General features: G+C 60.8%; 64 protein-coding genes and 1 tRNA gene (2 of these 65 cut by a window edge). 39 read left to right on the top strand and 26 right to left on the bottom strand.

Annotated elements, in window-relative coordinates; translation table 11 throughout:
- On the bottom strand, nt 1-99 hold the beginning of the coding sequence (locus tag FHT92_RS14040) for a hypothetical protein (protein ID WP_183825974.1). It extends 141 nt beyond the left edge of the window; 99 of the gene's 240 nt are visible here — the first part of the coding sequence; it begins with the start codon at nt 97-99; its stop codon lies off the left edge, out of view.
- A 402-nt stretch (nt 100-501) separates the two neighbouring features.
- Between FHT92_RS14040 and FHT92_RS14045 the strand changes: the two genes are divergently transcribed.
- From FHT92_RS14045 to FHT92_RS14055, 3 genes are all read left to right on the top strand, one after another.
- Complete coding sequence (locus FHT92_RS14045) at nt 502-705, top strand: hypothetical protein (protein ID WP_183741355.1); 204 nt, start codon at nt 502-504, stop codon at nt 703-705.
- Nucleotides 706-736: 31 nt separating this feature from the next.
- Complete coding sequence (locus FHT92_RS14050) at nt 737-1,222, top strand: NUDIX domain-containing protein (RefSeq protein WP_183826294.1); 486 nt, start codon at nt 737-739, stop codon at nt 1,220-1,222.
- Nucleotides 1,223-1,548: 326 nt separating this feature from the next.
- The gene (locus tag FHT92_RS14055) at nt 1,549-3,315 is read left to right on the top strand and encodes a peptidoglycan D,D-transpeptidase FtsI family protein (RefSeq protein WP_409527155.1); all 1,767 of its coding nucleotides are present in this window, start codon (nt 1,549-1,551) and stop codon (nt 3,313-3,315) included.
- An 80-nt stretch (nt 3,316-3,395) separates the two neighbouring features.
- On the opposite strand, the gene araD is transcribed toward FHT92_RS14055, so the two are convergent.
- The 6 genes from araD to chvE all read right to left on the bottom strand — a co-directional run bounded on the left by araD (nt 3,396) and on the right by chvE (nt 11,715).
- Nucleotides 3,396-5,135: an L-arabinonate dehydratase gene (gene araD, locus FHT92_RS14060; RefSeq protein WP_183825980.1), complete on the bottom strand. Its 1,740-nt coding sequence runs from the start codon at nt 5,133-5,135 to the stop codon at nt 3,396-3,398.
- A 62-nt stretch (nt 5,136-5,197) separates the two neighbouring features.
- Entirely contained in the window at nt 5,198-6,631 is a 1,434-nt protein-coding gene (locus FHT92_RS14065) for an aldehyde dehydrogenase family protein (protein ID WP_183825983.1), read from the bottom strand.
- A gap of 74 nt (nt 6,632-6,705) precedes the next feature.
- Complete coding sequence (gene araD1, locus FHT92_RS14070) at nt 6,706-7,701, bottom strand: AraD1 family protein (protein WP_183741862.1); 996 nt, start codon at nt 7,699-7,701, stop codon at nt 6,706-6,708.
- Nucleotides 7,702-7,807: 106 nt separating this feature from the next.
- The gene (mmsB, locus tag FHT92_RS14075) at nt 7,808-9,019 is read right to left on the bottom strand and encodes a multiple monosaccharide ABC transporter permease (RefSeq protein ID WP_183741363.1); all 1,212 of its coding nucleotides are present in this window, start codon (nt 9,017-9,019) and stop codon (nt 7,808-7,810) included.
- Entirely contained in the window at nt 9,016-10,554 is a 1,539-nt protein-coding gene (gene mmsA, locus FHT92_RS14080) for a multiple monosaccharide ABC transporter ATP-binding protein (protein WP_183741365.1), read from the bottom strand. Before mmsA ends, mmsB begins: the two co-directional genes overlap by 4 nt.
- Nucleotides 10,555-10,650: 96 nt before the next feature.
- Nucleotides 10,651-11,715 carry a multiple monosaccharide ABC transporter substrate-binding protein gene (chvE, locus tag FHT92_RS14085; protein WP_183741367.1) on the bottom strand — a complete coding sequence of 355 codons (1,065 nt, stop codon included), beginning with the start codon at nt 11,713-11,715 and terminating at the stop codon, nt 10,651-10,653.
- A gap of 271 nt (nt 11,716-11,986) precedes the next feature.
- On the opposite strand from chvE, the gene FHT92_RS14090 reads away from it, so the two are divergent.
- Nucleotides 11,987-12,997: a LysR family transcriptional regulator gene (locus tag FHT92_RS14090; protein WP_183825986.1), complete on the top strand. Its 1,011-nt coding sequence runs from the start codon at nt 11,987-11,989 to the stop codon at nt 12,995-12,997.
- A gap of 69 nt (nt 12,998-13,066) precedes the next feature.
- Nucleotides 13,067-13,531 carry a hypothetical protein gene (locus FHT92_RS14095; protein WP_183825989.1) on the top strand — a complete coding sequence of 155 codons (465 nt, stop codon included), beginning with the start codon at nt 13,067-13,069 and terminating at the stop codon, nt 13,529-13,531.
- A gap of 84 nt (nt 13,532-13,615) precedes the next feature.
- Here the strand turns inward: FHT92_RS14095 and FHT92_RS14100 are convergent, their stop codons facing one another.
- Nucleotides 13,616-13,888, bottom strand: a complete 273-nt coding sequence (locus FHT92_RS14100; protein ID WP_183741372.1) for a hypothetical protein — start codon at nt 13,886-13,888, stop codon at nt 13,616-13,618.
- Between the two features lie 175 nt (nt 13,889-14,063).
- On the opposite strand from FHT92_RS14100, the gene iolG reads away from it, so the two are divergent.
- The gene (iolG, locus tag FHT92_RS14105; RefSeq protein ID WP_183825991.1) at nt 14,064-15,056 is read left to right on the top strand and encodes an inositol 2-dehydrogenase; all 993 of its coding nucleotides are present in this window, start codon (nt 14,064-14,066) and stop codon (nt 15,054-15,056) included.
- Between the two features lie 366 nt (nt 15,057-15,422).
- Here iolG and FHT92_RS14110 read toward each other — a convergent pair whose 3' ends face one another.
- Entirely contained in the window at nt 15,423-16,646 is a 1,224-nt protein-coding gene (locus FHT92_RS14110) for an ROK family transcriptional regulator (RefSeq protein ID WP_183825994.1), read from the bottom strand.
- A 226-nt stretch (nt 16,647-16,872) separates the two neighbouring features.
- Between FHT92_RS14110 and xylF the strand changes: the two genes are divergently transcribed.
- From xylF to FHT92_RS14130, 4 genes are all read left to right on the top strand, one after another.
- The gene (gene xylF, locus FHT92_RS14115) at nt 16,873-17,913 is read left to right on the top strand and encodes a D-xylose ABC transporter substrate-binding protein (RefSeq protein ID WP_183825997.1); all 1,041 of its coding nucleotides are present in this window, start codon (nt 16,873-16,875) and stop codon (nt 17,911-17,913) included.
- Nucleotides 17,914-18,171: 258 nt separating this feature from the next.
- Nucleotides 18,172-19,482, top strand: a complete 1,311-nt coding sequence (locus tag FHT92_RS14120; protein WP_183826000.1) for a sugar ABC transporter permease — start codon at nt 18,172-18,174, stop codon at nt 19,480-19,482.
- 14 nt (nt 19,483-19,496) lie between these two features.
- The gene (locus FHT92_RS14125; protein ID WP_183826003.1) at nt 19,497-20,279 is read left to right on the top strand and encodes an ATP-binding cassette domain-containing protein; all 783 of its coding nucleotides are present in this window, start codon (nt 19,497-19,499) and stop codon (nt 20,277-20,279) included.
- 190 nt (nt 20,280-20,469) lie between these two features.
- Nucleotides 20,470-20,543 (top strand) — tRNA-Arg (locus FHT92_RS14130).
- A gap of 122 nt (nt 20,544-20,665) precedes the next feature.
- Here FHT92_RS14130 and FHT92_RS14135 read toward each other — a convergent pair.
- Nucleotides 20,666-21,304 carry a DUF1684 domain-containing protein gene (locus FHT92_RS14135; RefSeq protein ID WP_183826005.1) on the bottom strand — a complete coding sequence of 213 codons (639 nt, stop codon included), beginning with the start codon at nt 21,302-21,304 and terminating at the stop codon, nt 20,666-20,668.
- 198 nt (nt 21,305-21,502) lie between these two features.
- Here FHT92_RS14135 and FHT92_RS14140 point away from each other — a divergent pair, with 198 nt between their 5' ends.
- Entirely contained in the window at nt 21,503-21,844 is a 342-nt protein-coding gene (locus FHT92_RS14140) for an NIPSNAP family protein (RefSeq protein WP_183741388.1), read from the top strand.
- Nucleotides 21,845-22,247: 403 nt separating this feature from the next.
- Here the strand turns inward: FHT92_RS14140 and FHT92_RS14145 are convergent, their stop codons facing one another.
- The gene (locus tag FHT92_RS14145; RefSeq protein WP_183826008.1) at nt 22,248-22,499 is read right to left on the bottom strand and encodes a hypothetical protein; all 252 of its coding nucleotides are present in this window, start codon (nt 22,497-22,499) and stop codon (nt 22,248-22,250) included.
- A 54-nt stretch (nt 22,500-22,553) separates the two neighbouring features.
- The gene (locus FHT92_RS14150; RefSeq protein ID WP_183741401.1) at nt 22,554-23,027 is read right to left on the bottom strand and encodes an Hsp20 family protein; all 474 of its coding nucleotides are present in this window, start codon (nt 23,025-23,027) and stop codon (nt 22,554-22,556) included.
- A 243-nt stretch (nt 23,028-23,270) separates the two neighbouring features.
- Between FHT92_RS14150 and FHT92_RS14155 the strand changes: the two genes are divergently transcribed.
- The 5 genes from FHT92_RS14155 (at nt 23,271) to FHT92_RS14175 (ending at nt 25,812) form a co-directional block, all read left to right on the top strand.
- Complete coding sequence (locus tag FHT92_RS14155) at nt 23,271-23,585, top strand: hypothetical protein (RefSeq protein ID WP_183741403.1); 315 nt, start codon at nt 23,271-23,273, stop codon at nt 23,583-23,585.
- A gap of 10 nt (nt 23,586-23,595) precedes the next feature.
- Nucleotides 23,596-23,892, top strand: a complete 297-nt coding sequence (locus tag FHT92_RS14160; RefSeq protein WP_183741405.1) for a hypothetical protein — start codon at nt 23,596-23,598, stop codon at nt 23,890-23,892.
- Nucleotides 23,893-24,071: 179 nt separating this feature from the next.
- Nucleotides 24,072-24,323 carry a hypothetical protein gene (locus FHT92_RS14165; protein ID WP_183741407.1) on the top strand — a complete coding sequence of 84 codons (252 nt, stop codon included), beginning with the start codon at nt 24,072-24,074 and terminating at the stop codon, nt 24,321-24,323.
- A gap of 77 nt (nt 24,324-24,400) precedes the next feature.
- A complete protein-coding gene (locus tag FHT92_RS14170) occupies nt 24,401-24,925 on the top strand; it encodes an AAA family ATPase (RefSeq protein WP_183741410.1) in 525 nt (174 codons plus the stop codon).
- A gap of 74 nt (nt 24,926-24,999) precedes the next feature.
- Entirely contained in the window at nt 25,000-25,812 is an 813-nt protein-coding gene (locus FHT92_RS14175) for a class I SAM-dependent methyltransferase (RefSeq protein WP_183826011.1), read from the top strand.
- Between the two features lie 30 nt (nt 25,813-25,842).
- Here FHT92_RS14175 and FHT92_RS14180 read toward each other — a convergent pair whose 3' ends face one another.
- A complete protein-coding gene (locus FHT92_RS14180) occupies nt 25,843-26,598 on the bottom strand; it encodes an SDR family NAD(P)-dependent oxidoreductase (protein ID WP_183826014.1) in 756 nt (251 codons plus the stop codon).
- 212 nt (nt 26,599-26,810) lie between these two features.
- Here FHT92_RS14180 and FHT92_RS14185 point away from each other — a divergent pair, with 212 nt between their 5' ends.
- The 6 genes from FHT92_RS14185 (at nt 26,811) to FHT92_RS14205 (ending at nt 30,880) form a co-directional block, all read left to right on the top strand.
- On the top strand, nt 26,811-27,404 hold the full coding sequence (locus tag FHT92_RS14185) for a L,D-transpeptidase (RefSeq protein WP_183741864.1): 594 nt from the start codon (nt 26,811-26,813) through the stop codon (nt 27,402-27,404).
- A gap of 167 nt (nt 27,405-27,571) precedes the next feature.
- The gene (locus tag FHT92_RS29290; protein ID WP_220337921.1) at nt 27,572-27,694 is read left to right on the top strand and encodes an ABC transporter; all 123 of its coding nucleotides are present in this window, start codon (nt 27,572-27,574) and stop codon (nt 27,692-27,694) included.
- Nucleotides 27,695-27,850: 156 nt separating this feature from the next.
- Complete coding sequence (locus tag FHT92_RS14190; protein ID WP_183741416.1) at nt 27,851-28,429, top strand: hypothetical protein; 579 nt, start codon at nt 27,851-27,853, stop codon at nt 28,427-28,429.
- A 115-nt stretch (nt 28,430-28,544) separates the two neighbouring features.
- Nucleotides 28,545-29,132 carry a protein-S-isoprenylcysteine O-methyltransferase gene (locus FHT92_RS14195; RefSeq protein ID WP_183826297.1) on the top strand — a complete coding sequence of 196 codons (588 nt, stop codon included), beginning with the start codon at nt 28,545-28,547 and terminating at the stop codon, nt 29,130-29,132.
- A 60-nt stretch (nt 29,133-29,192) separates the two neighbouring features.
- On the top strand, nt 29,193-29,993 hold the full coding sequence (locus tag FHT92_RS14200; protein ID WP_183741420.1) for a hypothetical protein: 801 nt from the start codon (nt 29,193-29,195) through the stop codon (nt 29,991-29,993).
- Nucleotides 29,990-30,880 carry an SDR family NAD(P)-dependent oxidoreductase gene (locus tag FHT92_RS14205; protein WP_246715096.1) on the top strand — a complete coding sequence of 297 codons (891 nt, stop codon included), beginning with the start codon at nt 29,990-29,992 and terminating at the stop codon, nt 30,878-30,880. The genes FHT92_RS14200 and FHT92_RS14205 overlap by 4 nt, the downstream gene beginning before the upstream one ends.
- A gap of 60 nt (nt 30,881-30,940) precedes the next feature.
- Here the strand turns inward: FHT92_RS14205 and FHT92_RS14210 are convergent, their stop codons facing one another.
- Entirely contained in the window at nt 30,941-31,228 is a 288-nt protein-coding gene (locus FHT92_RS14210) for a hypothetical protein (protein WP_183741423.1), read from the bottom strand.
- A gap of 176 nt (nt 31,229-31,404) precedes the next feature.
- Between FHT92_RS14210 and FHT92_RS14215 the strand changes: the two genes are divergently transcribed.
- The 6 genes from FHT92_RS14215 to FHT92_RS14240 all read left to right on the top strand — a co-directional run bounded on the left by FHT92_RS14215 (nt 31,405) and on the right by FHT92_RS14240 (nt 37,698).
- Nucleotides 31,405-32,094, top strand: a complete 690-nt coding sequence (locus tag FHT92_RS14215) for a CerR family C-terminal domain-containing protein (protein ID WP_183741425.1) — start codon at nt 31,405-31,407, stop codon at nt 32,092-32,094.
- A complete protein-coding gene (hlyD, locus tag FHT92_RS14220; RefSeq protein ID WP_183741427.1) occupies nt 32,091-33,098 on the top strand; it encodes a secretion protein HlyD in 1,008 nt (335 codons plus the stop codon). The genes FHT92_RS14215 and hlyD overlap by 4 nt, the downstream gene beginning before the upstream one ends.
- The gene (locus FHT92_RS14225; RefSeq protein WP_183826017.1) at nt 33,095-34,855 is read left to right on the top strand and encodes an ATP-binding cassette domain-containing protein; all 1,761 of its coding nucleotides are present in this window, start codon (nt 33,095-33,097) and stop codon (nt 34,853-34,855) included. The genes hlyD and FHT92_RS14225 overlap by 4 nt, the downstream gene beginning before the upstream one ends.
- Complete coding sequence (locus FHT92_RS14230) at nt 34,852-35,976, top strand: ABC transporter permease (RefSeq protein WP_183826020.1); 1,125 nt, start codon at nt 34,852-34,854, stop codon at nt 35,974-35,976. The genes FHT92_RS14225 and FHT92_RS14230 overlap by 4 nt, the downstream gene beginning before the upstream one ends.
- Nucleotide 35,977: 1 nt before the next feature.
- Nucleotides 35,978-37,090 (top strand): ABC transporter permease, encoded by a 1,113-nt coding sequence (locus FHT92_RS14235; RefSeq protein WP_183826023.1) that lies wholly within the window; start codon nt 35,978-35,980, stop codon nt 37,088-37,090.
- 212 nt (nt 37,091-37,302) lie between these two features.
- The gene (locus FHT92_RS14240; protein WP_183826026.1) at nt 37,303-37,698 is read left to right on the top strand and encodes a DUF1236 domain-containing protein; all 396 of its coding nucleotides are present in this window, start codon (nt 37,303-37,305) and stop codon (nt 37,696-37,698) included.
- A gap of 180 nt (nt 37,699-37,878) precedes the next feature.
- Here the strand turns inward: FHT92_RS14240 and FHT92_RS14245 are convergent, their stop codons facing one another.
- The 5 genes from FHT92_RS14245 to FHT92_RS14265 form a co-directional block, all read right to left on the bottom strand.
- A complete protein-coding gene (locus tag FHT92_RS14245) occupies nt 37,879-38,712 on the bottom strand; it encodes an aspartyl/asparaginyl beta-hydroxylase domain-containing protein (RefSeq protein WP_183826029.1) in 834 nt (277 codons plus the stop codon).
- A 306-nt stretch (nt 38,713-39,018) separates the two neighbouring features.
- Nucleotides 39,019-40,062, bottom strand: a complete 1,044-nt coding sequence (locus FHT92_RS14250; RefSeq protein WP_183826032.1) for a Gfo/Idh/MocA family protein — start codon at nt 40,060-40,062, stop codon at nt 39,019-39,021.
- Nucleotides 40,063-40,071: 9 nt separating this feature from the next.
- A complete protein-coding gene (locus FHT92_RS14255; protein ID WP_183826034.1) occupies nt 40,072-40,857 on the bottom strand; it encodes a ThuA domain-containing protein in 786 nt (261 codons plus the stop codon).
- 182 nt (nt 40,858-41,039) lie between these two features.
- The gene (locus FHT92_RS14260; RefSeq protein ID WP_183741444.1) at nt 41,040-41,381 is read right to left on the bottom strand and encodes a DMT family transporter; all 342 of its coding nucleotides are present in this window, start codon (nt 41,379-41,381) and stop codon (nt 41,040-41,042) included.
- A 19-nt stretch (nt 41,382-41,400) separates the two neighbouring features.
- Nucleotides 41,401-41,964, bottom strand: coding sequence for a TetR/AcrR family transcriptional regulator (locus tag FHT92_RS14265; RefSeq protein WP_183826037.1), 564 nt, complete (start codon nt 41,962-41,964; stop codon nt 41,401-41,403).
- 242 nt (nt 41,965-42,206) lie between these two features.
- Here FHT92_RS14265 and FHT92_RS14270 point away from each other — a divergent pair, with 242 nt between their 5' ends.
- The gene (locus FHT92_RS14270; protein WP_183826040.1) at nt 42,207-42,596 is read left to right on the top strand and encodes a group II truncated hemoglobin; all 390 of its coding nucleotides are present in this window, start codon (nt 42,207-42,209) and stop codon (nt 42,594-42,596) included.
- Between the two features lie 2 nt (nt 42,597-42,598).
- Nucleotides 42,599-42,970 (top strand): DUF423 domain-containing protein, encoded by a 372-nt coding sequence (locus FHT92_RS14275; protein ID WP_183826043.1) that lies wholly within the window; start codon nt 42,599-42,601, stop codon nt 42,968-42,970.
- A 165-nt stretch (nt 42,971-43,135) separates the two neighbouring features.
- Here the strand turns inward: FHT92_RS14275 and FHT92_RS14280 are convergent, their stop codons facing one another.
- The 5 genes from FHT92_RS14280 to FHT92_RS14300 form a co-directional block, all read right to left on the bottom strand.
- Nucleotides 43,136-43,450: an antibiotic biosynthesis monooxygenase gene (locus FHT92_RS14280; protein WP_183826046.1), complete on the bottom strand. Its 315-nt coding sequence runs from the start codon at nt 43,448-43,450 to the stop codon at nt 43,136-43,138.
- A gap of 10 nt (nt 43,451-43,460) precedes the next feature.
- Nucleotides 43,461-43,733, bottom strand: coding sequence for a hypothetical protein (locus FHT92_RS14285; protein ID WP_183741452.1), 273 nt, complete (start codon nt 43,731-43,733; stop codon nt 43,461-43,463).
- The gene (locus tag FHT92_RS14290) at nt 43,730-44,137 is read right to left on the bottom strand and encodes a DUF2325 domain-containing protein (protein ID WP_183741454.1); all 408 of its coding nucleotides are present in this window, start codon (nt 44,135-44,137) and stop codon (nt 43,730-43,732) included. Before FHT92_RS14290 ends, FHT92_RS14285 begins: the two co-directional genes overlap by 4 nt.
- 108 nt (nt 44,138-44,245) lie before the next feature.
- Entirely contained in the window at nt 44,246-45,628 is a 1,383-nt protein-coding gene (locus FHT92_RS14295; protein WP_183826048.1) for an energy transducer TonB, read from the bottom strand.
- 72 nt (nt 45,629-45,700) lie between these two features.
- Complete coding sequence (locus FHT92_RS14300; protein ID WP_183826051.1) at nt 45,701-46,132, bottom strand: hypothetical protein; 432 nt, start codon at nt 46,130-46,132, stop codon at nt 45,701-45,703.
- Nucleotides 46,133-46,313: 181 nt separating this feature from the next.
- On the opposite strand from FHT92_RS14300, the gene hemP reads away from it, so the two are divergent.
- From hemP to FHT92_RS14335, 7 genes are all read left to right on the top strand, one after another.
- Nucleotides 46,314-46,499 (top strand): hemin uptake protein HemP, encoded by a 186-nt coding sequence (gene hemP, locus FHT92_RS14305; protein ID WP_112544040.1) that lies wholly within the window; start codon nt 46,314-46,316, stop codon nt 46,497-46,499.
- Between the two features lie 21 nt (nt 46,500-46,520).
- Nucleotides 46,521-47,570, top strand: a complete 1,050-nt coding sequence (locus FHT92_RS14310; protein WP_183826053.1) for a hemin-degrading factor — start codon at nt 46,521-46,523, stop codon at nt 47,568-47,570.
- Between the two features lie 11 nt (nt 47,571-47,581).
- The gene (locus FHT92_RS14315) at nt 47,582-48,508 is read left to right on the top strand and encodes a hemin ABC transporter substrate-binding protein (RefSeq protein WP_183826056.1); all 927 of its coding nucleotides are present in this window, start codon (nt 47,582-47,584) and stop codon (nt 48,506-48,508) included.
- 2 nt (nt 48,509-48,510) lie between these two features.
- Complete coding sequence (locus tag FHT92_RS14320; RefSeq protein ID WP_183826059.1) at nt 48,511-49,620, top strand: iron ABC transporter permease; 1,110 nt, start codon at nt 48,511-48,513, stop codon at nt 49,618-49,620.
- Between the two features lie 10 nt (nt 49,621-49,630).
- The gene (locus FHT92_RS14325) at nt 49,631-50,425 is read left to right on the top strand and encodes a heme ABC transporter ATP-binding protein (RefSeq protein ID WP_183741466.1); all 795 of its coding nucleotides are present in this window, start codon (nt 49,631-49,633) and stop codon (nt 50,423-50,425) included.
- Between the two features lie 134 nt (nt 50,426-50,559).
- A complete protein-coding gene (locus FHT92_RS14330; protein ID WP_183741468.1) occupies nt 50,560-50,904 on the top strand; it encodes a YqjD family protein in 345 nt (114 codons plus the stop codon).
- Nucleotides 50,905-51,011: 107 nt separating this feature from the next.
- Nucleotides 51,012-51,413 (top strand): hypothetical protein, encoded by a 402-nt coding sequence (locus FHT92_RS14335; protein ID WP_183826062.1) that lies wholly within the window; start codon nt 51,012-51,014, stop codon nt 51,411-51,413.
- A 164-nt stretch (nt 51,414-51,577) separates the two neighbouring features.
- Here the strand turns inward: FHT92_RS14335 and FHT92_RS14340 are convergent, their stop codons facing one another.
- Nucleotides 51,578-52,132 carry an RNA polymerase sigma factor gene (locus FHT92_RS14340; RefSeq protein WP_007815244.1) on the bottom strand — a complete coding sequence of 185 codons (555 nt, stop codon included), beginning with the start codon at nt 52,130-52,132 and terminating at the stop codon, nt 51,578-51,580.
- 11 nt (nt 52,133-52,143) lie between these two features.
- On the bottom strand, nt 52,144-52,350 hold the full coding sequence (locus tag FHT92_RS14345; RefSeq protein ID WP_183741472.1) for a NepR family anti-sigma factor: 207 nt from the start codon (nt 52,348-52,350) through the stop codon (nt 52,144-52,146).
- A gap of 273 nt (nt 52,351-52,623) precedes the next feature.
- Between FHT92_RS14345 and FHT92_RS14350 the strand changes: the two genes are divergently transcribed.
- The gene (locus tag FHT92_RS14350) at nt 52,624-53,418 is read left to right on the top strand and encodes a response regulator (RefSeq protein WP_183741474.1); all 795 of its coding nucleotides are present in this window, start codon (nt 52,624-52,626) and stop codon (nt 53,416-53,418) included.
- Nucleotides 53,419-53,611: 193 nt separating this feature from the next.
- Nucleotides 53,612-53,930: the start of a sensor histidine kinase gene (locus tag FHT92_RS14355; RefSeq protein ID WP_183826300.1), read on the top strand. It continues 677 nt past the right edge of the window; 319 of the gene's 996 nt are visible here — the first part of the coding sequence; its start codon is at nt 53,612-53,614; its stop codon lies off the right edge, out of view.

Below are 53,930 nucleotides of genomic sequence, written 5' to 3' on the forward strand. Positions count from 1 at the left end.
CTGGGAAGCGACCAGATACAGGATGATTGCGAGCATGGTTGTGCCGATCGCAAAGAGCGGGAAAATCGGCATCTCGGATACTTCGGACTTCGTTCTCATCGAACTCTCCATTGGTTGTCCGACGAGAGATTAGCTGCGGTGAGGTCGCGCTGAGAATCATACGCAGGGGTGGAGCCACCTATACTCTGGGATACAGCTTGCCGCTGCGGCGAAGGCACGACTGGTGAACAGGCGACCACGCAAGGTGTTGCGCCTCCCGAGGCGAGCGCATTTATCGCTGATGCCTCTTCACGCATCGCTGGACCGGGTGAGACGAAGTCGCTTGGTAGCACTCTTGGTCCTTCCAGACGACATTCGCGATGGCTTGACGCCAGACCATTCCCATTCGGACCATCCGGACATAGAATTAAGGTTTATCGCGTTCGCCTCCGCCACTTTCAGACAGGTTCGTCAATGTCCATTTTCGCACGAAAATGATACGCTTATTCAAAGGAGGTCGCGATGCGTCTGGAAAATACGAACGTTGCACGAACCACGGCCGGAACGATCACTGTGGAATTCCGTGGCGAAGGGAACGATCTGATTACTGTTCGAATGTCGGCGGAACCCGGCAGCGCAGACGAGGCGGCCATCGTCCGGGCTAAGGAAATGATGGCAGAACTTGTGGCGGCACCTTCCGACCGCATTTCGCCCTCAGCTGTTTAGAGCCTTCCCTGGTCAACGTCAGGAATCCACGATGGCTGTTCGAAGCGCAGGGCTCCTTATCTACCGTTTTGTCGATGTTGCGGTGGAAGTGCTGCTCGTCCATCCCGGCGGACCGTTCTGGAAGGGAAAGGACGAGGCCGCGTGGTCGATACCAAAGGGTCTTGTCGAAGAGGGCGAAGATGAACTTGCCGCTGCCCGCCGGGAGACTTTTGAGGAACTTGGGGTCAATGTTTCCGGCCCCTTTGAGCGGCTTGGCGAATACAAGCAGCCTGGGGGAAAACTTGTCATCGTCTGGCTGAAGGAAGCCGAGAGAGGCTTCGAGCCCAGAACCGAGCTCGGTTCAACCTTTAAAATGGAATGGCCGCCCCACTCGGGAAAGACGGAGGTTTTTCCCGAAGTCGATCGTGCAGCTTGGTTTTGCGCCGAGGAGGCAGAATTCAAAATGCACAAGGGGCAAAGACCGATCCTGCAGGATTTTTTGAAGAAAAAGGGAAAGAGGGACGCGCAGGCGCCGTAAGCCTGTCACCCTGGCCATTCTCCCGCAGGCTGATCGATGCGATACCCGTTTCAGGCTTGCGTATCCGCGCGCCGGCCGAGAAGCTGTCGCTCATCGTCAAGGTCGAAAACGGCGGCCAGATGCAGGGCCAAAGCCAGAGCCGACCAAGCGGGCGATTAGTTAACGAAACGCAAAGCGGCCTTCTGCAATTTTAAATGTATATTAAGGCAGATTCAACCGCGTGAGGCACTCTACCAAGGCTCCGCTTGGTTCTTGGATTATTCAAGTGCAGGTTTCCAATCCGGCGGTCCCGGACCGTGAGTTCACTGGCATTTGAATGGGCGTTGATCGGAATGATCGCTTTTGTGGTCCGGCTTAAGAGCCGCGCACATTTCATCTTGCAAGGCAAGACCGGCGCGAACGCGGCAGCCTTCATCGGGGCTGCCGAGCGTCGCAAGCGAGACGCGCGGCAGAGGTTGACCATTTTGATCGCCGGGTTTGCGGTCATGTATCTGGCAATTGGCGCGCGCCTCGTTCAATACGGAACGGCAGAGCCTATCGTCGCCGGCTCGATCCATTTCGGTGACAACGCCGTAGCCTCCCGCCCGGATATCCTGGATCGGAATGGGGAACTGCTGGCGACAGATATCAACACCGTGTCGCTCTATGCCGAGCCCCGGCGCATTGTCGATGCCGATGAGGTGGTGGAAAAGCTCGCCACGGTCCTTCACGATCTCGATTGGGGCGAAACCTATAAAAAGCTTCGGTCAGGCTCCGCATTCCAGTGGTTGCGGCGACAACTCACGCCTCGACAGCAGTCCGATATACTCGCCCTCGGCTTGCCTGGAATAGGATTTCGTCCGGAGAAGCGGCGCTTCTACCCCGGCGGCGTCAGCGCCTCCCATATCGTCGGTCATGTAAACATCGACAATCTCGGCCTTGCCGGCATGGAGCGGTATATCGATCAGCAAGGATATGCCGATCTGAGAGCTGCAGGATTGACGAATGATACGCGGCTTGAGCCTGTCCGTTTGTCGATTGACGTTCGTGTTCAGCATATTGTTCGTGAAGTCGCCGCACGCGCGATGAAGGACTATCAAGCCGAGGCAGCCGGCGCTGTGATCCTTGATGTGGAAACCGGCGAGGTTATCGCCATGGCCTCGGTTCCCGATTACGATCCGAACCAGCCTTCCCGCACGCTTCCTGACGGCACTGTGGACAAGGAATATGAAAAAGGCTGGTTCAATCGGATCAGCAATGCCACCTTTGAAATGGGCTCCACCTTCAAGAGCTTCACCCTGGCGATGGGTTTGGATGCCGAGAAAATAACGTTGAACTCGGTTGTCGATGCGTCACGGCCCATCCACATGGGCGGATTTACGATCAGAGACTTCAAGGGCAAGAATCGGCCGCTCACGATCCCTGAAGTGTTTCAGTATTCATCGAATATCGGCACTGCTGCGGTTGCCGATAAGGTCGGCATCGAAGGTCATCGGGAATTCCTGACGAGGCTTGGGCTTCTTTCGAAAATGGAGACGGAAATGCCGGGAGTTGCGATGCCCACGCAACCCAAGACATGGAAGAAGATCAATTCCGTCACCATCTCCTTCGGTCATGGGGTCGCCACCACCCCGCTGCAAACTGCTGCCGCGGCCGCAGCTCTGATCAATGGCGGAAGCCTGATCAACCCGACCTTTCTCCCGCGCTCGAAAGACCAGGCAGCCAGCATTTCACGCGCCGTCATCAAAGAAAAAACGAGCGCTGATATGCGATACCTCTACACCTGGAACGGACTAAAGGGTTCCGGTCGTGCCGCACAGGTAGAGGGCTTCAACGTCGGCGGCAAAACCGGGACGGCGGATAAGGTGATCAACGGCCGATATGCCAGCGACATCAACTTCAACGCTTTCGTGGCGGGCTTCCCGATGGACAAGCCGAAATTCGTCGTTCTGACCATAATTGATGCTCCAAAGACCGGCGTTCACGGAGGGCGAACAGCGGCTTCCACCGCCGCCCCGATGACGAAGGAAATCATCGCTCGGACGGCCGCCTTGCTTGGCGTCATGCCTCGGTTTGGCAGTGAAGACAGCCAGGAATTGCTGGTCAACTACTGATACACCGCGGAGCTCTCGACGAACTGAAAAGGCGGAGCTCTCGCCCCGCCTTTTCAATGTTCAGTCCAGAAGAGACCGGATCAGTGGCTGTCCTTGCCGACAGCACTGCCGCGGCATCCCTTGAGGAAGTCAAGGTCGGCGCCGGTATCGGCCCCTTCGACATGCTGCTGATGCAGGAAGGCATAGCCCGAGGTCGGCAGGTCGTGGTTCGGCTGCCATTCGGCCAGACGCTTCGCCAGTTCCTCTTCGGAAATGTCGAGATGCAGGCGGCGGTTCGGCACGTCGAGCTCGATCATGTCGCCGTTCCTGACGACCGCGAGCGGGCCGCCGACAGCGGCTTCCGGCGAGGTGTGGAGTACGACTGTGCCGTAGGCGGTGCCGGACATGCGGGCGTCGGAAATGCGCACCATGTCGGTGATGCCCTTCTTGAGCACCTTCGGCGGCAGACCCATGTTGCCGACCTCGGCCATGCCCGGATAGCCCTTCGGCCCACAGTTCTTCATGACCATGACGCAGTTTTCGTCGATGTCGAGGCTGTCATCGTTGATCTTGGCCTTGTAGTCGTCGATATCCTCGAACACGACTGCCCTGCCCCGGTGCACCATCAGATGCGGCGAAGCAGCCGATGGCTTCAAGACTGCGCCCTTCGGAGCGAGGTTGCCGCGCACCACGACGATGCCGCCCGATTGCGTCAGCGCCTTTTCAGCCGGCAGGATGACGTCCTCGTTCCAGTTGACGACATCCTTGACTTCGTCCCAGACGGTTTCGCCCGACACCGTCAGCGCATCCTTGTGCAAGAGGCCGGCCTCGCCGAGGCGCTTCAGCACGACGGGGAGGCCGCCGGCATAGAAGAACTCTTCCATCAGGTACTTGCCCGACGGCATCAGGTTGACGATCGTCGGAACGTCACGGCCGCAACGGTCCCAGTCGTCGAGCGTCAGATCGATGCCGACGCGGCCGGCAATTGCCAGCAGGTGGATGACGGCATTGGTCGAACCGCCGATCGCCGCATTGGTGCGGATGGCGTTTTCGAAAGCCTGCTTCGTCAGGATCTCGGAAGGCTTCAGGTCGTCCTTGACCATCTGCACGATGCGGCGGCCGGTCAGCTGCGCCATGACCTTGCGGCGGGAATCGACGCCCGGGATTGCTGCGTTGCCTGACAGCGCCATGCCGAGCGCTTCAGCCATCGACGCCATGGTGGAGGCGGTACCCATCGTGTTGCAGGTGCCGGACGAACGGCTCATCGAAGCTTCCGCCTCGAGGAACTCGGCCTGCGTCATCTCGCCGGCCTTCACCATTTCGGAGAATTTCCACAGATGCGTGCCGGAGCCGACGCGCTCGCCGCGGAAATAACCGTTCAGCATCGGACCGCCGGTGACGACGATCGACGGCAGGTCGGTGGAGGCAGCACCCATCAAGAGCGACGGCGTGGTCTTGTCGCAGCCGACGAGCAGCACACAGCCGTCCATCGGCTGGCCGCGTATCGCTTCTTCGACCGCGAGAGCGGCAAGGTTGCGGTACATCATCGCGGTCGGGCGGAAGGTGTTCTCGGATGCCGAGAAAACAGGCACTTCGAGCGGGAAGCCGCCGGCCTCCCAGACACCGGCCTTCACCTTCTCGGCGAGCTCGCGCAGGTGGCCGTTGCACGGCGTCATGTCCGACCACGTGTTGAGGATGCCGATAACCGGGCGGCCGTCGAACAGGTCGTGCGGATATCCCTGGTTCTTGAGCCAGCCGCGGTGGTAGATCACGTCACGGCTCGTGCCGCCGTACCATTCCTGCGACCTCAGCTTACGCGGCCATTCTGCTTTCTTCTTCATAATCTCTGTCCTTCAGGATATCCCCTGATCGCCTCGTACGATCAGGGCTATCGCGCTTCGTCTCAGGCCAGCGTGTAGGCCGTCTTGACGGTTGTGTAGAATTCGGCGGCGTACTTGCCCTGCTCGCGCGGGCCGTAGGACGAGCCCTTGCGGCCGCCGAAAGGAACGTGGAAATCGACGCCGGCGGTGGGCAGGTTGACCATCACCATGCCGGCCTCGGAGTTGCGCTTGAAATGCGTCGCGTGTTTCAGGCTGGTCGTGGCAATGCCCGAGGACAGGCCGAACGGCGTGTCGTTGGCCGTTGCCAGCGCCTCGTCGTAATCCTTGACCCGGATGACGGAAACGACAGGTCCGAAGATCTCTTCGCGCGAGATGCGCATCTGATTGGTCGCCTCGGTAAACAGTGTCGGCTGCAGATAGAAACCGGGCGTGTCGCGGGAGATCACCTCACCGCCGAAGGCGAGCTTGGCGCCCTCCTTCTTGCCGATCTCGATATAGTCAGTGTCGGTCTTCAGCTGCCGCTCGTCGACAACAGGGCCGATATGGGTGCCTGCCTTCAGAGCGTTGTCGACGACGAGCGTCTTCAGCTTTTCCGTGAGCGCGGCGACGAACTTGTCGTGGATGCCCTCGGTGACGATCAGCCGCGACGATGCCGTGCAGCGCTGGCCGGTGGAGAAGAAGCCGGAATTGGCGGCTGCCTCGACGGCGACATTGAGATCGGCGTCATCAAGCACGACCATCGGGTTCTTGCCGCCCATTTCGAGCTGGAACTTGCGGTTATGCTCGACGGAGGCGGCGGCGACGCGTTTTCCCGTACCGGTGGAGCCGGTAAAGGTGATGCCGGCAACATCCGGGCTGTCGAGCATCGTCTGGCCGACGATCGAGCCCTTGCCCATGACGAGGTTCAGCACGCCCTTCGGCAAGCCGGCGCGATGCAGGATATCGACGATCGCCCAGGAACAGGCAGGCACCAGCTCGGCCGGTTTGAAGACGACCGTGTTGCCGTAGCAAAGCGCTGGCGCGATCTTCCAGGCGGGAATGGCGATCGGAAAATTCCAGGGCGTGATGATGCCGATGACGCCGAGCCCCTCGCGGGTGATCTCGACCCCGATATTCGGGCGCACGGACGGAATGACTTCGCCCGCCAGGCGCAGCGCCTCGCCGGCGAAGAATTCGAATATCTGCGAAGCGCGGATCGTTTCGCCGATCGCCTCAGGCAGCGTCTTGCCTTCTTCACGCGCAAGCAGAGCGCCAAGCTCGTCCTTGCGCGCCATGATTTCGTCGCCGGCCTTCTTCAGGATGACATGCCGTTCCCAGATGCCGGAACGCGACCAGGCCGGAAAGGCAGCCTTGGCGGCAGCGATCGCCGCCTTGGTATCGTCGACGCTCGCCTGAGCATAGAGGCCGACGACCTCGTTCGTATCGGACGGGTTGATGTTCTCGACGCCATTTGCGCCGGTCCATTCGCCGGCGATGAGATTCTGATGGACGGTCATGGCCTTGGAGCCTCCTCTATGACAAATGGCCGGCGGCTTTCCTGGCGGCCGGCCCCTTGAGATCACAGTTGAAATCAGAGCTGCTTGACGGCGATCTCTTCTTCGGCAGCAACCTTCAGCGGGTTGCGCAGCGCCAGGCCGAAATCGGCGACCTCGATTTCAAAGACATCGCCCTCTTCCGCCTTGATGCCATCGGCAAAGGAAAGCGTCGCCGTACCGAACATGTGGACGTGAACGTCGCCGGGCACGCGGAACAGGCCATACTTGAAATGGTGGTATTCGAGATTGGCGAAAGTGTGGGACATGTTCGCCTCGCCGGACAGGAACGGCTTCTCGAAGATCACCTTGTCGCCGCGCTTGATGCGCGACGTGCCGCGGATATCCTCGGGCGCTGCGCCGATGCGGATTTCAGGGCCGAAGCTTGCCGGGCGCAGCTTGGAATGGGCGAGGAAAAGATAGTTGATCCGCTCGGTGACGTGGTCGGAAAACTCGTTCGACAGGGCAAAGCCGATGCGGAACGGCGTGCCGTCCTTGGCGATGACGTAGATGCCGGCCATTTCCGGCTCCTCGCCGCCGTCGAGCGCGAAAGACGGCGAAACGAGCGGCGCGCCCGGAGCAGCAGCACCATAGCCGTTGCCCTTGTAGAACCATTCGGGCTGCACGCCCTTCTGGCCGGCAGCGGGCTTGCCGCCTTCGAGGCCCATTTTGAACATTTTCATGGAGTCGGTCAGTGTTTCCTCTGCCGCCTCTGATGTCTTCTTGTGCATGGAATCGCGCGTTGCAGCTGATCCCAGATGCGTCAGGCCCGTACCGGTCAGATGCAGGTGTGCTGCATCCGGATGCGTGATCGGCGGCAGGAAGCGGCCATCCGCATACGCCTTTTCCAGATCGACGGTTTCGCCGTATCCATGAGCCTCGATAACGGAGACGAGGGACTTGCCGCCATTTGCGGCTTCCATCGCCAGAGCATAGACGCTTTCAGCGCCTTTGACTGCCTTGGCGGCAGCACCCGGTTCGCGCACGGCGACGATGATCTCTCCGCTTGCGCCCTTGATCTGCGAGATAAGCACGGTCTTCATCCTTTCGTTTGGCGATGGCAAAGCTTCGCCGCTCCGGCTCCATCCGGAGCCGGAATTCAATTTTCATGTGACTGCGATACTGGGGTCGAGCCTGAACTCAGCCCTTGTTCTTGTTGTAGACGTCGAAGAACACGGCGGCGAGCAGCACCGCACCCTTGACCATCTGCTGGGAGTCGGTGCCAAGGCCGTGGATCGACATGCCGTTGTTCATGATGCCCATGATCAGAGCGCCAATGACAGCGCCGGTCACTTTGCCGACGCCGCCCTGCGCGGACGCGCCGCCGATGAAGCAGGCTGCGATCACGTCAAGCTCGAGACCGAAGCCGCCCTTGGCCGTTGCCGAGTTGAGACGCAGCGCAACGATCAGACCGGCCAGACCGGCAAGCAGACCCATATTTGCAAAGGTCAGGAACGTCAGTCTTTCGGTGTTGATACCGGAAAGCTTCGTCGCCTTCTCATTGCCGCCCATCGCATAGATGCGGCGGCCGATCGTCGTGCGGCGCGTAATGAACGCATAGGCGGCGACCAGGAACAGCATCACGACGAGGACGTTCGGGAAGCCGCGATAGATCGACAGCTGATAGCCGAGCGCCAGGATGGCGATGGTGACGATCGCGTTCTGGGCGAGGAAGAAGCCGAGCGGCTCGACATCGTTGCCATGCTTCTCATTCGACAGGCGCTTGCGCCATGCCAGGTAGAAGAGGGCTACGGCGCCGACGACGGTCAGGATGATCGAGGTGGAATTGATGCCGCCCATATCGAAAAGGTTCGGCAGGAAACCGATACTGATCAGCTGGAAAGCCGGCGGGAAAGGACCGATGCTCGTGCCGGTTCCCGATGCCGTCATCACGAACAGCGTCAGGCCGCGGAAGACCAGCATGCCGGCGAGCGTAACGATAAAGGACGGGATCTTGTGATAGGCGACGAAATATCCCTGGATGCCGCCGACAAGCGCGCCAAGAGCAAGACAGACGATACCTGCCAGCACATAATTGGTGTGCCACTGCACCGTCATCACGCCGGCGATGGCGCCGATGAAGCCGACGACGGATCCGACCGAAAGATCGATATGACCGGCGACAATCACCAGCAGCATACCGAGCGCCATGATGACGATGAACGAGTTCTGCAGAATGATGTTCGTCAGGTTGAGCGGTTTGAAGAGAACACCGCCGGTCGAGAACTGGAAGAATACCATGATCGCGATGAGCGCGATGAACATGCCATATTCGCGGATATTGCCGCGAACGTAGTCTCCGATGGAGACGACACGCCCCTGCTCGGCGATGGGTTGATTGATCGGCGTCATTGTTTCTTCTCCCCTGAGCGCATGATAGCGCGCATGATGGTTTCCTGGCTTGCTTCTCCCTTCGGCAGTTCAGCGACGAGGCGTCCTTCGTTCATCACGTAGATGCGGTCACAAGTGCCAAGCAGTTCGGGCATTTCCGATGATATCATCAGAACGCCCTTTCCATCGGCGGCAAGCTGGTTGATGATAGTATAGATTTCGTATTTTGCGCCAACGTCGATGCCGCGCGTCGGCTCATCCAGGATCAGAACATCAGGATCGGAAAACAGCCATTTCGACAGAACCACCTTCTGCTGGTTCCCGCCGGAAAGATTGACGGCTTCCTGAAAGATGCTGGAGGAACGGATGCGCAGCTTCGAGCGATAGTCGGTCGCGACCCGTGATTCCTTGACGCTGTCGATGACGGAGGCATTCGACACCGCCTGCAGATTGGCGAGCGTCGTGTTGTGAACGATCGTCTCGCCCAGCACGAGGCCGAGATGTTTGCGGTCTTCCGTCACATAGGCGAGACCGGCGTCGATCGCCTTGCGCACGGTTGACGTATCGACCTTCTTGCCGCCGACGAAAACGTCGCCGCTGATCTTGTGACCGTAGGTCTTGCCGAAGACGCTCATGGCGAATTCGGTGCGGCCGGCGCCCATCAGCCCGGCGATGCCGACAACCTCGCCCTTGCGGACATTCAGGTTGATGTCGTGCAGGACCTGGCGGTCACGGTGCTGCTGGTGGAAGGCATTCCAGTTCTTGACTTCGAAGATCGTCTCGCCGATCGGCACCGAACGCGGCGGATAGCGGTCTTCGAGATCGCGGCCCACCATGTTCTTGATGATGATGTCTTCGCTGATCTCGTCCTTGTGACAGTCGAGCGTCTTGACGGTCATGCCGTCGCGCAGGACCGTGATCTGGTCCGCGACCTTGCGGATCTCGTTCAGCTTGTGGGAAATGATGATCGAGGTGATGCCCTGCTTGCGGAACTCCATCAAGAGGGTCAGCAGAGCGTCGGAATCTCTTTCGTTGAGCGAGGCGGTGGGCTCGTCGAGGATGAGCAGCTTGACGCTCTTCGACAACGCCTTGGCGATCTCGACGAGCTGCTGCTTGCCGACGCCGATGTCGGTGACGAGCGTGTTCGGAGATTCCTGCAGGCCCACCTTCTTGAGCAGTTGCTTCGTGCGGTTGAAGGTTTCGTCCCAGCTGATGACGCCGTTCTTGGCGTTTTCGTTGCCGAGGAAGATGTTTTCCCCGATCGACAGCAGGGGCACGAGCGCAAGCTCCTGGTGGATGATGACGATACCGATTTCTTCGGAATCCTTCAGAACCTTGAAGTGGCGCGTCTCGCCTTCATAGACGATGTCGCCTTCATAGCTCCCGGTCGGGTAGACGCCTGATAGCACTTTCATCAGGGTCGATTTTCCGGCCCCGTTTTCGCCTACCAACGCGTGAATCTCACCCTTGCGAACCCTGAGGTTCACGTTCTCCAGAGCCTTGACGCCCGGGAACGTCTTGGTGATGCTCCGCATTTCGAGGATGGTGTTGTCCATAGTCAAATTTCCAGCGCCTGCAGCCACAAAACGACCGGGCGATCATAAAATTGAAGGCCGGAACCCGCAAGCGCGGGCTCCGGCCTCCTGTTCAACTTACTTCAGCTTGTCTTCGGTGTAGTAACCGCTGTCGACGAGGATCTGCTTGTAGTTGGTCTTGTCGACGGCAACCGGCTTCAGCAGATAGGACGGAACGACCTTGACGCCGTTGTCGTAGGTCTTCGTGTCGTTGACCTCGGGTTCCTTGCCGGACATGACGGCATCGACCATGGCAACAGTGACCTTGGCGAGTTCGCGGGTGTCCTTGAAGATCGTCGAGTGCTGTTCGCCAGCGATGATCGACTTGACCGACGGGATTTCTGCGTCCTGACCGGTGACGATCGGCAGCGGCTGAGCAGCCGTGCCGTAACCGACGCCCTTCAGCGACGAGATGATGCCGATCGAGAGACCGTCATAGGGAGACAGGACGGCATCGACCTTGGCGTCGGTGTAGTTGGCCGAGAGCAGGTTGTCCATGCGGGCCTGGGCCGTTGCCGGATCCCAGCGCAGCGTGCCGACCTTGTCCATGCCGGTCTGGCCGGACTTCACGACGAGCTTGCCCGAGTCGATGTAGGGCTGCAGGACGGACATTGCGCCATCATAGAAGAAGAAGGCGTTGTTGTCGTCAGGCGAACCGCCGAAGAGTTCGATATTGAACGGACCCTTGCCATCCTTGAGGCCGAGGCCGTCGACGATGGAGTTTGCCTGCAGAACGCCGACCTGGAAGTTGTCGAAGGTGGCGTAGTAGTCGACATTGGCCGAGTCACGGATCAGGCGGTCATAAGCGATGACCTTGATGCCTGCGTCGTGGGCCTTCTGGAGAACGTCCGAAAGGGTCGTGCCGTCGATCGAAGCGATGACGAGAACCTTGGCGCCCTTCGTGACCATGTTTTCGATCTGCGAAAGCTGGTTCGGAATGTCGTCGTCTGCATACTGCAGGTCGGTCTGGTAACCGGCGGCCTGAAGCTGCTTGACGATGTTGTTGCCGTCGTCGATCCAGCGGGCCGAAGCCTTCGTCGGCATTGCGATACCGACAGTGCCCTTGTCCGCTGCCATAGCCGGCACAACGAACGAAGCGACGCCGAAGGCAGCCGCTGCCATCAATGAGATAATGGATTTCATTTCTCTCTCCCTTGTTAATAAAGCAGCGGACGAAAAATCGCCCGCCCCGAAACTGTGGCAGGTTCCGTATTGGATAGTTACTTCAGATGGTGAGAAACGAAGTAGGTCTCCTCCACGATCTCACACGTGTTGAGTGCCAACCAGCACACGGCGGCAAACTGGTATGGATTCCTATAACTGTCAAATAGAATAACTGGTAATGTGCATAACAATTTTGGTATATCGTTAAAAAGTATTACTTTTGATGGAGCGCAGTGGGGAGGCTGCAACCATGACGATCATCCCGGAGCCATTTTCATTGGAACATGTCGACATCAACAGCGACAATTTTGGCGATGACGGCCTGTTGCGAGCGGGACTTAAGCTGAATCACCTGCGGATGATCGTCGCAATCGAAGATAGCGGGCAAATTTCGGCCGCGGCTGAAGTGCTGAACATATCCCAGCCCGCAGCGTCGCGAATGCTGTCGGATATGGAATCGATCATGAAGACGCCGCTCTATGAGCGGGTGGCCCGCGGTGTGGTGCTCACCACCTTCGGCGAGGCGCTCGCCAGGCGTGCGCGCAAGATCCTTCTGGAGCTTCGTGAGGCGAGCCGCGAGATCGGCGAATTGAAGAGCGGCAAGGGCGGCTCGGTCTTCATCGGCGCGGTCACCGCACCCGCCATGAGCCTCGTCGTTCCCGCCATCAACGCGGTGCGCAAGACCTTTCCCGGCATCGAGGTCAACATCCAGGTCGAGACCAGCAACGTGCTGGCGCGCGAACTTCTCGCCGCCCGCCACGACTTCATCATCAGCCGCATTCCTGACGACCTGAACCCGCGCCCCTTCCAGGTGCGCGAGATCGGCGTCGAGAAAGCCTGCCTGATCGTGCGCAGCCGTCATCCCCTCCTGAAGAAGAGGAGCCCGAGCAGCCTGTCGGAGATCAAGGACTATGACTGGGTGTTCCAGCCGCCCGGCACGCTGCTGCGCCGCACGATCGAGGATATCTTCCTGTCGCGCGCCGTTCCGCTTCCGGGAAACATCGTCAACACCTCCTCGCTGCTGCTCACCTGCGCGATCATCTGCGAGACGGATGCGATCGCCCCCGTCGCCGTCGATGTCGCCCAGTTTCTCGCCTCGCAGAGTTCGAAAGCATCCGAAGTGCGCATCCTGCCGATCGATTTCGAGATCAACGTCAAGCCCTACAGCCTGATCACCGTCCGCGAACGTGCCCTGCCGCCGAGCGCGCGACTGCTCTACGACCTCATTCTGGCAGAGAGCGTCCGACAGGCCGCGGTCTAAATCCGGTATCGAAATCCAGCCCGACGCCAACTTGGCGCCGTTTAATGCGCCGCTCGCAAAGGAAGGCGCATGCTGTTCGCAGAATCCATATTCCAATCCGTTCTTGAACGGCTCAAGGCGGAAGACGAAGCCGCCGGCGAAGCGGAAGAGCCGGCCGCCCATCGCGTCCCCGGCTTCTCGACCGGCCTCGCCTTCGACGTGATGGAGGGCGTGTCGGCTACGTCGCAGCGGGTGGGCGAAGCCTATTTCGACAATCTCGCTCCCGAACCTGCGGGTAAGGAGGCTCTTCCGGCAGCACCCGAGCCGGAACCGGTCATGCCCGAACACCTGGCGCGGGTGGCGCCGGAAGAGATTGCCGCCGAACTGTCGATTTCATCCGCCGATACGCTACAGACGCTGAGCGAGAAGCGGCGGGCCTTCGCCAAGGCCAATCACCCCGATGGCGTCGCCCAGCCCTTCCGCGACAACGCAAACAAGCGCATGACGATCGCCAATCTGCTGATCGACGAGGCGATGCGGCGGCTGCCGCGATAAAGCATGTCGCGCAAAAGCGCATGGTGTTTGTGAGGACGGCATGCGCAAAGCAAGGAATCGAAGCGCGGCGAAGAGACGCTTCGATTAATCGGGCTTCTTCTCTTCTTCCATATCGGCCTTTTCCTCGCCCTCTTCATCGTCATCGACGACGACGGGAGCCGCCGCTTCCGGCGGCTTCGGGTCGAAGGTCCAGATCAGCATATAGAAGGAATAGACGCCGACGGCGCCTGCAAGCACGCCCCAGAAGGGATCGCCGCCGATGAATTCGAAGATCGCCCATCCGAGGCAGACCGCGACGATGGCAATACGGACCCAGAGATGCCGATAGGTTGGATGGTTGGGATCGATAAGCTGCATCTCGGTCTCGTTGTCTCGATGATCGGTCTCACTGTTGTGATGACCTCGCTTGTCTTTAGGATGGATTTCGCAAATGTGAAAGGCCCGCGGGCTTGACGCGGCGACTGGAAAATGGAATGAAAATTCTAAACTTATATCAATTCGGTTTATTTGTTCCGAATATAGGGAGGCAGTTATGACAGTGAGATTTGGTCTTCTCGGCGCAGGCCGCATCGGCAAGGTCCATGCGAAGGCCGTGAGCGGCGATGCCAATGCAAAGCTCGTGGCCGTCGCCGACGCCTTCCCGCAGGCGGCCGACGCGATCGCCTCCGCCTATGGCTGCGAAGTCCGCACCATCGAAGCGATCGAGGCCGCCAAGGATATCGACGCCGTCGTCATCTGCACGCCGACCGATACCCATGCAGATCTGATCGAGCGCTTCGCCCGCGCCGGCAAGGCGATCTTCTGCGAAAAGCCGATCGACTTGGATGTTGCGCGTGTAAAAGCCTGCATCAAGGTCGTGGAAGAAACCGGCGCCAAGCTGATGGTCGGCTTCAACCGCCGCTTCGACCCGCATTTCATGGCCGTGCGCAAGGTCATCGACGACGGCAAGATCGGCGACGTAGAAATGGTGACGATCACCTCGCGCGATCCCGGTGCCCCGCCGGTCGATTATATCAAGCGTTCGGGCGGCATCTTCCGCGACATGACGATCCACGATTTCGACATGGCTCGCTTCCTGCTCGGCGAAGAGCCGGTCTCGGTCGTGGCAACCGCTGCTGTCCTCGTCGACAAGGCGATCGGCGAAGCCGGCGATTACGATAGCGTTTCGGTGATCCTGCAGACGGCCTCCGGCAAGCAGGCGATCATCTCCAACTCGCGCCGCGCCACCTATGGCTACGACCAGCGCATCGAAGCGCACGGCTCCAAGGGCGTCGTCTCGGCTGAAAACCAGCGCCCGGTCTCGATCGAAGTCGCCAACGGCGAAGGCTATACCCGCCCGCCGCTGCACGATTTCTTCATGACCCGCTACACCGAAGCCTATGCCAACGAGATCGCAAGCTTCATCTCGGCGATCGAAAAGAGCTCGAAGATCTCCCCTTCCGGCGCCGATGGCCTGGCCGCTCTTGCGCTGGCAGATGCCGCCGTCCAGTCCGTCAAGGAAGGCAAGCTCATCAGGATCGGCTGACCGCCCTCTCCCGACGGTCGCCATCATGAGAAATGGCCGGGCACCCGCCCGGCCATTTCTCGTTTGAAGCGTTTGACCCAAAGACCCCTCCCCACAAGGAAAAGGGGGATTGCCACGGTGCCTGTCCCCTTCGCCCCATCGGGGGTCCGAAGGACGGGTCGAGACCTGCGGCTCGACCCTGGCCGGTGGCCCGAAGGGTCGGATGAGGGGGCCGCGAGCATAAAGGCCGGCGGCCCAACCTAGCAGCGCGCATTTTGGCATAAAACATTATTATAACAGATACTTAAAGAAATATCTGTCGGCGGCTGCAGCCCCCTCATCCGCCCTTCGGGCACCTTCTCCCCGCTGGGTAGAAGGGGGGAGCCACTAATCCCCGCCCTGCACACCGCTCACGACAATATCCTCATCGATCACAGCCAGCGCCCGGTTCAGATGTCCCTCGAAAACGAGGTTCTGCTCATCGGCGACGACCCTGAGTTCCGGCATGCCCTCCATGCGCACCATATGGGATTGGCCGAGCCCCTCCTCGATCCCCTGCCGCAGCAGATCGTAATAGCGCGTGCCCGGCCCGGTGATCGCGATCGGCATGCGCTCGGTCAGGCTCAGCATGCGCGACAGGCCGTTGCCGAGCGCCAGCCCCGCCTGGCGGAAGGCGAAGCCCGAGATGCGGTGGCCCTGCCGCGCCCTTGCTGCGATCTTGTCGAGCTCGGCCACTGGCACGAACTTTGCCGGGATCGTATCGAGCGGCACTTCGAAGGCGGTGCGCAGGATGGCATAGAAACCGGCATAGGCCTCGATACAGCCGCGGGTGCCGCAGCGGCAGAGACCGCCATTGGCCATGTGCAGCATGTGCCCGAAATTGGGCGCCGAGACTTCATGCCCGCCATGGCTCGTCGGTCGGATGATTCCAAGCCCGATGCTGTGGCCGAGCGAAAGCGCCGCCAGAGAGCGGAAATCGCCGCCCTTCACATTCTCCTCGCGCGCGCCGAGGGCGGCGGCGACCAGCAGCGTCTCGTTGTCGAGAATGACCTTCGCCTTCCAGTCCGGCTTGAGCGCCAGTTCGAAATCGATCTGGTCGCTGCCGAAGATCGGCGACCAGACGAGGACAGGCTCGGAGGAATTGACCAGCCCCTTGCTGCTGATCGAGATGAGCAGCACCTTCTCCTGGCTGATGCGCGAGCGCGCCAGGACGCGGCTCAGCCCTTCCCGCACCCCGTTCACGAAGCGGGCGGCGCCATCGGGATCGTGCGATCTTTCCTCGCTGAAACGGTCGATCAGCTTGCCCGAGTAATCGACCAGCGAATATTGAACCGCATCCGAGGAGATGATGACGACGATGAGATAGCCGCAGTCCCGGCGCTGGCGAAAAAGCACGCGCGGCCGGCCGCGGCCGCTCGCAGCCTGCTGCTCGGATTTTTCGATGATCTCAGCCTTTTCGAGATCGGCCGTGATCGCAGAAACGGTCGCAGACGAAAGCCGCGTGTGATCGGATATCTCAGTGTGGGCAAGCGGCCCGTGTCGGCGCAGAGTGGCGAGCACGAGCACACTGTTTCTCTGCCGTACGAGCTCCGTGCTCGACTTGGTCAGCATGGATAGCCGCCTCTCCCCGGTTCGTTCCGCCCCTCATTGCCACAGCATCTCCGGCCCCTTCCAGTCAAAGGAATTAAGCCGGTAGTGCGGTGTTGACAGTTGAAAAAATCTCTGACAGTAAATTTCTCGACTGTCGAGAAAAAAATCCGAACCTTTCTGGACAGGCTTTCGCGATGGCCGGAGGAGGCTGATGCTGGGCCGGCTGCATTTCACTCGGGAGGACATTATGAAGTCTCTTTACAAGCTGATGGCCGGTGCTGCCATCCTCGTTTCCGTGCACTCGGCGGCCATGGCTGCCGACCTCGTCGTCGGCGTTTCCTGGTCGAACTTCCAGGAAGAGCGCTGGAAGACGGACGAAGCCGCCATCAAGAAGGCTCTCGAAGCCAAGGGCGCAAAGTACATTTCCGCCGACGCCCAGTCGTCGGCTGCAAAGCAGCTCACCGACGTCGAATCGCTGATTTCGCAGGGCGCAAACGCACTCATCATCCTCGCCCAGGACTCCGACGCGATCGGCCCGGCCGTTGAAAAGGCCGCCAGCGAAGGCATCCCGGTCGTTGGTTACGACCGCCTGATCGAAAACCCGGCTGCCTTCTACATCACCTTCGACAACAAGGAAGTCGGCCGCCTGCAGGCGCAGGGCGTCTTCAAGGTCAAGCCGGAAGGCAACTACGTCTTCATCAAGGGCTCGTCTTCCGACCCGAACGCCGACTTCCTGTTCGCAGGCCAGATGGAAGTTCTGAAGGCTGCCATCGACGCCGGCAAGATCAAGAATGTCGGCGAAGCCTATACCGACGGCTGGCTGCCGCAGAACGCTCAGCGCAACATGGAGCAGTTCCTGACCGCCAACAACAACAAGGTTGACGCAGTCGTCGCTTCCAACGACGGCACGGCCGGCGGCGCCGTCGCCGCTCTCGACGCCCAGGGCATGGCCGGCTCCGTTCCGGTTTCCGGCCAGGACGCCGACAAGGCTGCGCTGAACCGCATCGCTCTCGGCACGCAGACGGTTTCCGTCTGGAAGGACAGCCGTGAACTCGGCAAGCGCGCTGCCGAAGTCGCTCTCGATCTCGCCGGCGGCACCTCCCTCGACAAGGTTGCCGGCGTGCAGACCTTCGAAGGCGGCCCGAAGAAGGTGAAGATGCAGTCGATCTTCCTGACCCCGCTCGCCATCACCAAGGACAACCTGAACGTCGTCATCGACGCCGGCTGGATCTCCAAGGCTGAAGCCTGCCAGGGCGTCAAGGCCGGCTCCGTCAAGGCTTGCGACTGATCCTCGCCTGACGATCTGAAATACCGGCGCCGCAGCGGCCTTCCGCTGCGGCGCCGGATGCGGATGAAGCCCGCTCGGTGGCGCTTCTCCGTTCTCGCGCACATCGCGGATGCTTTGATTCCCTGCCAGAATAGTGCCGTTGTGATCGGCTATTTTCGGAAGCGTCCCGGTGGTCACAACAAGAACAGGGCGATCGTCGGCCTGCGGCTTCATCAGCAGCAAGGCCCGCGCCCAAACAGATGGGGGAAACGGCAACCCATGGCAGACATGACCCAATCGACGACCTCAGGCCCGCGTACCGCAGTTGAAGGCCCCTTCACCCGCTTCCTGCGGGCAACGGAAATAGACACCCGCCTTCTCGGCATGATCGGCGCGCTGCTGGTCATCTGGGTCGGGTTCCATTTCTATACCGGCGGCCTGTTCCTGACGCCCAGAAACATCTGGAACCTCTCCGTCCAGACGACGGAAATCGCGGTGCTGGCGACCGGCATGGTGCTGGTCATCGTTACCCGCAACATCGACCTGTCGATCGGCTCGATCCTTGGCTTCGTCGCCATGATCATGGGCGTGGTCCAGGCGAAATTCCTGCCGCAATATCTGGGCTTCGACAATTCCTTCACCTGGGTGATCACGCTGATCTGCGGCCTCCTCGTCGGCGCGGCGATCGGCACGTTCCAGGGTATCATCATCGCTTTTCTCGGCGTGCCTTCCTTCATCGTCACGCTCGGCGGCTTCCTCGCCTGGCGCGGCCTTGCCTGGTATGTCACGAGCGGGCAGACGGTCGCGCCCCTCGACACCACCTTCCGCATCATGGGCGGCGGTGCCGAAGGCGCGATCGGCGCCACGTGGAGCTGGATCATCGGCGCGGTCGCCTGCGTGCTGATCGTCGTCTCGATCATCGGCTCGCGCCATCAGCGCCGGCGCTTCAACTTCCCGCGCCGCCCGCTCTGGGCCGAATATGTTCTCGGCGTCCTAGGCTGCGCCATGGTGCTCGGCGCCATCTGGGTGTCGACGATCTATTACTGGCCGCCGGCAATCGCGAAGCGTTATGCCGAAGCCAACAATATCACCATGCCCGAAACCGGCCTGATGATCCCCTACGGCATCGCCGTGCCGGTGCTGATCGCCATTCTCGTCGGCATCGTCATGACCTTCATCGCCACGCGCCTCCGCTTCGGCCGCTATGTCTTCGCGATCGGCGGCAACCCGGAAGCGGCAGAACTCGCCGGCATCAAGACCCGCTGGGTGACGGTGCGCATCTTCGCGCTGATGGGCTTCCTCGCAGCAGTGGCCGCCGCCATCTCCACGGCGCGCCTCAACGCCGCCGCCAATTCGCAGGGCACGACCTACGAACTCTATACGATCGCCGCAGCCGTCATCGGCGGCACGTCGCTCGCAGGCGGCACCGGCACGATCGCCGGCGCCATGCTCGGCGCGCTCGTCATGCAGTCGCTGCAGTCGGGCATGGGTCTCGCCAACGTCGATACGCCCATCCAGAACGTCGTCGTCGGCGCGGTGCTCGTCATTGCCGTCTGGCTGGACACCGTCTATCGCTCCCGTGCGAAGTAAGAGGAGTACGAACCATGGCTGAACAACGCACTCCCCTTGTGGAATTGAAGAATATTTCGATCTCCTTCGGCGGCATCCACGCGGTCGACAATGCCTCGGTCGATCTCTATCCCGGCGAAGTCGTGGCCCTTCTCGGCCATAACGGCGCCGGCAAGTCGACGCTGATCAAGATCCTCTCCGGCGCCTATAAGCGCGATTCGGGCGAGATCCTGATCGACGGCGAGCCGGCCGACATCCGCAATCCGCGCGATGCCAAGAAGTTCGGCATCGAGACGATCTACCAGACGCTCGCCGTCGCCGACAATGTCGACGCCGCCGCCAACCTCTATCTCGGCCGCGAGCTGAAGACCCGCTGGGGCACGCTCGACGACGTCGCGATGGAAGCCTCCGCCCGCGAGGTGATGGGCCGCCTCAACCCCAACTTCAAGCGCTTCAAGGAGCCGGTGAAAGCACTGTCAGGCGGCCAGCGCCAGTCGGTCGCGATCGCCCGCGCCATCCTGTTCAACGCCCGCATCCTGATCATGGACGAGCCGACGGCAGCCCTTGGCCCGCAGGAAACGGCGCAAGTGGGCGAGCTCATCAAGCAGCTGAAGAAGGAAGGCATCGGCATCTTCCTCATCAGCCACGACATCCACGACGTTTTCGACCTCGCCGACCGTGTCTCGGTGATGAAAAACGGCCAGGTCGTCGGCCACGCCCGCACCGAGGATGTCACCAAGGACGAGGTCCTCGGCATGATCATCCTCGGCAAGGTGCCGCCCAAGGCCATCCCCGGCCCCGGCGCCATGCAGGTCTGATACAAGCAGCATCCAGCAAGCAAACTCCGCCGCCCGAAAGGCCCGGCGGAGTTTTTATTTGCGCCACAGCGTGCGGCCGAAATCGCATTAAAACCCAAGTCCCGGAAATTCCGTCAACTTCGCGATTGATGCGAACCCAAAGCTAGGCTAAGAACCACGACATCGGACGACGAGTCACATCGTCAGGCATGCACCCGTAGCTCAGCTGGATAGAGTGTTGGATTCCGATTCCAAAGGTCACAGGTTCGAATCCTGTCGGGTGCGGTTCCGATCTTACTGAAATCATTTGTGCTTCAACAAAAGCGATGACGTTGAGCGATATGACCAACGCTCCTCGCAACCTTTGAATGGCCGGCTACGCAGATTCAGGCTTCTGGGCCCGGCACTTATCCTTTCAAGATAGGAAGCCGTTCCCCGGCTCTTACCGCGCCTTTCAGCCGATTGCCAGATGGCGCTAATGGGCAGACATAGCGGGGTGAATAGGCGCACGAAGGAAAATAGGAGAAGTTGAAATCCAGCACGAGTGTGCTGTCTGGCCTGACAACGCCGAGATCTGCTCCCTTGATGGTGTCGAGGAGATATCGACCACCGCCATACGTCTCGGTCCCGGAGGTCGCGTCGGCAAACGGCAGGAACACGCCACCGCCGTACCCCTCAATCCAATAAAGGGTCAATTCGCCACCCAATCTGGCCTCCAGCCCGCTTGTGCGCGCGAACGTATGCATCGACAGGTCACCATCCACCCCCGTTGCGACGGTTATCTGTTCCAACGTTACCGGGGCAAGCTGTACCGTCAGGCGCAACGAGGGATCATAAGGAAACGTCGTCGGTCCTTCGAACGTCGTGCGGTCCGCCGGTTCGATTGGCGACTGGGGATGGTCGCGAAACATGGTCGAACGAGTATCGCACCAAAGCCGCCAGGCAGCAGCCGCATCCGGGCTGGAACGTATCTCGTAATAGAGATTTGCGATCTTCTGGCGCCACTCCCACAGCTGTATAGTTTCGTTCAAATCAGACCCTCCCATGTCATGTGGCAATCTCCTGTCGGATCGTGCCACCTTAGCAGTCTATCCATAATCGTTGCCACCAACGGCTGAAGCCCTTCGTGCGAAGCGCTGCACAATGTTGACAACGGATCCAGCGCCGCTGGCAAGCGGCCCCTCGCTTTTTCGGGCGCTGAACGCTATGCACGATCTTGCCTGATCCGACACGAGGAGCATCCGATGATCCACGAATTGCGCATCTATACATGTCTGCCGGGGAGGCTGCCGGCATTGCAGCAGCGTTTCGAGACCGCGACGCTGGCGATCTGGGAACGCCTTGGTATCCGCTCACTCGGCTTCTGGACGACGATGATCGGGTCTTCCAGCAACGATCTGACCTACCTGCTCGAATGGCGGTCGCTGGCGGAGCGCGAGCAGAAATGGGCTGAGTTCATAGCCGATCGCGAGTGGCAGGAAGCGAGGGCGAAGAGCGAGGCGGATGGACCGATCGTCGCCAATATCGCCAGTTCGCTGCTGCAGCCGACACGCTTCTACCGCGGCTTCTCCAAATCGTCGGAATAACGGCCGGAACTCCGCATCCAATTAATTGAAAAGTGTTTTCGGAGATTCCCGAAGACTGCTGGCTTGCCCTTCAGCTGCGCATGGATCCGTGAATGGTACGGCACTTCGCCGTGCCCATTACTCACATAAAGCCGGGGTTTCGCGGCAGATATTGCGTCCATTCGCCATAACCGGTCGATGCCACCAAGAGCATCGGAAAGCTTATCCGCATGCCGTGATGGACGGCAAGGCTCAGGGCGCTGTCGCATGTGCCCGGCAGGAACGCCGATACGGTTCGGACCTCGCCAGACTTGTTTTGAAACGGTTGGGATATAGAATTGCGCCCGCAACGCCTGTTGTCGGCGGGCGCCTGCCGCGGGCACGGATCGTCAGCCGCGCATTGGCGGTAAGGCCGTCCGCCTGATCACGCGGCGGCGTGGCTGCTCACGGCCTGACGGCCGAAGAGACCCCGCGCGCCTTCCACCATGATGCGCAGATGCTCCGGGTCGCGCACCCCCTGCCGGTAAAGCTCGACGACGATCGCGGCGATCCGCGCGGCCTCTTCAGAGGCCTTGTCGATACCGGCTTCTTTCACAAGCGTATCGAAAACGGGCTGGCAGGCTGCAAGATCGCGCGCGTCGAACGGCTGCGGCTTGCGAACATCGATCGATTTCATGTCCTTCAAAAGCCGGCGCCGTCCGGCGGCGCCGGCTTCCTCCTCCCCCTCCGGTTAAGCGACGTTCTTTTCGCCTTCGATCATCTGCATCGGCGCCTGAGAGCCCTCGGCGCTGGCGATCGCGATCTTGCGCGGCTTCATCTCTTCGGGGATCTCACGCTTCAGATCGATGGTCAGAAGGCCGTTCGTCAGCGAAGCGTTATCGACGCGGACATGGTCGGCAAGCTCGAAGCGCCGCTCGAAGGAGCGGCCGGCAATGCCGCGATGCAGGTAGTCGCCCTGCTTCTCTTCGTTCTTCTGGCCTCTGACGACTAGCACGTTGCGCTCCTGGGTGACATCGAGGTCGGTGTCGGCAAAGCCTGCGACCGCCATCTGGATGCGGTAGTCGTTCTCGCCGGACTTGACGATGTCGTAGGGCGGCCATGTGTCGATAGCCTGCAGGCGCTGCGGATTGTTCAGAAGGTTGAGCACCCGGTCGAAGCCAATGCTCGAGCGGTAGAAGGGTGCGAAGTCGAATTCGTTTCTCATGACCAAATCCTCCGTAAAGCGAGTTGGAAAGGAGACGCGTCGGAAACTGCGTCCCCGGCTTCCGGCCCCCTTTGGGCTGCCGGCGAATATCGATTTGGTTTGGCTTTTTTTGCCTTTCAAGAGGCCTCGAAAATTTTTTTTGAGCGCCCGGCGCCGGCCCACTTGAACCCTGAAAATACCGAAACGATCTTTTATCCGCCTGGAGATTTTCCTCATCCGTCGAAAGTTTTTAGGAGATCGAACATGACTATCGAAGGCACGAAATCAGCCGGCTCGGCCGCTGTCGTCGACGCCATCTCGGCGTCGCATATCCTCTATCCGCATCAGCATTTTTCCCATCCCGACGAAGTGGTCGCTTCGCGGACGATGACGACCGCAGAAAAGCGCGCGATCCTCGCGTCCTGGGCGTCCGACCTCCACGCGGTCGAATCCTGTCCCGAGCTCCGCCACCCTCCGGGTGTCGCCTGCTCCATCCGCTACCAGGATATCCTCTCCGCCCTGAAGGCTCTCGACGGGCGGCAGAAGGCTCGCAAGCCTGTCTGCACCATGTTCGGATAGGGAGGGCGGAATGCGACAGAAAGCGTCACCGTCTCCATCCGCTCCAAGAGGCAACCCGATCACCGACAGGCTTGTTCTCGCGTCGAGATATTCGGAATGCCTGCGGCGGCTCTCGCGATCTGCAAAGCGGCTGCGCCACACCGATCTCGGCGAGAAGCTGATGGAGATCGCCTTATGCCTCGACCGGATGAGCGGCGACATCGCGATCGACGATGTGGGCATCGAAATCCTGAGACGCGCAGCACGCCTCATCGGCACGGTAGAAGCCCTGATCGACCGCAAGGCGAAGGCATCGATCCTGCATTGAACGCTCGATCCGAAGCGACTTCCTTCTTCCAGCGTCCGAAGCGATTTCTTTTGGGCCGCCGTTAATCGCCTTTGCCGGGTCTGAGCGGCTGCAAATTTCGATAATGGTTGCTTTTTCGCGGCGGAAACGCGAGCCTCGCATGCCCGTGCCGGGAGGCTTGGCTACGAACGGATGGACGGATGGACGAAGAACAGAAAAACGCGATGCGTGAGCGCTTCAAGGCTGCGATTCGCCACGCCGAAGGCATGATCCAATTGATCGATGAATACCGTTTCGCGTTCAAGGACGTGAACGACACGAGAAGCGACAAAGAGGTCATGGACGAACAGAAGCAAATGCATCTGCGTATGATCGAAAGTTACACCGCATACCTGGACACTCTCGATGGTCGAGACACCAAGCTGCGGTTCATCAGGATCGGCAATAACTAAACGGTAAAAAACTGCCTCGGCGAACCGCGCGGGTATGATCGTCGGCTTGCAAGGTGCGGTTCAGCGACGAGAGCGAAATGGGCGCCAGAAACTATCTGATCGAAGGCGTGTCGGGGACGGGCAAGACCTCCGTCGCCACGGAGCTGCAGCGGCGCGGCTACCATGTCGTCCACGGTGACCGGGAGCTCGCCTACCGGGGCGATCCGCACACCGGCGAGCCGCTGGATGGCTCCGCGCCTGAGTGGAGCGATGTCGCCTTTGCCCATAGGCACCATCTCTGGAATGTCGAAAAGGTCGCATCGCTGGCGGCCGACAAAAGCTACCCGGTCTCCTTCTTCTGCGGCGGCTCGCGGAATTTTAATCGCTTCATCCATCTCTTCGACCGGGTTTTCGTTCTCGATGTCGACCCGCAGACGCTGAAAAGACGGCTTGCCGGCAGAGGGGACGACGAGTTCGGCGGAAAACCGGCTGAACTCGATTTGGTCTTGCGCGTGCATGCGACGAAGGAAGACATCCCCGGGAACGCGACCATCGTCGACGCCACGCAACCGCTCGCCGCCGTTGTCGACGACATTCTGTCGAAATGCGCAGAGCCCGGCTGAAGGCAATCGAAAACCGCCCGAAACGAACGGGCCTGTGCTAATCTGCCGTCTCGGGCGAACCGTGGGTGGCAGCGATGTTGGAAACGGACAAGATCTTCGCCGGCTCGATCCCGGAAAACTACGACCGCTATATGGTGCCGCTGATCTTCGAACCCTTCGCGGCAGATCTCGCGCGACGGGCGGCATCCTTCTCGCCTGACGCCGTCCTGGAAATCGCCGCCGGCACCGGGGTCGTCACCCGCGCATTGGCGCCAAAGCTCTCCCCCGGCGCAACTTATACCGTCACCGACCTCAACCAGCCGATGCTCGACTATGCTGCCGCGCGCCAGCCTCCCGACAGCCGCATCGAGTGGCGCCAGGCGGACGCTCTGGCGCTGCCGTTCGAAGACGCAGCCTTCGATCTCGTCTTTTGTCAGTTCGGCGTGATGTTCTTTCCCGACCGGATATCCGGTTACCGCGAGGCGAAACGGGTTTTGAAGCCCGGAGGGCATTTCCTGTTCAATGTCTGGGACCGCATCGAGGAAAATGTCTTTGCCAACGATGTCACGAATGCGCTGGCGGAGATGTTTCCGGACGACCCGCCGCGCTTTCTGGCGCGCACGCCGCACGGCTATCACGATACCGCCCTGATCCGCCGCGAAGTGGAAGAAGCGGGGTTTTCCGACGTGGCGATCGAGACGAGAAAAGAGCGGAGCCGGGCGCCCTCACCCCGTCTTCCCGCCCTTGCCTATTGCCAGGGAACGCTTCTTCGCAGCGAGATAGAGGCACGGGACGCCGAAAAGCTCGCGGCGGCGACCGATCACACTGCATCCGCGATTGCAGGCAGGCACGGCAGCGGCGAGGTCTCGGCAAAAATTCAGGCACATGTCATCGAAGCCGTGGCCTGAACCGATCGGTTCCCCTTGCGCAGCCGCGTTCTAATGGGCGGTATAGGCGCCATCCACGAGATAGTGGGCACCGGTGATGAAGCTTGCCTGTTCCGACAGCAGAAAGCAGACGAGATTTGCCACTTCGTCCGGTGTCCCGCGCCTGCCCATCGGCTGGAGCGAGGCCATGCGGCGCATGCTCGCAGTTTCGAGATGCTCCGCCAGGAGAGGCGTGTCGATCCAGCCCGGACCGACGGCATTTACCCGGATGCCGTATCGCGCATATTCCATTCCCGCCACCTTCGTCAGCCCGACGACACCGTGCTTTGCGGCGGTATAGGCTGCCGCGGTCGGCAGTCCGACGGTACCGAGCATCGAAGACATGTTGACGATGGCGCCCCCGCCCCGCTTCAGCATCGCGCCGATCTCGAATTTCATACAATAGAAGACGCTGTTGAGGTTGACGTTCATCACTCTGTGCCAGTCGTCGAGCGGATAGTCTGCAACCGGCGACCGCACTCCGTCGACCCCGGCATTGTTGACGGCCAGATCCAGACCGCCGCATGTCTCGACGGTGAAGTCGACGAGGCTCTGCACGGCTGCGGGATCCTTCACATCGACGACGAACGGGCGGGCACGGCCGCCCTCCTCGCGGATTGCAGCGGCCACCTTTTGCGCGGCATCGCCATTGAGATCGGCGACGACGACCTCGGCACCCTCGACAGAAAGTTGCCGGGCTACCGCAGCCCCGATCCCGGAACCTGCACCCGTCACGATGACGACTTTTCCTTCAAGGCAAAGTTTCATGGCTTCCATCCATTTCACTATGCTAATGTTCCTGCAAAAAGCATGATTCATGCAAGGGGGTCATGAATGGAGGCACACGATTTGAAGCTGCACATCTTATCCGCTTAACACGCGCATGACGGAAATTCGAACATCCCGGTTCATCGGCGCGCTGTTGATCGGCGTCGTCAAGACCAGGGGACGACTTGGCAGAACGACTTGAGCAGGTGGAAATGAACGGACGAGATGTTGAACGCCGGGGCTTCATTTTGGGCAGCCTCGCTCTCATGCTTTCGGGATGCAGCACCACGACGGATGGCCCGCCCCTCGGCTATCGGGTATTCGGCAGCGATCCGGATGTCGATCCCCGCTATCGGCGGCAGGAGGTCGCCTATTCGGGAGGCGAGCCGCCCGGAACCGTCGTCGTCGATACCGGGGCACGCTTTCTCTATTTCGTCGAGGCCGATGGCCTTGCCACGCGCTACGGTGTCGCCGTCGGCGAAGAAGGGCTGAGCTTCAAGGGCGAGGCGACCATCGGCCGCAAGGCCGAGTGGCCATCCTGGAAGCCCACCGACGATATGATCGCCCGCAAGCCGCGTCTCGCCCAATATGCCGATGGTGTGCCTGGCGGACCGGGCAATCCGCTGGGTGCCGCCGCCCTCTACCTCTATCAGGGCGGACGGGACACCCTGTTCCGGCTGCACGGAACGAACGCTCCCTGGTCGATCGGCCATGCGGTTTCGAACGGCTGCATCCGCCTGACCAACGCAAACATCGTCGACCTCTACGCGCGAACGCGCGTCGGAACCCGCGTGGTGGTCATTTGATGGCATTTACCATGTGAAATTACGGGGTTGGTCACGCCGGTTAGTATCTGCTAATGTAGATTCGTTGCACGTTGCATCACTCCCGCACTGTTCACGGTGCTGAATATCGTCAAACTTCGAGGCGCAGCCTCTTACGGTCTGCGTCATGATGAGGAGAGGACTTGTTAATGAGCAGAATTCTATTCGTCATCCTCGCAGTACTTGCGGTGGCCAATCTGAGTGCCTGCGGGTCGATTGGTAAAGGCAAGGGGAAAGCTCCGCCGCCTGCGGAAACAGCCGTCTACAAGTAAGCTCGCATAATTCCCGGGAAGGGCTCGCTCAGCCCTTCCCTTTTTCTCGACATCCGAAACCGGCCAGGATTGATCCCCCTGCATTCAGGGCACAAGAATGGCATATCTGCCGGCGTTGCATCGCCGCTGGGCAGAGCTTGCATATGGAGCGTGGTGATGGCGCTTGGAAGAAGCCGCTTGTGGCTGGTTATTGCTGTGGCGTTTGTAGCGTCGTCGTGCCAGACGGAAGACAAAGGTCCCCAGCCGCGTTATACATCCGCCGGCCGAGATCTGACGAAAACCACTGCCCAGAATAGATCGGGCGGGCGTTTTATAGAATTCCGCTCCCGCTATGCGCTGACCTACGGTCACACCTACGTCGTCTTCGGCAGCGCGGACAAGAACGGAAGAATGATCAATCCCGAGGTTGCGGGACTTGCCCCGGCTTCGGAAGATGCGGCGCCTTACGTCATCGGCCACTTCATTCCCGTACCTGCGACGACGGGGGAAACGGACGGCGACCTCGAGGAGCAGTATCGCTCGGCAAGCTGGCGCGTGATGCTGACGGATGCCGAATATAACGATACGGTCGCCTATATCCGCAAGCTGCAGGCGCGAAGCCGTCTCTGGGAGGCGACGGTCTACAATTGCAACGCCTTCGTGGCGGATATCGCAAAGCACATGGGCTACAAGACACCAGGCATCTGGCTACGGCCGCAGCAATTCATTACAAGACTGCGGGAGATGAATACGTGAGGCTGGCATAGAGCTGCGGGCGTCCGTCCGGACGCACCAAGAGCGCTCTAACTCTCTCCAACCGTTGGCGATCGCGGAAGCCTGATCGTGGAAAGGTTCTGGTGCCGGCTTGAACGTGTCGGTCAATATCATTGGCGAGGCTGTCTGGGTCCTCGGAATTATCGCATGGTACGTTATTCGATACCCGTTCGAGCGTCGGGGAAAGCGCGTGCCTGTCGTCAGCAGCCGGCGCAGCCTGTCTGAAGGTGTCGCACTGGCCGCAGCGCTTGCCGGGCTTGCGATCATGCCGGGATTTTACGTCGCGACGGGCATCCCGAAGGCAGCCGACCATCCCTTGCATCTCTGGGCCGTCGTCATCGGCGCCGCACTCTTCAGCCTCGCAATGTGGGTCTTCCGAAGAACCCACAAGCAGCTCGGGCGAAACTGGTCCATCACCCTGGAAATCCGCCAGAAGCATGAATTGATATGCGCCGGGCCTTACGCCTATGTCCGCCACCCCATGTACACCTCGTTCCTCCTGATGGGGCTTGCCCAGGCTTTTCTGCTGCCGAACTGGGTGGCAGGCATGGCCGGGATCGTCGGTTTCGCCGTGCTGTTCTTTCTGCGCGTCGACAAGGAAGAGCGTATGATGCTCGATGTTTTCGGCCCGCAATACCGCGCCTATATGGACAGGACCAAACGCATCATCCCTTATCTGTATTAGGGTGCTGACGCTCGGACATTTTCGATCTCTGCGGGCGGAAAGACGAGGGGGAGGAATAAGATGAAGGGACGGGCAATCAGGCTTTCCGCGGCAAGGCGGCTGGTTGGAGATCTCATGAGATTTTCGATCGGCATACCGCGCGTAACCGTTCAGCGGCAGATGAACATCCGCCCCCTTCTCGATGCCAGGCGGATGTCCGATCCCCGACCCTCCTGGACCACACTTTTCCTGAAAGGATATGCCCTCCTCTCGAAGGAGGTTCCGGATCTGAGGCGTGCCTACATCAAATTTCCACGGCATCAGCTATACGAATATCCGGCAAGCGTGGCCTCCATTGCCCATGAGCGCGAATATGAAGGAGAGCGGATCGTTCTCCTGAGCACGATCAAGACCCCTGAAGACCGGTCCATCCCCGAACTGGAGACGCAGATCCGCGAAGCGAGGTCGCGCCCCGTCCTGGAGATCAAGGAATTTCGCCGCTCGCTGAAGCTTGCCCGTGCCCCTGCTTTGCTCAGATGGTCGCTCATGTGGCTCGGGCTCAATCTGGGGCGAAAACGGGCGCGCTATTTCGGCACCTTCCAGCTGTCGGTCTATTCCGGCCTCGGGGCGGAATCCCTCAATCCTCTCAGCCCCTTGACCACGCTCATGAACTACGGCCCGATCGACGAGAACGGATCGGTGACCGTCCGCATCCACTATGACCACAGGGTCATGGATGGGGCGAGCATCGCCCGGGCATTGGAGCGGTTCGAGACTATCCTGAACGGCGCAGTTGTCGACGAGATGCGGGAGCTCCACCGGAAGGCAGCGCCCACCGGCGCGTCACCCACCGGCGCGTCGATTGCAGGAATGTCTCGATGATATCAGAGCAGTTCCAGCGAAGGCGAGGTGCGGTTTTGCGTGCGGAATTGCGGGAAAACAACGAAACAGGGATCCGCCCGGCCGTCGTCGTTCTTGGCGCCTCCCGGGGCATCGGGCGGGCGATTGCGAGGGTCGCGGCGCGCGAGCGCAACACCGTCGTGCTCGTGGCTCGCTCCCCGGACGAGCTTGCGGCGGCGGCCGCCGAGGTGGAAGAGGCCGGCGGAGAGGCTTTCGCGATCGAACTCGACCTCATGGCGCAAGACGCATCGTCGCGCCTCGAAGCCTTTCTGGCCGAGAACGGCCTGGTCTGTGACGTCCTTGTCAACAGTGCCGGCTACGGGCTGCGCGGCGCAGCAACGTCGCTGCCATCGGAGGATCAGCTCGGGATCATCGATCTCAACATACGGGCGCTTGCAGACATGAGCCTTCGCTTCCTGCCGGGAATGGTCGCCCGCCGGCGCGGCGGGGTGCTCAATCTCGGCTCAATCGCGGGTTTTGCGCCCGGGCCGTATATGGCCTTCTACTATGCCAGCAAGAGTTTCGTACACTCGTTTTCGGCTGCTCTTCATGAGGAAGTCCGCCGCTTCGGCGTCACCGTGACATGCGTGGCACCGGGGCCGGTATCGACCGATTTTCTTGAAAAATCCGGCGCCGATCGCGCCGCGCTCTTCAAGGTATTGCCCAAGCTGAAGGCGGATTACGTCGCCGAGCGAGCGTGGCGTGGCTTCAAGTCCGGGCGCAGCCTCGTCGTTCCCGGCTTCTCCGCGAAGCTGACCGCTTTTATCGCCAGGGTCCTGCCATCGGCGGCTGCCCTGCGGCTGATCGGCCGGGTCCAGCGCCGAAGCAGGGATCCGAGCCCGCACGGCTCACGCACGAGTGCCAAATAAAGCTGCGATCACGGCAGCGGCACGCCAGCGAAGTCATCTAAGCGGCAGCGCCAGCCTATATCACTGCCCTTCCTCCTTGCGGACAAAGACCTGCTTTGAACTCTCCGCATCGTCGCCTTGCGACGCCTCGTGCTTGATGCGCAGCCACCAGTCCGTGCTGAGATGCGGCGCCGTCAACCGCCCCTCGTGAGGCGCCGGCTTCAGGACTTCGTTTTGCCGGCGGCTGCCCTTTTGCGACCCGCCATCATCGGCGCAGGCCATGCTCACGGCAGAAGCAAGAGCAGCGCCGGTGACGAGCGCTCTCCAGGCATGTCGTCCGATGCTTGGCGTGACGTGCTGGTTTCTCATCAGCCCATTCAGCCAGAATATTAGCTTTTACGGAAGTACAAAACGCGGAATGGTCGGCACCAAACGCAAATATAACGGCGGCTCGCGCACCCGATCTCACACAGATCGGGAAAGGCCTTCGCAATGCATACATTCATTCGATTGACTGAAATCGCCGGCTCTGCTATATATGAGCCATGACTGATGAACAAACCCAACCGAACCGCGCCGAGATCACCCGCGAAAAGCTGCTGTCCGCCGCGCTCGATGTCTTCGGCCGCTACGGCTTCGACGGGGCTTCGACACGCCAGCTGAGCGAGGCTGCCGGCGTCAACCTGCAGGCCATCCCCTATTATTTCGGCGGCAAGGAAGGCCTCTATGTCGCGACCGCGGAATATCTGGTCTCCCGCATCGAGCGCCATATCGGCGGCCTGCGGCAGCGGATCGGCGCCCATCTCGGGGAACTCGCTGCTACCGGAGAGGCGCTCAGCGAAGAGGAGGCGCGGCGTTTCCTGACGGAGATGGCAACGGCCATGGTCACCCTTTTCGTCAGCAAGGAATCCGAGCCCTGGGCGCGCTTCATCATCCGCGAGCAGATGGAGCCGACCGAGGCCTTCGCAAGGGTCTATCAGGGCCTGATGGGTCCGATGATCGGCATGGCGCGGCAGATGATCGGCACCATCCTGCGCGAAGACCCGGCTTGCGAGCATGTGCGGCTGCGCACGCTGGCCTTCATCGGCAACATCATGATCTTCCGCGTCGCCCACGCCGCCGTTCTTGCCCAGATGGAATGGCAGTCGGTCGGCCCGGGCCAGCTTCAGGCCCTGCGCAATCTCGTTGCAGAACTTGTCGGCCAGTTGCAGCAGGCGAAAGGAAACAGCCGATGAGACGGATCATTCCCCTTGCCATTCTCATTCTCATTGCGGCAGGCGCCGCCGCCTGGTGGTACGGGCTGCCTCAGAAGTTCGGCTGGCTGCCCGAGCGCACACGAGAATTCGCGCTCTACGGCAATGTCGATATCCGCCAGGTCTCTCTCGGCTTTCGCGTCAATGGCCGGCTTGCCTCGCTTGCCGTCGATGAGGGCGATATGGTCAAGAGCGGCGACGTGCTGGGTACGCTCGACGCAGCACCCTTCGAAGCGGCCGTCGCTTCGGCTGAGGCCAATGTCGCCGCCCTGCAGGCAACGCTCGACAAGCTGAAGGCCGGTCCGCGCCCGACGGAGATCGCCCAGGCAGAGGCCGCCCATGATGAAAGCCTTGCCGCGCTGCGCAATGCCAACATCGCCTATGACCGCGCCCGCCAGCTTCGCCCCCAGGGCACGATCTCGGAGGCCAGCCTCGATCAGGCGACCGCCAACCGCTCGATGGCGGCAGCCCGTGCGGAATCATCCGAACAAGCGCTGAAACTCCTGCAGGAGGGCAGCCGCGTGGAAGACATTGCCAATGCCGAAGCGCAGTTGAAAGCCGCGCAATCCTCGCTCACCTCCGCCCGCATCTCGCTTGCCGATGCCGAGCTGCGCGCGCCTGATGACGGCGTCATCCTCTCCCGCGTGCGCGAACCCGGCGCCATCGTCTCACCCGCCGATACCGTTTATGTGCTCTCGCTGACGCAGCCGGTCTGGGTGCGCAGCTATGTGGCCGAAGGCGATCTCGGTCGCCTGCATCCCGGCATGAAGGTCCAGGTGACCTCGGATACGCAAGCCGACAAGCCCTATGACGGTACTGTTGGATTCATCTCGCCGGTGGCCGAATTCACGCCGAAATCGGTCGAGACGCCGCAATTGCGCACCGATCTTGTCTATCGCCTGCGCATCGTCATCGACAAGCCCGGCCAGGACTTGCGCCAGGGCATGCCGGTTACCGTGCGCTTTCCCGCGCTGGCCGCGCGATGAGCCCGTCCCCCGCCAAAACGGATGAGGTGCTGGTCCGGCTTACCGACGTGAGCAAGCGCTTCGGCGATGGCCCGGCTGCACTCGACGCCGTCTCCGGCGAGGTCAAGGGTGGCGCCATCACCGGCCTCGTTGGCCCCGACGGAGCCGGCAAGACGACCCTGATCCGGCTGATGACCGGCCTGATGCTGCCCGATGGCGGCACGGTCGAAGTGCTGGGCTTTAATACGCAGAAGAACCCCGCCGGCATCCAGGCGGCGATAGGCTACATGCCGCAGCGCTTCGGCCTCTATGAGGATCTGTCGGTTCAGGAAAATCTCGATCTCTATGCCGATCTGCGCGGCCTGCCGAAAGGCGAGCGCGCAGCCGCCTTCGAGGAACTCCTGACCTTCACCGATCTCAAGCGCTTCACGACGCGGCTTGCAGGCAAGCTCTCGGGCGGCATGAAACAGAAGCTCGGCCTTGCCTGCGCACTCTTGAAGAAGCCGCGCCTGCTGCTGCTCGACGAGCCGGGCGTCGGCGTCGATCCGATCTCGCGCCGCGATCTCTGGAAAATGGTCGAGAACCTGACGCAGGAAGGCATCGGCGTTCTCTGGTCGACCGCCTATCTGGATGAAGCCGAGGCCTGCGATCATGTTCTGCTGCTCAACCAGGGCAAGCTGCTCTTTTCCGGCAAGCCGCATGACCTGACCGGCCGCGTGGAAGATCGCGTCTTCAAGGTATCGGGCGTGACAGGCCGCAGGCGGCAGGTGTTGGCCGAACTCCTGCAGACGAAAGGCGTCATCGACGGCGTCATCCAGGGCGATGCCATCCGCCTCGTTGCCGGCAAGGACGAGTCCCCCGATATCGGCGGCGCCGGCAACGGGGCAAAGCTCACCCCCGCCCCTCCCCGCTTCGAGGATGCCTTCGTCGACATGCTGGGCGGTGGTCCCGGCGGGCGTTCGAAACTCGCCGAAGCGCAGGGGCCGCCGAGCGAGATGGGCAACCGGCCCGTCATCGAGGCGCATGGCCTGACCAAGCGCTTCGGGGAGTTCACCGCCGCCGACAAGATCACCTTCGATATCAGCCGCGGCGAGATCTTCGGCCTGCTCGGCCCCAACGGCGCCGGCAAATCCACCACTTTCAAGATGCTCTGCGGCCTGTTGAAGCCGACGGAGGGCGAAGGCCGTGTTGCCGGTTTCGATCTGCGCAAGGATGCAGCCGAAGCCCGCAACCAGCTCGGCTACATGGCGCAGAAATTTTCGCTCTACGGCGATCTCACCGTCATGCAGAACCTCGAATTCTTCGCCGGCGTCTACGGCCTCTCAGGCAGCCGGCGGCGCGAGCGCATCGAGCTGATGACCGAGATCTTCGACTTCGCCCGCCACGCGCGCCACTCGGCCAAGGACCTGCCGCTCGGCCTCAAGCAGCGCCTGGCGCTCGCCTGCGCCGTCATGCACGAACCGCGCGCCCTCTTCCTCGACGAGCCGACCTCAGGCGTCGATCCGATCACCCGGCGCGAATTCTGGACCCATATCAACGCGCTCGTCGAAAAAGGCGTGACCGTGCTGGTGACGACGCATTTCATGGACGAGGCCGAATATTGCGACCGCATCTCGCTGATCTATCGCGGCCGCTCGATTGCGCTTGGCTCCCCCGACGAACTGAAGGCCCGTGTCGCGACGAAAGAACAGCCCGACCCGACGATGGAGGATGCCTTCATCGCCCTCGTCCAGGAGTCGGAAAAGGAACAGGACTCGAAAGCGGAGGAAGCCGCATGAGCACCTCCTCCCGCAGCCGCCGCTTCATCGCCCTCGTGCGCAAGGAAAGCTATCAGGCGATCCGCGACCCCAGCACCATTCTCATCGCCTTCGTGCTGCCGCTGATCCTGCTCTTCCTCTTCGGCTACGGCGTGTCGCTCGATACGACCCGTACCCGCATCGGCCTCGTCCTGGAGCAGGCAACGCCGCTGACGCAGGATCTTGCGGCAAGCTTCCAGGCCTCGCGCTACTTCTCCGTCACCGTCGGGCGCGACCGGCGCATGTTCGAAGACGATCTCGTACTCGGCAATGTGCGCGGCATCGTCGTCATATCAGCCGATTTCGCGACCGATTATGCCGCCGGCAATCACCCGCAAATCCAGGTTCTCGTCGACGGGTCGGACCCGAACACCGCCAATTTCGTGCAGAACTACGTACAGGGTGCGGTCGCCAATTGGGAGCGGCAGCGGCTATCCGAAACGATTGCGGCGGGACCGCCCATCGCCATCGAGCAGCGTTTCTGGTTCAATCCGGAGCTGACCAGCCGCAACTTCCTCGTCCCCGGCTCCATAGCCATCGTCATGACGCTGGTCGGCACGCTCTTGACCTCGCTCGTCGTCGCCCGGGAATGGGAGCGCGGCACGATGGAGGCGATGATGGCGACACCGGTGACGGCGGCCGAGCTGCTGGCCGGCAAGATCCTGCCCTATTTCATCCTCGGCCTTGCCTCGATGACACTCTGCGTGCTGCTCGCGGTCTTCCTGTTCGGCGTGCCGTTCCGCGGCTCGGTCGCAGCCCTCTATGCGCTATCTGCCGCCTTCCTGATCCCGGCGCTCGGCCAGGGCCTATTGATCTCGACGGCAACCAAGAACCAGTTCCTCGCCTCGCAGCTGGCATTGATCTCCGCCTTCCTGCCGGCCTTCCTGCTGTCGGGCTTTCTCTTCGAGATCAATTCGATGCCTCGGATCATCCAGTGGATCACCATCATCGTGCCCGCCCGCTATCTGATCCCCAGTCTGCAGACGGTGTTTCTGGCCGGCGACATCTGGCCGATGTTTGCCCGCGCGATCGCCGTCATGCTTGCTATCGGCGGCATCATGTTCGTGCTGGCTGCCCGCAGTACGCGAAAAAGGATCGGCTGAGATGTGGTGGACCCGGCTTCGTGCTCTCATCGTCAAGGAACTGCTCGCCGTGCTGCGCGACCCGCGGGGACGCTTCGTGCTGATCGGGCCGCCCATCATGCAGCTTCTTATCTTCTCCTATGCGGCGACGCTCGAGGTGCGCAATGTCGATGTCATTGTGCTGAACCGCGACAGCGGCCATTGGGGACAGGAGCTGATCGAGCGCATTCAGGGCTCCCCGACATTCCGGCACATCGAGACTGCCGGGAATCAGAGCGACATCCGCGAGGCGATCGACGGCCAGTCGGCAATTGCGGCAATCGAGATTGGCCCGGATTTCTCCCGCAACATCGAGTCGGGCATTCCGGCTGACCTGCAGATCATCCTCGACGGACGCCGCTCCAACGCCTCGCAGATCGTTTCCGGCTATCTGACCCAGATCGGCATGACGCTCTCGGCCGAAACGCCGGCCGGCCGGCGCGCCATGGCGAAAACGGTGGCGACCGTGCCGCGCAACTGGTTCAACGCCAACCTCACCTATCAATGGTTCATGGTGCCGAACCTGATCGCCAGCATCGCGCTTCTGATCGGCCTCATCGTCACGGCCCTCTCCATCGCCCGCGAACGGGAACTCGGCACCTTCGACCAGCTGATGGTCTCGCCGCTGCGTGTCCACGAGATCCTGATCGGCAAACTCATTCCGCCTGTCATGATCGGCCTCTTCCACATGACACTCTATGTGCTGGCGGCGATCTTCATCTTCGGCGTGCCGTTGCGCGGCTCGCTTTTCCTGCTTTACGGCAGCTCGATCTTCTATCTGGGTTCGGTGGCGGGCCTCGGCCTCTTCATCTCGGCGCTCTCGATGACACAGCAGCAGGCGATCCTCGGCGCCTTCCTGTTCATGGTGCCGGCCATGCTGCTCTCGGGTTTCGCAACCCCGATCGAGAACATGCCGGGCTGGCTGCAGCCGGTGACTGTTATCAATCCGCTGCGCTATTTCCTCATCATCGTCAAAGGCGTCTTCCTGAAAGATATCCCCGCCTCCGAGGTGCTGAACCAGACCGTTCCGCTGGCATTGATCGCCTGCGCGACGCTAGGTGCTGCCGCCTGGCTGTTCCGCCGCAGGCTTGAATAGGCCTCACGCACTATGACTTCAGTTGCCAAAGCGTGACTCCTGAAATCAGGAACATCGAATCGGCAGGCCCGTTACCTCAACGCAAACCAAGGCAGTTCCGAGCAGATATGTGACGCGGTTCGGCGTCCGGAACTGCTTGAAAAGCAAAGAGTTAGAGCATTTCCGTCTTTCCTCGAAAAACGCAAATGCTCTCAGAGTCAAGGAGAAGCAAAATGTACAAGATCATTCTTGTGTCCGGCGCGCTGGCGCTCTCGTCGCTCGCCACGAATGCGATGGCCGATGGAGCCGTCACCGGTGCTGCCGGCGGCGCAATCACCGGCGCAATCGTGGGCGGTCCCGTGGGTGCTGCAATTGGCGGCGTAGCAGGCGGTGTCGCCGGTGCAGTGGTCGACCCGCCGCCGCGCGAGGTCGTAACCTACGTCCAGCAGCAGCCGGCCCCGCCGTCATCGGTGGTGGTCCAGCAGCCGACCGTCGTCGGCAAGCCGCTCCCGGCCGAAGTCCAGGTGATCCCGGTGCCGGATAATCCGCGCTACGCCTATACGGTCATCAACAACCGCCACGTGATCGTCGAACCGCAGACCCATCGTGTGGTTCAGGTGATCGAGTAATGCTGTTGGCCCCGCTTTTGCGGGGCCTTCAGTTTATGGATGCGGGTACAACTGCTGATTTTCGTCATGCTCGGGCTTGTCCCAAGCATCTAAGCCGTAGCCTTTGTCATCAACGTCAGCAGATCCTCGGCACAGGGCCGAGGATGACGTAGAGCAAGCGGTGAAGCCTGCAGGCCGCTCTTATCCACGATTCCGGAGCGCTTCCGCCTGCGCATAGAACTTCTTTTCCCATTCCTTGTGATTATCGAGCCCTTCGCGAATGAACGGCGTGAAAATCGCAAGATTGAGCAAAATCCAGTTGATCAGCCGCGCCGGAAATTTCAGCGGCTTGACGAAATCGATGAACAGGACGACGCGCGTCTTGTCCGTGTGGTTCCAGGCTTCGTGCTCATAGGCGTCGTCGAAGATCAGCGCCTTGCCTTCCTGCCAGTGGCAGATCTGGTCCTTGACGCGAATGGCCAACTTGTCGGCCGGCTCCGGCACGATCATGCCGAGATGCAGGCGCAGCACGCCATTATAAGGACCGCGATGGGCCGGCAGATGTTTGCCGGGCTCGAAGATCGAAAACATCGCCGTCTTCAGCCCTGGGATCTTCTGCACGGCCTTCCAGGTTTCCGGGCAAGCGCTGATGTTCTGCTCCGACTTCACGCCGAAACCAACGAGGAAGAAGGTCTTCCAGCGGTCATCCTTGGAGATGGTCTGCACGTCGGTGGAGATTTCCTGAAAGCTCGGCAGCTCGCTCTGGCGCACCAGCACGCGGTCGAGTTCGGCGCGGATCTCAGGCCATGCCTTCTCGACCTCCTTCGCCCAGGGGAAGACCTCGATGTCGTAGACCGGCGGATTGCCGAGTTTTGCATATTTGAAGTTCAGGCGCTCTGCCCAGGCGACGATGCCCATGAAGAAACGCGTTATCGCGCTCGGCCGGTCCATGGGGGCGATGCCGGCGGTGGCAAAGTCTTGCGTGTTGGGGCTGGATTTTTCGGGAAGAGGCGTATTGGCGATACCGTCAGTCATGTGTTTTCCGTTGCGGACTAGAGCAATTCCCAACAAAAGTGCACAGCGGTTTTGCATCCGGAATTGCGTCAAAACGAAGAAAAGAGCGCTTCCGTGTTTTGAAGAAACGGGAAAATGCTCTGGGAATGACATAGCCTTCCGCGCAGGAAACCGACATGCCGGTTACCGCGTTGGCCATTGAGCAAATATGGATAGTGCCGGGCGTGGCTCAAGTACACTTAAGTACAGGTTTTAGCGATCAATTGCCGCATGTTACCGCCGCCCGAAGGGCGCGGTAACAATCTCGAAGAAACGTCCACGAGAATATCAGACTTTCAGTTCGCGGCGGTCGCGCTCGGTGACCATGGCAAGGTCGAGCACTTTCTGCAGGTTTGCGGCGTGACGGAAGTTCGGATCGAGCTGCACGCCCGTTGCGACAGCCTCGGCAAAGCGCTGATAATTGGTTGGAACCGGCGGCACGTCGACCGGCTTCCAGGTCGCCGTTTCTACGTCGTCGCCGAGGCAACCGTGGAGTTCCGAACCGCTTGGGCGGTGGATGACTTCGAGACTGCCCTTCTCGCCGTAGATGCGCAGCTTCAGCTCGTTCAGATGCCCGGTCGCCCAGCGGCTGGCATGGATGACGCCCAGCGCGCCATTGGCGAAATCGACCGACATTGTGAAGCTGTCATTGGCGTCGAGCATGTATTCGCCGATCTGGCCGCCCGGCGCCTTGTTGAAGGTCTTCAGCCGCGCAAAGACATGATCGATATCGGTCGCCGCCCCATAGGCGGCGAAATCGAGAATATGGATACCGACATCGCCGAGCACACCGTTCGAACCGTGGCCGGTGGACAAGCGCCACAGCCAGGTGGATTCCGTGCGCCAGTCGCCCCAGGCGCGCGATACCAGCCAGCTCTGCAGGTAGGAGGCTTCCACATGCTTGATCGTGCCAAGTTCGCCTGACAGCACCATCTCGCGGGCGCGCTGCAGCGGCGCGACGTTGCGATAGGTGAGATTGACCATGTTAATGACGCCGGCCTTTTCAGCCGCTTCCGTCATCTCCAGAGCCTTCGGATAATTTTCCGCCAGCGGCTTTTCGCAAAGCACATGCTTGCCGGCCGCGATCAGCGCCATGGTGGTCGGATAATGGATTCGGTCAGGCGTGATATTCGTCGCCGCATCGAACTCCCCCCAGACGATCGCCTCCTCCAGCGTCAGAAACCGCTTCTCGATATTGAACTTATCGGCGAATGCGGCAAGGCGGTCGGAATCCGTATCAACGGCGCCGACCACGGTTACGCCGTCCATATTCGCGAAATGGGCGAGCTGGTTTTTCGCCATCACGCCCGTACCAAGAACGAGTAGTCGCATGGATGCTCCTCAGCGGTAACCGGCTTCGCCGGCCTGATGCAGTCTCGGGCCGCGTTCGACGATCGGCTCCAGTGCTTTTTCTACCGGCACATGTGGAGCATCGGTGATGCTCTTCAATGCACCCTCGGGGTTATAGGCCCACTTCACGCCGTTGATCAGCACCTTCTGCACGTTGGCATCGTGATAGGTCGGGTAGGTTTCGTGACCTGGGCGGAAATAGAAGATGTTGCCGGCACCGCGGCGCCAGGTCAGGCCCGAGCGGAATACTTCACCGCCCTGGAACCAGGAGATGAACACCGTTTCCAACGGCTCCGGCACCGAGAACTGCTCGCCGTACATTTCCTCGTTTTCCAGCTCGAAATGCTCACCGATGCCGGCGGCGATGGGATGGCGCTGGTTGATCGTCCACAGACGCTCGCGCTCGCCCGCCTCACGCCATTTCAGCGCGCAGGGCGTGCCCATCAGCCGCTTGAAGATCTTCGAGAAATGGCCGGAATGCAGCACCAAGAGGCCCATGCCTTCCCAGACCCGCTTGGCGACGCGCTCGACGACGACATCGGAGACCCCACCATGATCCTTGTGGCCCCACCAAGTCAGAACGTCGGTCTCGGCAAGCCGAGCTTCGGTGAGGCCATGCTCGGGCTCCTGCAGCGTCGCAGTGGTCGCCGAAATCGCCGGATCGGTGTTCAGCGCCTTGGCGATCGTGGTGTGCATGCCTTCAGGGTAGATGCCCCGGACGATCTCATTGGTTGTCTCATGGATGTTCTCTCCCCAGACGATGGTGCGAATGGCCATTGCGATGCTCCTGTAGAACCTCTGGATTGCGCGACAGGCGGGAAGAAAGGGATTTAAGGCGCGTTGGAAAGATGACCAGCCAAATCAGTCTCTCCTCGATGTCAGAGGAAGACATAGACCTTTGTCGGTATTTTGACAGAGGGCTTTTACCTGCACCATGCGAAGGAAAAGCCCCTTTCCGATCAATGGGAAACGGTCTTGGAGAACAGGTTGACGACGACCACGCCCGAGATGATGAGGCCGAGACCGATAATGGCCGGCGTATCCAGCCGCTGCTTGAAAAACACGAGGCCGACGGAGGAAATGAGCACAATTCCCAAAGCACTCCAGATCGCATAGGCGATACCAACAGGGATATGCTTCAGCGTCAGCGACAGGCAATAGAAGGCAGCCCCATAGCAGGCGATGACGAGCGCCGTCGGCCCGAGACGGGTGAACTGCTGGGAAAGCTGAAGGGCGGTCGTACCGATCACCTCAAGCACGATGGCTGCAACGAGCAACCCATAGACGACAGCCGGGTTCATTGCGGTATTCCTTCTTAATCTACTTGTGGGTCAGCTCGATGAGGCGGGCGATCAGCTCTCGCCTCAGAGCGCCACTGATATCATGGCTTTCCAGCGTATCTGCCAACCACAAACCATCGGCGGCAAAACGCACGATCAGCGTATCGAGCGCGGAGTCGGTGCCGATATATTCCTCGGCCCTTTCCGCCACCCATTGGCGCCATCGCAGGCGCAGCCGGGGTTCGGCAAGAAGCGCGATCGTCACCTGCGTCCAGCTTCTGGAATCGTCGGGACGATCCTTCAGCCCGGACACCGCCTGGAGATAGGCGCGCGAGAAACGGCCCTGTGGCAACGGATCCGCCCGCATCAGCTGGTCTATCTCGGCGTCGAACTTCTCCAGCAGGCTTTCGAACAGGGCGTCCAGCAGCGCGTTCTTCGTCGGGAAGTGATGCAGCAGCCCGCCCTTGCTGACACCTGACGCGACCGAGACCGCATCGAGCGTGACAGCGCTCATGCCTTTCTCACCGGCAAGACGCGCGGCGACCTCCAGCAACTGCTGGCGCACGAGCACGGGCTGTTTCTTGCGATGATGAGCGTTCGACATGAACGACAAAGATACCGTCTGGACGGTTTTGTCAAGAAGAATCGATTGAAGGCCCTGCCTCATAAAGGATTATGCGCGAAATGCCGCGGTGTTTTGATGACAGTTGCGATGATTTTCGATCGGGTGCATTGAGAACTTCGGCCGGAACGTGAGGCGGCTTTCGGGTAATCCGATGCTGAACTAAAAAATCGCGAGCGGTGGAGAGAACGCCGCGCGCGGGCGGGTATCAGAGGAATGGCTTCTTGTCGGAACAGATAACCACTTTATACGAGGCGATCGGCGGCGATCCGGTCGTTCGGGCGCTGACGCATCGTTTCTACGAGTTGATGGATACGCTGCCGGAGGCGAAGAACGTGCGCGCCGTGCATCCGCCAAGCCTTCGAGGCAGCGAAGAGAAATTCTACGAATATATGACCGGCTACCTCGGCGGCCCCCCACTCTATACCGACAAGCGCGGCCATCCCCGCCTGCGCAGCCGTCATTTCGTCGCCGAGATTGGTCCCGTCGAACGCGACGAATGGCTGCTCTGCTTCCGCCGCGCCATGGATGAAACCATCGCCAGCCAGGCGCTGCGCGAGCTCATCTGGACGCCGGTCGAACGGCTCGCCCATCACATGCAAAACAGGGAATAGCCATGAGCCTGAACGCGCGCCTGGAGCCGGTGTTCTATCTGTTTGCCGGCCTGTTCGGCCTTGCCGGGGTGGCTCTTGCCGCACTTGCCGCCCATGGCGGCGGTAACGCGCATCTGGCCGCCTCGGCTTCGGCCATGTGCCTTGCCCACGCCCCTGCCCTTCTGGCGCTGGCGCTGGGTGCCAGCAAAATCAGAACCGCCTGGCTTGCCGGTTTGCTGATGATTGCGGGAACGGTGCTCTTTGCAGGCGATCTCATCACCCTGCGCTTCACCGGCTCCGGCCTCTTCCCCTACGCAGCACCATCAGGCGGCTGGGCCATGATGCTGGGCTGGCTGGCGGTCTCAGTGAGTGCGTTTTGGCGGGTCCGGGCGTAGAGCTTCGGAGCCCCCTTCCCCAGCGGGGAGAAGGGAAAATCGGCGCCGCGGTACGTCCCCTTACTCCCCTCGGGGTCTGAAGGACGGATTGAGACCCGTGGTTCACGCGGTCGGTGGCCCGAAGGGCGATGAGCGGGCGGCCGGCACCGAGCTAGCCTTTAGCAATCATATGCCGTCCACAACGTTGAAGCCTTCGAACACCGGCGGCCCCTTGTACATCTCCCTGCGCTCCCCCGCATTGCGATGCGCGGCGCGGAAATTCTCCGACTTCGTCCAGTTCAGAAAATCCTCTTCGCTACGCCAGAGCGTATGGGAAGAAAACAGCGTATAGCCCTCCTCCGCATTGGCCTTGCCGCGCAACAGGCGGAACTCGACGAAACCGGGAACTTGAGAAAGGCTGGAATCGCGATTGCGCCAGACAGTCTCGAAATCGCCCTCGGCGCCAGCGGCCACCTTGAAACGGTTCATCGCGATATACATCAAAAGCTCCTTACGCCTTTTTCTGAGTTGCACGTCTGGCATAGGTCGGAAAGGCGACGATATTATTGCCGTCAGCAGCATCCGCGCCAAGGGGCCATGCCGCCGCCTCACCGGGCATGCGTGCTTCCCAGGCGGGAAACAGCACCACATTGGGATAACTGCGCCGGCGCGCGGCATTCTCAAGGAAAACCTCGTAAAGCGCCGGCACCAGGCCGTCGCCACCGTGAGCGGCGAGCTTGTGCAGGCCGATCATCGTGAACCCGTCAGGGCGTTCTTCGTTCATCGGGAATTGTCTCGTTCATTCATCGTCTGCAGCGCCCGTTCCAGGCTGGATTTGCTGCCGTTGCGCAGCGGAATGAAGGCCTTGCTGAACTTCTTGCAGCCGGTCTTCACCCGCAGGCAGGCATCGTGGCTGATACAGTCGATGGGGCAGAACACGCAGTCGACCGAGGGAAGCAGCGTATCGATGCGCGAAACCGCTTCGCGAAGACCGCCATCATGGTGGATGAGTTCGGCGCCGAAATTACTGGCGATCTGGCGAAGATGCGCCACCTGGCAATCTCGGCCGCCCACATAGAGGAAACTGCGGCCATCCAGCTTGGAGCGCGCGGAGGAAGTCTCTTTGGCCTCCTGATCGGCCTGAACACGGATGTCCCGGTTCGCCCCCTTCTTTGCCTTTCGAGCCATTTACCACCCGTTCGCTCGTTGATCATCACACGATTCCTGCGTGTGCGACCGGGACCTTATTAAACTTGATTTTTGTAGTAAAGTATAAAGTTGATTATTTTTATCATATTATCGAGACGTGATCTCGATCGGCGCTGACATGGTCATCGCCTGGCCGCCCGGCGGAGGGCTGAACGGTGCCGCGCGACGGACCGCATCGAGAGCGAGCTGATCGATCTCCGGAACGCCGGAACCGCGCGAAACACGAGCCGACGTCAGGCTGCCGCTGCCGCTGACCGAGAAGGTGACGACAACACTACCTTCGACGCCCCGAGGCTTCCTGATCGCGCGGCGAATACGGCTACGAATCTTGCCGGTATAATTCGCGGTGGCGGCAGTCCCCACACCATTATTGCCATTGGCGGCCTGAGAACTGTTGTCAGATTGCGCGGACGAGTTCCCTTCGGCAACGCCGCGCGTCGATGACTGCTGCGCATCGCCCTTGTCGCCGGCTGTTTTCTGCGGAGAGCGCTTCTTCTCAACCGGCTTTTCCCGCGCCGTTACCTTCGGCTTCGGCGTGGGCGTGACAACCTCCTCCGGCTTTTCCGGCTCAGGCTGGACTTCAGCCGTTTCGACGGGCTTGACCTCTTCGGGGGTCTGCGCGACCTCCGGTTGGGTCTCCGCGGGCTTGATTTCAGCCGGCGGCACCTCGGCAGGCTGGACGTTCGTCGGCTGGATCTCGGCGGGCTGCATTTCCGAAGGAACCGTATCGACGGGCGCCGGCTGCTCCGGAACGACCGTCGACATGGGCTGCACGACAGAATCCTCTGCCGGCACTTCGGACACCAGAATTTCCGGCTCCACTGCCGCAGAAGTCTCGGGCGAGACTCGCGTCACCTCCGGCGCCGGCGCCTGCTGAACGGCATCCTGCGTCTCAACCGGCGCAACCTCTGTCGGCTGCACCGCCTCCGGCTGCACCTGCGCCGTCTCCATCGGCTGGATGGTATCGGGCTGGACGGCCTCCGGAATGATTTCTTCCTGGACCGTCGTCTCCGTCTCGCCGGCCGCCGCCTGATCGACATCGGAATCGCCGTACATGACGACGCTCATCGCCTGGCCGGCTTCCTCGATCGCCTCTTCAGGCGCTTTCGGAAAGGCAATGATCAGCGCAGTCGCCAATGCCGCGTGAAAGATCAGCGAGCAGATGCAGGTCAGTGTCAGCCGCCGCCGCACCGGGGCCTTCTCGTCCTCCTGCTTCTCCACCGCCGCATCCATCGGCAACGGTGTCACCGGAGCAGCGGGAGCGGCTTCCGGATGATCGGGGAAGGAGGAGATCTGCGCAAAACGCGCATAGTGGATGACCTGTTCTCCGGCCGGCTGGCGCTGCGCGTTGCGCAGATCGACAAGCTCGTGGCCGGGATGCATGCCGGGATTGTTGTCATTCAGGCCCTTGTCAGCGCCCTCCTCCTCGATGAGCACGTGTCTCGATCTGGATTTCGCTGAAATTGCCATCTGACGCCTCGGACAACCTGAAACATGCGCACCGGGTTTCCTCCCGGCCCGGTCTTGGCCTTCGACCTGGTCTTAGCCTTCGAAAGGAACTGATATCTGTGAGCGGGTCACGAGACCCTTCATGCATTCGCCGGCCGCCGGTCCGTCACAGACGGGCGTGTCGTTGATCAGCACGCGCGTGACTGTCTCGCACTTTACGTTCGGCATATCGAACTGGCGCACGCGCTTCTTGCCCTGCGGCAGGTCGCGGAAATCGAGCACGGTGATGCGGTCGACGGCGTTCTTGTCGTTGAAGAAAGCAAGCTCGAAGGAGACCTTGTTGATCGGCGTCGCCAGATTGTTCTCGGCAACGAAGGTCATCATGCAGCCCTTCTGCGAGGGCGTCAGCGCGTTCAGCTCGACATCGAGCTTGGAAGCCGCTGCCGCATCCTGCGCATAGGCCTGTCCCGCGTACGAAACCGAAAACAAGACACCAGCCGCAAAAGCGGCAAACCGACCCGTCATTATAACCTCTCCAAAGAGCAAATCGACCGCCCCAAGGCGGCTTCAAAACAGCCCTGTCAAAAACTTGACTGCTTTTGTCTTCAATTATTGCGTCTTTAAAAAACTATGAGTATGAGAGTCAAGATAAATGTAGCCGGAACCGGGGCCTTCAACCCCGCAATCACGGGAAAAGCCGACCGAAATGATGGTTGAAAAGCCAGATAATTTTAAGCTCGCACAGCTGCGCAACGAGCCAGCAGTGGCCGAGATCCGTGTTCTCGAAAGCGGCGATCTTTTTGCCGGCACCAACGAGATCATGATCAGGCACGACGGCGTGATCTACCGCCTGAAGATCACCCGTCAGGGCAAACTCATTCTCAACAAGTAAGCTTGATAAGCAGGGTAGTACATGACCGAGCAGAGCAGACCGGCACCATCCGAAATCCGCGCATTCCGCGCTGAGAACCCAAAAATGCGCGAGCGCGATATTGCCGCGCAGCTGAAGATTTCCGAGGCGGCCCTCGTCGCCGCCGAAGTCGGCATCAGCGCTATCAGGATCGATGCCAGCGCCGCAAAGCTCCTGGAACGTGTCGCCGATCTCGGTGAAGTCATGGCGCTGTCGCGCAACGAAAGCGCCGTGCACGAGAAGATCGGCGTCTACGAAAACATCAAGGTCGGCGAGCACAATGCGATCGTGCTCGGCGAAAACATCGATCTCCGCGTCTTCCCGAGCCGCTGGGTCCACGCCTTTGCCGTCACCAAGAAGGATGGCGACACCGAACGCCTCAGCCTTCAGTATTTCGACAAGACCGGCAATGCCGTTCACAAGATCCACCTGCGCCCGGCATCCAATGTCGAAGCCTACCATCGCATCGTCGCCGAGCTGAAGATCGATGACGAGAGCCAGGAACTCGTCGAAGCCGAGGCTGCCCCGGATGCCGACGAAGACGGCAATGTCAGCCGCGAAGAGCTGCGCGACAACTGGAGCAAGATGACCGATACGCATGAATTCTTCGGCATGCTGAAGCGCCTGAAGATCGGCCGCCAGGCCGCCGTGCGCACCGTCGGCGAGGACTATGCCTGGAAGCTCGACAATACGGCGACGGTAAAGATGATGCATGCCTCCGTCAAATCAGGCCTGCCGATCATGTGCTTCGTCGCCAACAACGGCATCGTGCAAATCCATTCCGGCCCGATCTTCAACGTCCAGCCGATGGGCCCCTGGATCAACATCCTCGACGAAACCTTCCACCTGCATCTGCGCCAGGACCACATTGCCGAGACCTGGGCTGTACGCAAGCCGACCAAGGACGGCCACGTCACCTCGCTCGAAGCCTATGATGCTAATGGCAAGATGATCATCCAGTTCTTCGGCAAGCGGAAGGAAGGCTCCGACGAGAATGCCGAATGGCGTGACATCCTGGAAAATCTGCCACGGGCAACAAGCGTCGCCGCATAAGGATCGCAACGATGAAGATGCGTAACAACCTGCGCCGGATCCGCCTCCGGGAACTGGCCTTGACTGCGGCCGTCATCGCCCCGCTGATCCCCGCAGCACCGGCGGGCGAGAACTATGCTTTCGTCCGCGCCGCGCACGCTGAGGAAAAGAAGCTCGACACGTCGCGGCTGGTTTCGGTCGGCGGCGACGTCACCGAGGTCATCTACGCGCTCGGTGAGGAAAGCAGGCTGATCGCCCGCGATACGACGAGCACGTATCCGGAAGCGGCCTTGAAGCTGCCCGACGTCGGCTATATGCGCGCCCTCTCGCCGGAAGGGATTCTCGCCATGAACCCGACGGCCATCATCGCCGTCGAGGGCTCAGGCCCGCAGGAAGCGCTGAACGTCCTGAAGAACGCCAGCGTGCCCTTCGAGACCGTGCCGAACGCCTATACGCGCGACGGCATCATCGCCAAGATCGATCGCGTCGGCACGCTGCTGAACGTTCAGGATAAGGCTAAGGCGCTTGAGGAAAGGGTCGGCGCCGATCTCGACGCCGCCGTCGCAGACGCCGGAAAGCGCCCCGAAGCGGAGCGCAAGCGCGTTCTCTTCATCCTCAGTGCCCAGAACGGCCGCATCATGGCTTCAGGCATCGGCACCGCTGCTGATGGCATCATCAAGCTTGCCGGCGCGATCAATGCTGCCGGCGAATTCCCCGGCTACAAGCCGCTCACCGATGAGGCGATCATCAGCGCCAAGCCGGACGTGATCCTGATGATGAACCGCGGCGATGGTGCCGGCATCAAGAACGAGGATCTGCTGGCACAGCCGTCGATCGCGCTGACGCCGGCCGGCGAAAACAAGGCGATCATCCGTATGGACGGCATGCATCTCCTGGGCTTCGGTCCGCGCACGGCAAGTGCTGTCCGCGAACTCAACGCGGCGATCTACGGGGGCTGATTATGGCCGTTCCGGAAGCCATGATGGAAAACAGGCGATCCCTTTCGGCTCTATTCCAACGGAGCCGGCAGGCGGGCGATAGAACCGAACTGGCCTTGCTTGCGATCACCCTGCTCGTCCTGGCTTCCGTCTTCGCGCTGCTCTTCTCCGTCACGACAGGCGCATCGGACGCGTCCATTCTCGATGTTCTGAAAAACATGGCGGGCTCACAAACGGCGCTCAGCGCCCGCGACCGGATCATCATCTTCGATATACGCCTGCCCCGCGCCATCCTCGGCTTCCTGATCGGCGGATCGCTCGCCGTCTCCGGCGCAGTCATGCAGGGCCTGTTCCGCAACCCGCTGGCCGATCCCGGCCTTGTCGGTGTCTCCTCCGGCGCGGGTCTCGGCGCTGTCATCATGATCGTGCTCGGCGGTACGATCGCGGCACCGTTTTACCTTGTGCTCGGCATCTACGCCCTTCCGCTTGCAGCCTTCGGCGGCGGCCTCGCCACCACCCTGCTGCTCTACCGGGTCGCCACCAGCAACGGCCAGACCTCCGTCGCCACCATGCTGCTCGCCGGCATCGCGCTCGGCGCCTTGGCCGGGGCGCTGACGGGGGTGCTGATCTACATGGCGAATGACCAGCAGCTGCGCGATCTCACCTTCTGGGGCATGGGCTCGCTTGCCGGTGCCACCTGGATCAAGATATCAGCAGCAGGCCCCATCATCCTAGTTTCCTTCATCGCGCTGCCCTTCATGGCCCGGGGCTTGAATGCGATCACGCTCGGCGAGGCCGCAGCCTTTCACATGGGCGTATCCGTCCAGCGGCTGAAGAATATCGCCATCGTCACCGTTGCGGCCGCAACCGGCGCTTCGGTCGCCGTCAGCGGCGGCATCGGCTTCGTCGGCATCGTCGTGCCGCATATTCTGCGCATGGTGATCGGTCCGGACCACCGCTTCCTGCTGCCGGCATCGGCCCTGCTTGGCGGCTCGCTGCTGATCTTCGCCGACGTGCTCGCCCGCACCATCGTCGCACCGGCCGAACTGCCGATCGGCATCATCACGGCAGCGGTCGGCGGCCCCTTCTTCCTCTGGATCCTGTTGCGGCAGCGCTCGCGCCTTGCCCTCTGAGTTTGCCCCAATGATCGAAGTTTCCGGCGTCAGCGTGCGCCTCTCCGGCAAGACCATCGTTCGCGACGTCGCCTTCACCGCGAAGGCCGGCGAGCTTACCGCCATTGCCGGCCCCAATGGCTCCGGCAAGACGACGACGATGAAGGCCGTTTCCGGCGAGCTTGCCTATGACGGCTCCGTACGTCTCAACGGCGAAGAGGTGCGCACACTGAAGCCGTGGCAGCTTGCCTCCGTCAGGGGGGTCCTGCCACAGGCAAGCAGTATCTCCTTCCCGTTCACCGTGCGCGAGATCGTTCGCATGGGTCTGACATCAGGCCTCAACCTCCACCCGGATCAGACCGATGAGACAGCCGCAAAAGCGCTTGCCGCCGTTGATCTCGCCGGCTTCGAAGGGCGTTTCTATCAGGAACTCTCGGGCGGCGAGCAGCAGCGCGTGCAGCTTGCCCGCGTGCTCTGCCAGATTGCCCAGCCGGTCGTTGACGGCAAGCCCTGCTGGCTGCTGCTCGACGAGCCGGTCTCCAGTCTCGATATCAGCCACCAGCTGACGATCATGACGCTGGCGCGCAATTTCTGCGAACGCGGCGGCGGGGTGATAGCAGTCATGCACGATCTCAACCTGACGGCTCTCTTCGCCGACAGGATCGTGCTGATGAAATCCGGCCGGCTGGCAGCCGCCGGCAATGTACGCGAGGTGCTGACGGACGAATGCATGCAGTCCGTCTTCGGGTGCCCCCTGCGCGTCAACAAGGTGCCATCGGACGGCACGCCCTTCGTGCTGGCCCACAGCGCCTTGGCCGTCAACTGAGGAACCTTTGCGACCCGAATGCGTTGTCCGCAATGATTTGGGTCAAAGCCGGGCGCTCTCTTCCCTGCCATTGATGGCAATGACCCCGCGCGAAACCGGGCGGCGCTTGTCCACGCCCAGCTATGGAGACAGTCATGGCCTACTCCTTCTTCCATTCCAGCCGCAGCCGCCGCAACGGCGCTCTCCACCATCTCGAAACCAGCATCGAAGACCAGATCGAGGCGCTGCGCGAAGAACTCGCCGAACTCACCCATGTTCTCGGCAAGACCTCCCGCCATCAGAGTGAAAAGCTGCGCTCGCAGGCATCTGCAAGCTATGAGGACATTCTCGGCCGCAGCGAGGATCTGCTGAACGAATTGCAGCAGCGTTACCTGCGCAGCGCCGGCGAAGTACGAAACACCGTACGCCGCCATCCGCTCGCAACAATCGGTGCCGCGGCTGCCTTCGGCCTGCTCGTCGCCATGCTCGCCCGACGCTAGTATTCCCGCTCTTTTCGAATGACGGAAATACGCCATCTCTTTGTTTTAACGCAATTCCGGATGCGAAACCGCTGCGCACTTTTGCTGGAATTGCTTTAGGAGGCTCGATGCTCTTCCCAATCCTGAGCCTGCTGGTCGGCACCAGCGTTCACCGCACCGTGGAACGCACCAAGCGCAACGGCATCTTCATCGCCGTTGCGCTGCTTTTTCTGCTGACCGCCTATGCGCTCGCCGTTACTGCCGGGGCCATCTGGCTGGCGGGCATCTATGGCGCCATCGGCGCATCCCTTTTCCTGGCCGCCTGCGCGCTGCTGATCGCGATCGTCGTCTTCATCATTATGGCGATCATGAATCATCAGGAAGCGCGCCGTGTCCGCGAACGCCGTGCGGCCATGGAATCCCTGGCAACCGCCGGCCTCGGCCTTATCCGTTCCCAACCACTACTGACAGCGGGAATTGTCGCCGCTCTTGTCGCGTCCAGTCTGCTCGGCTCGAAGCATCACGACTGACCATCACGTCTTTCACGGTTATTGCCGCAGAATATGACGCGCACAGGTTTTTGGCTGCACCATACGTTGCGGCATCGTCTTGAAATCGGCCGGACGTCTCACCGCGACAAAAAAGCCGGCGCCCGATGGGCAGCCGGCCATCTTTCCTCCCCGGAAAAGGTCGATCAGAAGGCAAAAGCCTTCGAGGTCAACGGCGCCGACGTGGCATCCGGGCCAAAATCCGCCTCGCCTGATATCTGCAGGAGATCCTGCAGCCGTTGGCGCGCGCGGTTCACGCGGCTCTTGATGGTGCCGACGGCGCAACCGCAGATTTCTGCTGCTTCCTCGTAAGAGAAGCCCGATGCGCCAACGAGAATGATCGCTTCGCGCTGATCCGGCGGCAGCTGATCCAGCGCCTTTTTGAAGTCCTGCAGGTCGAGTGCGCCGTATTGGGAGGGGTGCGTGGCCATGGATTCGGTAAACAAGCCGTCGCTATCCTGCACCTCGCGGCCGCTCTTGCGCATCTGGCTGTAAAGCTCGTTGCGCAGGATCGTGAAGAGCCAGGCCTTCATATTGGTGCCCATCTCGAAATGATCCTGCTTGGCCCAGGCCTTCATGATGGTGTCCTGAACCAGGTCGTCGGCGCGGTCGTGCCGGCCGATCAACGATATGGCGAAAGCACGAAGACTGGGGAGGGCCGCCAGGAGTTCGCGCTTGAAGCTCGGTTGCGCTTTTTCCATGCCGGTATTTCCTATTCGGCCATCTTTGCGGAAGCCATCATTTCGGCCTGATCGAGCTTTTCGAGCAGGTCGAGGAAGCGATCGGGAATGGCTTCTTCCTGCGCGGAGGCATAGAGGGAGCGCAACCGGATACCGATTTGATTGTTCGGATCCAGTATGTCGCTTGCCCGCAGCTCCAGCTGGCGCTCGTCGGGGGCCTCTGTCTTTTGTGTCGTCATCAACTAATCACTTCTTGGCTGTTGTCTCGGAATGAAAGGCAGACTCTGCTGTGAAAGTTAAATGGAAAGGATATCCGGTCGATCAAGCCGATCCTTGCAAACCCTTGATCCCGCAGATCCATTCCGTCCATATGTATCAAGACGTGACGCCCTTCATTGTCGGCTAGGATAATGCGACGCCGCAAAAAAAGTTCCTCACCTCCGGAACTTTTTTAGGCAGATCGCGTTTTTAAGTCATTGAAGCCACTCACCGGCTTGGAGACGGAGTTTTTAATGACACTTTCCACTCGAATTGCGCCGCACCTTCCTTATCTGCGTCGCTATTCCCGCGCACTTACCGGCACTCAGACATCAGGCGATGCTTACGTCGCCGCCGTCCTCGAAGCGATCATCGCCGATCTCTCCATATTCCCGGATACCGCGAATGACCGCGTCGCACTCTACAAACTGTTCACGCAACTGTTTGGTTCCACAGCGGTCGAGATTCCCGAACCGTCCTCTCCCTATGCCTGGGAACAGCGCGCGACGCTGAACCTTTCCAAGGTTTCTCCGCTCGCCCGGCAGGCTTTCCTGCTGGCATCGGTCGAGAACTTCCGCGTCTCCGAGATCGCCGACATTCTCGAAATCACCGAGGAGGAAACCATGCAGTTGCTCGACAAGGCTTCGCACGAGATTTCGCGCCAGGTCGCGACCGATATCATGATCATCGAGGACGAACCGCTGATCGCCATGGATATCGAGCAGATGGTCGAAAGCCTCGGCCACCGCGTCACAGGCATCGCCCGCACCCATGCGGAAGCCGTCGCGCTCTACAATAAAACGAAGCCCAGCATGGTGCTGGCCGATATCCAGTTGGCCGACGGCAGCTCCGGCATCGACGCCGTCAACGATATCCTCAAGACATCGAGCGTGCCCGTCATCTTCATCACCGCCTTTCCCGAGAGACTGCTGACCGGGGAGCGGCCGGAGCCCACGTTCCTTGTAACCAAGCCCTTCAACCCCGACATGGTCAAGGCCCTGATCAGCCAGGCGCTTTTCTTCAATGAAACGACCCGTGTGGCGGCCTGAAACATGATTCCCAGCCGCGCCGGAACCATTCCGGCAACGATGCGTTCCGGCTCTGCCGGGACGTATTGGCGGCCTTAACGGTTTTTGCAGTGCTTGCTTTTAGAATGACCGGCATGTTTGTCGGGAGGGTAGCATTCCCTCCATATGTTCGAAGGGACTGAGGAAAGGCGGCCGAGTGAATACGACTGGACCATTGTCCGGAACGCCTTTCACCACCGAAGGCAAAGCGGCCATGATGGAGCGCGCGCTCGCCAGCGCAGCCATCTCCATCCTGTATCAGGATGCCAGCCTTGCCATGATTTACGCCGAGAATCTCCTCCCCTATTTCCAGAAGCGTTTCGTGGCCGGTGGCGATGACGGCTCGCTGTTCGGCGAGGCCCACGGCAAATCCCTTGCCGCGATGAAGCTCAGGGTGCTCGAAACCGGCGCGTCCAGCAATGCCGAGGTCGAAGTTGCGATCGACGGCGAAACCAGGACATTCGAACTGAAGGTTGAACGCACCGGCGCGCGCG

The organism is Rhizobium sp. BK377, assembly GCF_014193935.1.
In the GTDB taxonomy this organism is placed as follows: Bacteria; Pseudomonadota; Alphaproteobacteria; order Rhizobiales; family Rhizobiaceae; genus Rhizobium.

Excerpts from the sequence above, each read along its gene's own strand:
- FHT92_RS14090 (WP_183825986.1), top strand. The coding sequence starts at position 11,987 with ATGACGATCATCCCGGAGCCATTTTCATTGGAACATGTCGACATCAAC.
- xylF (WP_183825997.1), top strand. The coding sequence starts at position 16,873 with ATGAAGTCTCTTTACAAGCTGATGGCCGGTGCTGCCATCCTCGTTTCC.
- araD (WP_183825980.1), bottom strand. The coding sequence starts at position 5,135 with ATGAAGAAGAAAGCAGAATGGCCGCGTAAGCTGAGGTCGCAGGAATGG.
- FHT92_RS14260 (WP_183741444.1), bottom strand. The coding sequence starts at position 41,381 with ATGAACCCGGCTGTCGTCTATGGGTTGCTCGTTGCAGCCATCGTGCTT.
- FHT92_RS14240 (WP_183826026.1), top strand. The coding sequence starts at position 37,303 with ATGTACAAGATCATTCTTGTGTCCGGCGCGCTGGCGCTCTCGTCGCTC.
- FHT92_RS14225 (WP_183826017.1), top strand. The coding sequence starts at position 33,095 with ATGAGCCCGTCCCCCGCCAAAACGGATGAGGTGCTGGTCCGGCTTACC.
- FHT92_RS14135 (WP_183826005.1), bottom strand. The coding sequence starts at position 21,304 with ATGGGAGGGTCTGATTTGAACGAAACTATACAGCTGTGGGAGTGGCGC.
- FHT92_RS14250 (WP_183826032.1), bottom strand. The coding sequence starts at position 40,062 with ATGCGACTACTCGTTCTTGGTACGGGCGTGATGGCGAAAAACCAGCTC.
- FHT92_RS14200 (WP_183741420.1), top strand. The coding sequence starts at position 29,193 with ATGAAGGGACGGGCAATCAGGCTTTCCGCGGCAAGGCGGCTGGTTGGA.
- FHT92_RS14210 (WP_183741423.1), bottom strand. The coding sequence starts at position 31,228 with ATGAGAAACCAGCACGTCACGCCAAGCATCGGACGACATGCCTGGAGA.
- FHT92_RS14145 (WP_183826008.1), bottom strand. The coding sequence starts at position 22,499 with ATGAAATCGATCGATGTTCGCAAGCCGCAGCCGTTCGACGCGCGCGAT.
- mmsA (WP_183741365.1), bottom strand. The coding sequence starts at position 10,554 with ATGGACAACACCATCCTCGAAATGCGGAGCATCACCAAGACGTTCCCG.
- FHT92_RS14165 (WP_183741407.1), top strand. The coding sequence starts at position 24,072 with ATGGACGAAGAACAGAAAAACGCGATGCGTGAGCGCTTCAAGGCTGCG.
- FHT92_RS14120 (WP_183826000.1), top strand. The coding sequence starts at position 18,172 with ATGGCAGACATGACCCAATCGACGACCTCAGGCCCGCGTACCGCAGTT.
- FHT92_RS14245 (WP_183826029.1), bottom strand. The coding sequence starts at position 38,712 with ATGACTGACGGTATCGCCAATACGCCTCTTCCCGAAAAATCCAGCCCC.
- mmsB (WP_183741363.1), bottom strand. The coding sequence starts at position 9,019 with ATGACGCCGATCAATCAACCCATCGCCGAGCAGGGGCGTGTCGTCTCC.
- FHT92_RS14045 (WP_183741355.1), top strand. The coding sequence starts at position 502 with ATGCGTCTGGAAAATACGAACGTTGCACGAACCACGGCCGGAACGATC.
- FHT92_RS14330 (WP_183741468.1), top strand. The coding sequence starts at position 50,560 with ATGGCCTACTCCTTCTTCCATTCCAGCCGCAGCCGCCGCAACGGCGCT.
- FHT92_RS14325 (WP_183741466.1), top strand. The coding sequence starts at position 49,631 with ATGATCGAAGTTTCCGGCGTCAGCGTGCGCCTCTCCGGCAAGACCATC.
- FHT92_RS14350 (WP_183741474.1), top strand. The coding sequence starts at position 52,624 with ATGACACTTTCCACTCGAATTGCGCCGCACCTTCCTTATCTGCGTCGC.
- FHT92_RS14335 (WP_183826062.1), top strand. The coding sequence starts at position 51,012 with ATGCTCTTCCCAATCCTGAGCCTGCTGGTCGGCACCAGCGTTCACCGC.
- FHT92_RS29290 (WP_220337921.1), top strand. The coding sequence starts at position 27,572 with ATGAGCAGAATTCTATTCGTCATCCTCGCAGTACTTGCGGTGGCCAAT.
- FHT92_RS14285 (WP_183741452.1), bottom strand. The coding sequence starts at position 43,733 with ATGAACGAAGAACGCCCTGACGGGTTCACGATGATCGGCCTGCACAAG.
- chvE (WP_183741367.1), bottom strand. The coding sequence starts at position 11,715 with ATGAAATCCATTATCTCATTGATGGCAGCGGCTGCCTTCGGCGTCGCT.
- FHT92_RS14205 (WP_246715096.1), top strand. The coding sequence starts at position 29,990 with ATGATATCAGAGCAGTTCCAGCGAAGGCGAGGTGCGGTTTTGCGTGCG.
- FHT92_RS14050 (WP_183826294.1), top strand. The coding sequence starts at position 737 with ATGGCTGTTCGAAGCGCAGGGCTCCTTATCTACCGTTTTGTCGATGTT.
- hlyD (WP_183741427.1), top strand. The coding sequence starts at position 32,091 with ATGAGACGGATCATTCCCCTTGCCATTCTCATTCTCATTGCGGCAGGC.
- FHT92_RS14160 (WP_183741405.1), top strand. The coding sequence starts at position 23,596 with ATGCGACAGAAAGCGTCACCGTCTCCATCCGCTCCAAGAGGCAACCCG.
- FHT92_RS14320 (WP_183826059.1), top strand. The coding sequence starts at position 48,511 with ATGGCCGTTCCGGAAGCCATGATGGAAAACAGGCGATCCCTTTCGGCT.
- FHT92_RS14300 (WP_183826051.1), bottom strand. The coding sequence starts at position 46,132 with ATGACGGGTCGGTTTGCCGCTTTTGCGGCTGGTGTCTTGTTTTCGGTT.
- FHT92_RS14100 (WP_183741372.1), bottom strand. The coding sequence starts at position 13,888 with ATGCAGCTTATCGATCCCAACCATCCAACCTATCGGCATCTCTGGGTC.
- FHT92_RS14280 (WP_183826046.1), bottom strand. The coding sequence starts at position 43,450 with ATGTATATCGCGATGAACCGTTTCAAGGTGGCCGCTGGCGCCGAGGGC.
- FHT92_RS14255 (WP_183826034.1), bottom strand. The coding sequence starts at position 40,857 with ATGGCCATTCGCACCATCGTCTGGGGAGAGAACATCCATGAGACAACC.
- FHT92_RS14190 (WP_183741416.1), top strand. The coding sequence starts at position 27,851 with ATGGCGCTTGGAAGAAGCCGCTTGTGGCTGGTTATTGCTGTGGCGTTT.
- iolG (WP_183825991.1), top strand. The coding sequence starts at position 14,064 with ATGACAGTGAGATTTGGTCTTCTCGGCGCAGGCCGCATCGGCAAGGTC.
- FHT92_RS14265 (WP_183826037.1), bottom strand. The coding sequence starts at position 41,964 with ATGTCGAACGCTCATCATCGCAAGAAACAGCCCGTGCTCGTGCGCCAG.
- FHT92_RS14185 (WP_183741864.1), top strand. The coding sequence starts at position 26,811 with ATGAACGGACGAGATGTTGAACGCCGGGGCTTCATTTTGGGCAGCCTC.
- FHT92_RS14140 (WP_183741388.1), top strand. The coding sequence starts at position 21,503 with ATGATCCACGAATTGCGCATCTATACATGTCTGCCGGGGAGGCTGCCG.
- FHT92_RS14295 (WP_183826048.1), bottom strand. The coding sequence starts at position 45,628 with ATGGCAATTTCAGCGAAATCCAGATCGAGACACGTGCTCATCGAGGAG.
- FHT92_RS14275 (WP_183826043.1), top strand. The coding sequence starts at position 42,599 with ATGAGCCTGAACGCGCGCCTGGAGCCGGTGTTCTATCTGTTTGCCGGC.
- FHT92_RS14340 (WP_007815244.1), bottom strand. The coding sequence starts at position 52,132 with ATGGAAAAAGCGCAACCGAGCTTCAAGCGCGAACTCCTGGCGGCCCTC.
- hemP (WP_112544040.1), top strand. The coding sequence starts at position 46,314 with ATGATGGTTGAAAAGCCAGATAATTTTAAGCTCGCACAGCTGCGCAAC.
- FHT92_RS14065 (WP_183825983.1), bottom strand. The coding sequence starts at position 6,631 with ATGACCGTCCATCAGAATCTCATCGCCGGCGAATGGACCGGCGCAAAT.
- FHT92_RS14315 (WP_183826056.1), top strand. The coding sequence starts at position 47,582 with ATGAAGATGCGTAACAACCTGCGCCGGATCCGCCTCCGGGAACTGGCC.
- FHT92_RS14125 (WP_183826003.1), top strand. The coding sequence starts at position 19,497 with ATGGCTGAACAACGCACTCCCCTTGTGGAATTGAAGAATATTTCGATC.
- FHT92_RS14230 (WP_183826020.1), top strand. The coding sequence starts at position 34,852 with ATGAGCACCTCCTCCCGCAGCCGCCGCTTCATCGCCCTCGTGCGCAAG.
- FHT92_RS14310 (WP_183826053.1), top strand. The coding sequence starts at position 46,521 with ATGACCGAGCAGAGCAGACCGGCACCATCCGAAATCCGCGCATTCCGC.
- FHT92_RS14155 (WP_183741403.1), top strand. The coding sequence starts at position 23,271 with ATGACTATCGAAGGCACGAAATCAGCCGGCTCGGCCGCTGTCGTCGAC.
- FHT92_RS14095 (WP_183825989.1), top strand. The coding sequence starts at position 13,067 with ATGCTGTTCGCAGAATCCATATTCCAATCCGTTCTTGAACGGCTCAAG.
- FHT92_RS14110 (WP_183825994.1), bottom strand. The coding sequence starts at position 16,646 with ATGCTGACCAAGTCGAGCACGGAGCTCGTACGGCAGAGAAACAGTGTG.
- FHT92_RS14235 (WP_183826023.1), top strand. The coding sequence starts at position 35,978 with ATGTGGTGGACCCGGCTTCGTGCTCTCATCGTCAAGGAACTGCTCGCC.
- FHT92_RS14290 (WP_183741454.1), bottom strand. The coding sequence starts at position 44,137 with ATGGCTCGAAAGGCAAAGAAGGGGGCGAACCGGGACATCCGTGTTCAG.
- FHT92_RS14215 (WP_183741425.1), top strand. The coding sequence starts at position 31,405 with ATGACTGATGAACAAACCCAACCGAACCGCGCCGAGATCACCCGCGAA.
- FHT92_RS14345 (WP_183741472.1), bottom strand. The coding sequence starts at position 52,350 with ATGACGACACAAAAGACAGAGGCCCCCGACGAGCGCCAGCTGGAGCTG.
- FHT92_RS14170 (WP_183741410.1), top strand. The coding sequence starts at position 24,401 with ATGGGCGCCAGAAACTATCTGATCGAAGGCGTGTCGGGGACGGGCAAG.
- FHT92_RS14180 (WP_183826014.1), bottom strand. The coding sequence starts at position 26,598 with ATGAAACTTTGCCTTGAAGGAAAAGTCGTCATCGTGACGGGTGCAGGT.
- FHT92_RS14175 (WP_183826011.1), top strand. The coding sequence starts at position 25,000 with ATGTTGGAAACGGACAAGATCTTCGCCGGCTCGATCCCGGAAAACTAC.
- FHT92_RS14150 (WP_183741401.1), bottom strand. The coding sequence starts at position 23,027 with ATGAGAAACGAATTCGACTTCGCACCCTTCTACCGCTCGAGCATTGGC.